This window comes from Thermococcus sp., from assembly GCF_027011145.1.
Taxonomy (GTDB): domain Archaea; phylum Methanobacteriota_B; class Thermococci; order Thermococcales; family Thermococcaceae; genus Thermococcus.
In genome coordinates this window covers 1-42295 of sequence record NZ_JALVAO010000003.1, presented here as the reverse complement: position 1 = coordinate 42295, position 42295 = coordinate 1, and the positions used below count along the sequence as shown (strand labels likewise).

Genomic DNA, 42295 nt, shown 5'->3' with positions numbered 1-42295 from the left:
CCCGGGAACGCTGGCGGGCTTAACTTCCGGGGTCGAAACGAGACCGGGTGTAACCCCGCCGCTATGGCCGCCGTGCCGATATAACCCTCCCCAATGAATTTATAAATCTTACGGTTATCCAGATTGAGTAATTGATGAAAGAACTAGCAAATTATTAAGAGGAAAAAGATTATAATGGCAAAAACTCGATGTATGCGAGTGATTTGAATGGATAGCCTGTTAGTAACAGGACAAACATTTAGCCTCAGTGCGAAACTAATTGTTGCGGGTTTTCTAATAAGAGCATACAAAATTTCCAAGAGACGCTCTGCACTCTACCTTGGAATTGCTTGGATAGTATCTGCATTAGTTGTCTTTATGGATTTTCTCGGAAATGAAATCCTTATTGTTACTTTATACGCACTTTTTTCCTCAATTCTTTTCTATGGATCGCTTCTTTTTCTTATAGAAGAAGGTCAAGCTTCCCTTAGAATGCCCTGGATTCTATCTCCACCTCCACTAGTGGGAACGCTATATGGAATACTACTCGGCACCGAATGGGAATCAAGAGTAGGCATCCCCTACGGAATTTCAGCATTTTATGTATTTCTCGCTGGGAGTATTCTTGCATTAACTGAGTTTGAATTCCCAACGGCAAGAAAAGCTGGTATAGCACTCGCGCTCTTTGGTCTGCACGAGATGGATTATCCCGTTCTGAGAAGTGTGGAGTGGTTTGCTCCATTTGGATTTGCACTTGGAGCAGTTTTAACGGTCCTATCAGCTTACTTTATGGCCAAAATGGTGCTTTCAGAAAGTTTCATCAAGAAGAAACCCAAGATAAAAGTCGAACCAGGGATAAAAATTATCACAAGCGAAGATTATAAAGCCGTCGCTAACTCTCTAAAAGAATATCCCGTCCTAGCATTTTTGAGAAAACCTGTTGAGTTTCCATCTTGGACAGTTTACATGATAACTTCAATAAGCGGAGAAATGAAAATTCATCCTACGAACTTGGCTAGAATAAGCGAAATCGTAAGTAGATACCTCCAGGAGGCAAATTCAAGTGGAATCACCGGCGTTGTTATACTCGATGGCCTTGAGTTCCTAGTTACGTACAACGGCCTTCAGCCGGTTCTCAAGTTCCTGGCGACGCTCAGGGACATGGCATTCGTTAACAACGCCTTACTTGTGGTCGTTCTGGACGAGGGCTCCTGGGACGAGAGGGAACGTGCCATGCTGAGAAGAATCTTCGAGTGAACGGAAGCTTAATAACGGGCCTTAAAGAGACCACAGATAGGTGTGACCCATGGGACTGCTTGAGGACAAGGCCCTCGTCGAGGCGGCTCTTTTTGTTGCTGGAAGGCCACTCAGCGTAAAGGAGCTCTCAAGGGCCCTTGGAATAAAATCCCTTGATTACCTTGAAAAGCTAATCGAGCTCATAGCGGCGGAATACGCGGAGAGGAAGAGCGCGATTGAGGTTGTTAGAGTTCTTGGAGACAAATACGTCATGCAAGTCAAACAGGAGTACAGCCAGAGGGTAATTCACCTCATGCCGAGGCCGGACTTAAGGACAGGAGAACTGAAAACTCTCGCACTTATAGCTTATCTCCAGCCGATTGAACAGAGCAAGATAATAAAGCTCCGCGGGAGTCAGGCCTACGAGCACATAAGGAAGCTAACGGAGATGGGCCTAATCTACGCGGAACCCTACGAGAGAACGAAGCTTCTCGGGACGACTCAAAAGTTCGCCGAGCTCTACGGCTTCCCCCAGAATGACCCAGCTATAATCAAAGACGCCTTCAAGAAAGTTGTCCACGCCGAGTACAGCGACCTCATAGCGAAGCTTGAGGGTAAAAATAGTGATGACTCCAAAACTGAAGAAGAAAGTTCCGGGACTGAATAAACTTCTGGGTCTTTCAGTTGCCCTTTTTTCTCAATAGAGCAGAAATAATGCCTATTCTCGGCTAAAGAAGTCAGGAACAAAAAGTTTAAATACTCGAAATGCCGATTACCATTAAGGTGAGTGGTATGGTAGGTCTTACAAAGGAGCAAATTATCAACAGGATTATCCGCCACAGGGGCCTCTCGAAGGAGGAAATAGAGAGAAAAATCAGAGAGCTGGCTAAAACCCACGGGATTTCCGAACACGCCGCGGCCGTAATGCTCGCGGAGGAAATGGGAATCAAACTAGAGGAGGGCGAAGAGTTACTCCATATAGCTGACCTTGTCCCGGGAATGAGCAACGTCAACATTGTTGCAAGGGTTCTCAGGAAGTTCCCGCCGAGGCAGTACCAGAAGAGGGACGGCTCAACGGGCAGGGTTGCAAACCTCATAATCTACGACTCCACAGGCCAGGCGAGGCTCGTCCTCTGGGACAACTTCGTGAGCAAGTACTACGAGGAGCTCAGCCCCGGAGATATCATCAAGGTCATAGACCCCCTCGTTAAGGAAGGCATGAGGGGGATAGAGCTTCACGCCAACTTCAGGACGAGGATTATCAAGAACCCGGAGGATCCGCGCGTCGAGGAGATACCTCCCCTTGAAGAGGTCAGGACATACAACTACAGGAGAATGAGGATTAAGGACCTGGAGGGCAACGAGCGCTTCGTCGAGCTGAGGGGAACGATAGCGAGGCTTTACAGGGTAATAACCTACGACTCCTGTCCAGAGTGCAGGAGAAAGGTTGACTACGACCCGGCGAGCGAGACATGGGTCTGCCCGGAACACGGCCCAGTTGAGCCTGTGAAGATGGTCGTCCTCGACTTCGGTCTCGACGACTCAACCGGCTACATAAGGGTTACCCTCTTTGGCGACGAGGCGAGCGAGCTACTCGGCGAAAGTCCGGAGGAGATAGACGAGAAACTCAAGAAACTAATCGAGGAGGGTCTGACGATAAGGGAAGCCGGCAGGAAGCTCGCGGAGGAAACCTACTACCCGCTCCTCGGGAAGGAGATAATCGTCAGGGGCAACGTTACCGAGGATAAGTTCCTTGGAACGCTACTCAAGGCGAGGACATGGGAGGAAGTTGACGAAAGGCGTGAGATTGAGCTCGCAAGGAGAGAACTCAGGGAAGTTTTGAAAGCCCTCGGTGGTGAGTGAAATGGAGGAGGTTCGCTTTAGGAGGAGAAAACCTGCAGTTGAGAGGAAAATTGCCGAGATTAGGGAAGACGACACCAGAGTTTCCCTCATAGGCAAGGCCTTCAAAGTTGACAAGCTCGACTACACCTTCTGGCTAGACGACGGAACCGGTGTTATACTCGTTGAGAGCGAGGAGAACGTTTTACCTGAGAACGGTCAAATAGTCAGGGTCATCGGGAGGGTCATAAGGGGCGAAGAGAGCGTCCACATCTTCGGCGAGGTGATACAGGACTTCAGCGATGCAGACCTGGAGGCACTGGAGGAGATAAGGGAACTCGAGAAAAAGGTCCTGCCAAAGATTGAAAACGTCATCAGCTTCTTCGGAGGTGAGGAGCTATGAAGAAGCGCCTGCCAGCGAGCAGGGTCTACATCAAGGACATCCTCGACGGCTACTACGTGAGGAGCGAGGGCGACTTCGAGCCCAACTACCTAATAATGCGCGACGCCAGAAAGGTCTACCGCGTCAAGGTCGTCGCCACCGTCGTCAGGGAGCCCGTCATAAGCGACGACGAGACCTACGGCAAGTTCCAGATAGATGATGGAACCGGAACCATCTGGGTTCTGGGCTTCCGCGACGACACGCGCTTCATAAGGCTCGTTAAGAAGGGCGACCTCGTCCAGATAATCGGAAAGGTAGCAGAGTGGCGCGACGACAAGCAGATACTCGTCGAGGGCGTTTCCAAGGTTAGCCCAAACTTCTGGATACTCCACCGCTTCGAAACTCTTAGGGATAAAGTTGAGCACGCCGAGAAGGCTAAGATAGCCTTCGAAATCTACGACCGCTACGGGATAACGGCCAAGGCAAAGGTCATAGCCAAGAACAGGGGAGTTGACGAGGAGCTTCTACTCACGATAGACGAGCTCTACACAATGATGCTCGAGCAGAGAGCCCTCGAGGAGGAGCTACTGGGTGAAGAAACGGCCGAAGAAACCGAGGAGACGCCACTCAATCCAGAGCTTGAGAAGGCGAAGGAAGCTGTAATGAACCTGCTCCGCGAGAAGGGGAAAGCCCTATCCCACAAGTTCATTGTTAAAAAGCTCTCAAAGGAGTTCGACGAGGAAATAATCGAAGAAGCGATAAGCCAGTTGCTGGCTGAGGGAGAAATCTACGAGCCCGAGATAGGGTTCTACGAACCCCTCTGAGCTTTTCTCCTTTTCAATTCTCCAAAAAATAAAAAGCGTCAGTACTGCTCCCGCATGGTTCTTATAACCGGGTCGTGGATTAGCGTTGAGGTTATGCTGTCAACCATGCGGAAGAACTCGTCCTTTCCGCGCTCAAGGTCGAGGCTTTCAACCCGTATGAGCTCGCATTTTTCTCCTAGAATCCACTTGCCGAGGAGAATCTTCTCCCTTCCATCCCTCTGGAGATCTATCCTTATCAGGCCGTAGGGTATGTCTGCAGTCCACCAGTTGGCCTTGAAAGTAACTCTCCAGCCGGCATCCTCAACGACCTTCACGAGCTCGTTCAGGGTTGTCGCAGGCCCGTGAGGAGTCTTGAAGGTAAGCACCGTCCAGAGCTCATCGTTTTCCAGTTCCCTAATTATCTCGTCCTTAAACTCCATACCAATCACCTCACAAGCGAAGCTATCAGGAAAGCCATTACGGCCAGGAATATGCTGATTTTGAGCAACTTTTGGGAGCGGTGTGCGGTTTCCCTGTCCTGCGAGCGGAGGATAAGGAATGCCGAATAAAGGATTATGGCATCAACCGGAACCATTGCCAGGTAGCTAAGTCCAACACCGGCTTTGATTGGCAGGAACGATGCTATAACGGTCAAAAACGCGAACAACGCCCCGATGTAGGCCGATTTTTTCTCCCCAATAACTATCGGGAGGGTTTTAGCGCCCTTTGCCAGGTCGCCTTCCACGTCTTCTATGTCCTTTATGACCTCCCGAGCGACGTTGACGAGGAAGGCACAGAGTGCCAGATATCCGGCGAGGCCGATTTTGCCAACGGCTATTGCCCCATAGAGTGGAGTCGCACCAGTTAAGCCGGCAACGGCCAAGTTACCGATGAAGGGCAGGGGCTTGAGCTTCCAGGCGTAAAGGAACATCGTGGCGTAGGCGACGAGGGCCAGTAAAAAGGCGTAGACGTTTATGAGTGAGGCGAGGATTAGGCCAATAGCGAAGAGCGCCATAGCATACCAGAAGGCAGTCCTTCTGCTCATGGCCCCCCTGGGTAGGGGTCTTTCCGGCCGGTTTATCCTGTCTATCTCGTAGTCAAAGTAGTCGTTTATGGTGTTGCCGGCCGAACAGCCGAGCGTTACGACGAGGAACACTAAAACGGCCTTCCTCAGCTCAGGAAAGTGTCCTACTGCAACTATCGAGCCGAGCAGACCGACTATGCCTGCCAAGACGCAGTTGTGTGGCCTCGTGATTTCGATGAACGCCCTCGCCTCCAAGATATCACCTTCCGACCATTGTGGTTGAACTTTAAAACCTTATGGGTTCAAAGTTCGTCTCTCCTTAAAAGGCCCAGCTCCTCACCGGTTTCCAAAACCCTCATTCTTCCAAAACGGATTTCCCTGACAAAGCTCAATGAACCCCTTTCAAGGGGAGTTAGTACCTGAAGAGTTCCGGCACTGAAGTTAATCCACTTCAAAATTCCAAGGCCAAGACAGAGGCCGTTTTCGTCAATCAGGCCAACGAGAAGATTGTTCAGCTTTTCAAAGTCTATGGCATGAATCGAGCGGTAGCCCCTCGGAAAGCTCTCCTCATCGGCCTTTACAACTGTGTAGCGTCCGTCGTTCTCCCATCCGGCAAGGACGAGCCACCGGAAGGCCCGCGAGAGGAGGGTTTTCTCCCTTTCATCGAGGGGACGGCCATGGAAGAGGGAAGTTCCGGTAATAGCTACCTCCGAGATGTCAAACTCGACAAGACTGGAGTTCAGGAAGTATGTCCTCCACTTCTCAAACCTGATTTCGCGCCTTTCCTCTCTTGAAACGCTCCTCGCGTTTTCGCTGACTCCAAGCCTGACCACGTCTCCGTACGGTGAGAGTGCCCTGGCAAGTGGGCCGAGCTCGCCGTTTCTCTCGAGAAAAACTATCAAATCCGGTCTCACCAGCTCTGCTTTAAGTCGTTTCATCTCAAAACCCGGGCCGGTAACGAAACCTGTCGTGTCTATCAAAACAACATCAGCACTTTTCTCGGCCATCTCAACGAGCCTTTTGACACCAACAGCCATCTCGCCGATAAACTGGCTCGGGGAGACCGTTCCTATGAAGTAGTGGGCCACTCCACTGAGTTCAGAGAGGGTTGAAAAGTTTTCCTCCGGGAGAGCAAGGCTTATCGTAGCTGGTGGAAGAACACCCTTCTGACCGACGTCGGAATCAACTACTGCAACGCTCTTTCCGAGGTTCATGAGCTCGTTTGCCAGAAACGTTACAAGGGTGCTCTTTCCCGTGTCGAGGCCCCCAATAACCATAACCTTAACGGCATCGCGTGAAGAAAGCTCGGCAAGGAGTTCCAGCCTGTCAGGAGGGACGTCGTTGGTGTAGATGGCTTTGTTCATGGTTTAGAGTTTCTGTGGAAGGTTAAAAACCTTGAGTCTGAAAACCTTAGAAAAACTTATAAAAAGCTTTATCACCATTGGAAAATTGAAAAATTGAATTTTACATTTATCGAAATAACGGTTGAAGAACATAAGGTGAAGGGACATGGTTGAAAAGAACACCCTAACCCCAAGGCAGGTTAAACTTTTAAGAAAGCTCTACGAAGACGGCAAGACAATCGAGGTTCATACCGTCGAGAAAACCCAGGACGAGCTGGCGAAAGAGCTTGGCATAACAAGACAAGCTTTAAGCAACCATCTCAAGGTTCTCAAGGAGCTCGGCTACATAAGAACCGGCAGAGGTTTCATAGACCTGACAGACAAAGCTCTTGAACTTCTGGGCGAGAAAAAGGGGGATGTATTCGTTTTTGTTAAGATTGAACCGACAAAGAGAAGGCACGTCTATGAGGCCATACGGAAACTTAAAATAAAGAAGATTTACCGCGTTACCGGCGACGTTGACCTGATAATCGAGGCAGACAAGACGAAGCTCGATGAAATACTCGAGGAGATAGCCTCCCTCGACGGCGTCAGGGAAACCAACACCCACCTCGTCCTGGAAGTGTTATGACCTGAGTTTCTCTTCCATCAATCTTTTCAGCTCATCGAGGTTCTTTTCGAACTTGGCCGAGACTGGAACAAAAGTCCGTGAAATTTCCGAATAGGGAACGCCGAACTTTTCGGCCAAGAAGTGTATAACACCCTGGACGTTCTTGACTTTGTCTATTTTGTTGACGGCAACTATGGTCGGTATATCAAGCTCTCGGAGGAACTGGTAGAACTCCACGTCTATTGGAATCTCGCCCCTCTTCTCCCAGCGCTCTATTATCTCGGGCGAGGCCTTTCCGTCGACGACAAGAACCGCGAGCTCTATCTCATCGGCGTTGTCCTCGATGAAGTGCACTACCTCGTCCTTTATCCTCTCCTGGACGTGCTTTGGAAGCCCACTCATGAAGCCAAAACCGGGCAAATCAACGACCTTTTTGCCCCTCCACTCGATTTCAACGGGCTTTCTCGTCACGCCGGGCCTCTTCCCTCTCTTAACCTTCTTCCCTGTAAGTTTGAATATCAGTGTGCTTTTGCCGACGTTTGAGCGCCCGGCGAATATTATCATATTTCCTCACCGGGCTGAAAGTTCTTTCGGGCCTTTAAAAGGTTTGGCGGAAAAGGTTAAGTATTTATGGTAACAAAAATGAGCGGTGGTCCAAAATGTCTGAGGAGACAAAAGCCAATCAGCTTGTTAATAAGTTTGTGATTTCTCTTACCGATGGAAAAATACTTGGCTATGTTACAGACATCAACGTCGAAGTCGGGAAAGGAAATCAGTTCTACTTCATTCTAAAGATGAAGGAAATTGAAAACCTTGGAAAAGGCCAGAGCATCTTTACAAGTGAAAAAAAACTCAAGATTTCTCCTAACGACATAGTGAACGTAGGGCCTGACGTTATAATCCTCGGCGACGGCAAGGTTCCCCCGCTGAGGGAAATCGAGAGGCTCCACCAGATAGCCGAGGAGTACAACTCCCTTGTGAAAGAACTTGAAGCTAAGGAAAAGCTCATAGAGCAGTTAAAAGAGGAAAACTACCGGCTTAAAAAGGAAATTGAAGACCTCCAAAGGGAGATTAGAAAGTTCCAAATTATGAAGGACGATTTTGAGCACTTAAAAGAACAGGTTGTACGGCAGGAAGGACAACTTGAAATGGCGAGAGAATACATCAGGCTTCTTGAAGGACTGAGAAATGATATTGATAAAATTAAAACAGATATGGAAGCTTTAATCCAGAGACAGCTTGAAGAGATCGTTAGGGGGATAATAGACGAGGAGCTAAACGCGAGAGGATTAAAGAAAACGAGTTTCCTTTAACCGAAGATACTCGGACCAAAGACGTGCAGAAGAACCTCGACAGCGATGAGCACGAGGGTCATTGCTATAACTCCCTTCGGGCTGACCTTTATGGCCCTCGTGTCCTCATCAAAGAACCTCATCAGTCCCGCTCCGGTTGGTGGGAGTGTTGTTCTTTCCTTCGCCATACTTACCACCTGCCTTTGAGTTTTCACTATTATATTTAAGCTTCACGGTAAGGTTTTTAAACGCTCCGTTCAAGACCGCTCGGGTAAGGGCTCTGCCCAATGAATCCCGCTGATGAATGGAGGTGGGAGGAATGGCCACTTTCAAGCTCGTTATATCGAACCCGAAGACAGGTATAGCGAAGCAGGTTGAGATAACCGGTGGAGAAGCAGAGAAGCTCATAGGAAAGCGCATAGGTGAGGAAGTCCCAGCGAAGGAGCTCGGTCTTAACCTCAGGGAGATATTCGGCGACGAGAACATTCCCGAGGATGCGAAGCTCAAGATAACCGGCGGAACCGACAAGGACGGCTTCCCGATGAGACCAGACGTCCACGGTCCGAGGAGGGCTAAAATACTCCTCTCCAAGGGGCCGGGCTTCAGGCCCAGGGAGAAGGGTGAGAGGAGGAAGAAGACCGTCCACGGCAACACCATAAGCCCAAACATAGTCCAGGTCAACATGAAGATTGTGTTCTAAATTCCTTTTCTATTCTCTTCCTTCGGTAACCTTAATAAACGTCCCCGCTTTTTAGCTTTAGGGGTGAGAGAGATGGCCAAGGAGTTTAGACAGGCCGAGGTTAACATAGGAATGGTTGGTCACGTTGACCACGGCAAGACGACGCTCACCAAGGCTTTAACCGGAATTTGGACTGACACGCACAGCGAGGAACTCAGAAGGGGTATCACGATAAAGATAGGCTTCGCCGATGCCGAGATAAGGAAGTGCCCCAAGTGTGGCAGGTACTCAACTTCACCGGTCTGTCCGTACTGCGGTGCCGAGACTGAATTTGAGAGGCGCGTTTCCTTCATAGATGCACCTGGCCACGAGGCGCTGATGACAACGATGCTCGCTGGAGCTTCACTCATGGACGGTGCGGTGCTTGTTATAGCGGCCAACGAGGGGGTCATGCCCCAGACGAGGGAACACCTAATGGCCCTTCAGATAGTTGGAAACAAGAACATAGTCATAGCACTCAACAAGATTGAGCTCGTCGACAGGGAGACCGTCATGAAGCGCTATGAGGAAATCAAGGAGTTTATCAAGGGCACAGTGGCTGAAAATGCTCCAATAATCCCGATTTCAGCTCTTCACGGGGCCAATGTTGACGTTCTTCTCGCGGCAATAGAGAAGTTCATTCCAACGCCAAAGCGCGACCCGAACAAGCCACCCAAGATGCTGGTTTTGAGAAGCTTTGATGTCAACAAGCCGGGAACTCCCCCCGAGAAGCTCATAGGTGGTGTTATCGGCGGTTCGATAGTCCAGGGCAAGCTGAAAGTGGGAGACGAGATAGAAATTCGCCCCGGCGTTCCCTACGAGGAACACGGCAGGATTAAGTACGAGCCAATAACCACTGAAATAGTCTCTCTCCAGGCCGGTGGAAGGTTCGTTGAGGAGGCCTATCCCGGCGGTCTCGTCGGTGTTGGAACCAAGCTCGACCCATACCTAACGAAGGGTGACCTCATGGCCGGAAACGTCGTCGGAAAGCCCGGTAAACTCCCGCCGGTGTGGGAGGAGCTCAGGCTTGAGGTTCACCTTCTCGAGCGCGTCGTTGGTACGGCAGATGAGCTCAAGGTCGAGCCAATCAAGAGGAAGGAGGTTCTCCTTCTCAACGTCGGAACGGCCAGAACAATGGGCCTCGTCACCGGCCTTGGAAAGGACGAGATTGAGCTCAAGCTCCAGATTCCGGTCTGTGCTGAGGTCGGCGACAGGGTTGCCATAAGCAGGCAGGTCGGGAGCAGATGGCGCCTCATAGGCTACGGTTTCATAAAGGAGTGAGCCCTCCTTTTCTTTTCTGGTGGTTTTTATGGGGAGGGAATGGCTGGTCGTCCCTGACACGAACTTTCTCCTCGTCCCGGGTCAGTTCGGCGTTGATATCATTTCAGAACTCAACAGAATCCTCGACGTGAAATTCAGAATAGTCATCCCAAACGTTGTCCTCGATGAGCTGGACGTCATAGAGAGGAAGACCCGGGGAAAAGACCTCCTCGCGGTTAGAATGGCAAAGAAGCTCGCGGAGAGGTTCGAGACCGTCGAGATAGGTCGCTTCGGTGAAAAACCTATAGACGACCAGATTTACGAGTTTGCCGTCGGTAACGAGCGTGTTATAGTCTGCACAAACGACAAAGGGCTGAAAAAGCGCCTCCGGGAAAAAGGTGTTCCAGTGGTTTACCTCCGCTCCAAAAAAATCCTTGAGCTGGAGGGAATGCTGGAGTAGGGGGATTTGGAGAGAGAAGAGAAAAGTTAAAACCACCCAACGAAGGCCCACTTTTTTCACCGAATCCCGTTCAAAACCCTTAAATTCTAAACGTTGTTTGCCTTTTGGGTGGGAAAATGTACACGGAGGAGGCACTCTTAAAGGAAATTAGGGAACTCTTTGGGGACGACAAGCTCTTCGAGGCCTACGAAAGGACTTTTCGAGAGTACCACTACTACTTTGACACGACGAACTACATAGTGCTCAACGTCTACCAGTTCAACGATCATGGCCCCGTTCACGTTCTCCTGACGACAAGAAGGGCCCTTGAGTTGCTTAGGATACTCAAGAAGTTTGGAATTCAGACGACGGCGGAGAAGCTCGGCAAGCCCCTCTGGTGGAGCAAGTTTATAGTCGCCTTTGGGGCACTCTTCCACGACATAGGCAACATGATACACAGGATAAACCACTATGAGTTCAGCGTTTTCCTCGCCGAGCCCATAATCGAGAGGCTCGTGAAGGAGTTCGAGAGGCGCGATCCCCTATTGCTGAAGGCTTTAACACTCAACGCAATTTACACCCACGACGAGCACGTGCCGTGCACAACCATAGAGGGGTCGATCGTTACCATAGCTGACGGCTGTGACATGGAAGCGGGGAGAAGCAGGCTAGTCCACAAGAAGGACCGCGTTGATATACACGCCGTTTCCGCTCTGGCAATAGAGCGCGTTGAGATTCACGAAGGAAGTGAAAGACAGCCGATACTCATCGAGATATGGATGAAACATCCTGCAGGAATCTTCCAGGTGGATGAGATTCTGACGAAGAAGGTCAAGAGCTCCCTGCTTGCTGGAAAGGTCAAGCTCAGGATTCACACAGGCAAGGATGGGGAAACCCTCGAAAAGGTTATCTGAGCTTTCCCCTATTTTTTGCCATGCTGGTTGAGGCCTATCGGGACCTTAAGTACCTCCTCAACAGGGGTTACAGGAAGAGCGTTGCCCTGAACTTCGTGGCCAACCACTATCTGCTGAGCAGGGAGGAAAGGCATCTACTCGCGAGGTGCGTCTTCCCGGATTCATGGATTGAAGAAGTTAAACGGAAACTTCTAAGGCCTCGAGAAGTTAGGGGCAGGGTTCTGGCGATAGACGGCTTCAACGTGCTCATAACCCTTGAATCCCTTCTCGAGGGAAGGGCAATACTCTGCGAGGATTTGCTCGTTAGAGATTTGGCCTACCGGGGGAAATACAGACCGCATTCCGAAACCGAGCGAAACCTCGCGCTGATAGTCTCGGCCTTAGCTGAGCTCTCCCCACAAAAAACGGTCTTCTTCTACGGGAAAAACAACCCGGGGAGTGGCGTCGTTAAGGCAATCACCGAAAGGCTTCTGGAAGAGCTTGAGGTTCCAGCTGAGGTTCGCCTCGTGAAGAGCCCCGACTACGAGCTGAAAGCCTTTGAGAGTGTCGCTACCGCAGATGTTGGAGTTATTGAGAAAGTTAATCACGTTTTCGACCTTGCCAGATATGCTGGAGAGAAAGCCCAGTTAAGACCGATTTCTTTGAAGGAAATCCTGGGTGGGAAACTTTAAATCTTCGAGCTCTTAACTTCTCACCATGAAGACTTTCGGAGAACATGAGCTAAAGACCAAGTTCATACACGTCGGAAACAAAAAAATTCACATCATCGAAAACTCAGAAGGGGTCTTCACGTACAAGCGAGACGATGTTGTTGTGAGAATTCTTAAAGGGAGAAAGCTTTCCATTCTTCCCGCCCCGGCGGAAGGCTACGGCGTCGGGTTTCTCATGGTGAAGCTCGTGGAGAGGCTCGCGGTTCCGCCGGGTGAGACCGTCCACGGCTACCTGAGCGCACCGGTGGACGTTGTGGTCAAGGCCGGAAACGCACTAATAGACCGATTCATCGTTGGAAGGGAAAAATACGCCCTATACGGAGAGCATTCAATTGGGGTTATTGCAAGATACCACGTAAGTCCGTTTTACGAGAGCGAACCAGACTCTCTGGGCGTAGTCAAGCTGATTATCAGGAATCCCACAAAGGATTGGAAACTGGTTGAGCGAGTTGTTATCCCAACAAAGAACAGCGTCATGTTCTACTCCGAGGAAAGGGCCTACTATCCCCTGATAATTCTCACGACAAAGGAACCCTATGAGGTTAACAACACGGGGAATCCTCCAGACGGAAGGCTGAAGGCGACTCACAAGGCCGAACCCATGCCAAACTTTAGAATGAGGTGGTGGCCTTGAACACAACGGCAATTTCCCTTCCAATGGTTTCAGGAATAACGCTGGAAGGAATTCTAAAGGCTGTCTTAGCGGTAGTAATCCTCACCCTTATCGGAGAAATAGCAAAGAAGGGCATAATCCGGGCCTCAAAAGAAACAGACCTGACGTGGATACTCAACGAGGACACTGCAGAACTAATCTTCAAGCTCTTTGTCCTTGGTGGTGTTATAGGTGCCCTCTACAGCCTCGGTCTAATGAAATACAACGTAGGACCGACGACAATAGGAAACCTTGCCTTTGCAGTGGGATTTTTCTACATCTCCTACCTTATAGCGAAGAAGTCAAAGGACTACCTTCTCCAGACAAAAAGGGGACCAGAGGACAAAATCAAGGCAAAGCTCTTCTACTACACTTTCATAACCTTGGCGTTTTTCCTTGCCCTTAGCTTTGCGGGTATCATAGGTGAGCTCGGTGCCCTCCTCGCCGCGGCTGGAATAACGGGCATAGTTCTCGGTTTCTCGTCGAGAACCGTCGTTTCGAACTTCGTCTCAGGAATATTCATGTACTTTGACAAACCCCTCAAGATAGGCGATGCCGTTCAGGTCGGAAACGTTCAGGGAGTTGTCGAGGACATAAGGATTTTCTCGACGAGAATAAGGACATGGGATGGAACCCTTGTCAGGATTCCAAACGAAGCATTGTTTAACAGTAACATCGTTAATCTAAAAAGGTATCCTGTTCGGAGGGTTGACGTTCAGGTGGGCATAGCCTATGCAGAAGATGCACAGAGGGCGATAGAGGCCATTGAAAAGACCCTTGATGAGATTCCCCTCGTTTTGGCAGAGCCAGAGCCGAAGGTTTACGTCGAGAACCTTGGCGACAGTGCGGTCATTTTAAGGGTCTGGGCATGGGTCCCGAGCGAGAAGTGGTTTGATGTGAGGACCGAAATTGTGAGGAAGATAAAAGAAACGCTCGACAGGGAGGGCATAGAGATACCGTTCCCGCAGAGGGTCAACTGGTTTGCGAACGAGCTTACGATCAGAATTGATGACGACAGTTCTAACAAGCACAACAACGTAAACTATAAAACCTAAATGTACAAAAATAATACTCAGGTGGTCTCTGTGAAACTTCCCTCCGTTCCTCCGATGGTTGAGAATCTGGTATGCAAAAGCAAAAAGGAATTTTTAGATGTTTTAGCCAAGGCCCTATCCAAATCAGGTGGTGCATTCGCGAAGGTTTTTGGAAAGGTTGAAGGGACTCCCTACTACGCAACGTTAATAATAGACAGGGAAAAAGTGCTGGCAATCGAAGTTCTCGAGGTTGGATCCAACGCCTCCATAGTGGGAAGGCCCGCAATTGAAATAATGATGGACATTGTTAAATCAGGCTCGTTTATTGTTGATGTGTTTCCCTTAACAGACGTTGAACTCAAGGTCTCAATAATGGACAACATGGAGGTATACAGCCTCACTCCTAAAGTTAGGCTTGAGGAAATATGCTCAGATTTGGCGAGCATGGTAGTCAAAGAGACGCCACAAGAAATCCCCGTGAGTGTTCCAGAGACTACACAAATCGAAAAGCCAAAACCCAAACCCCAGAAGCCCAAAACGGAGATAAAAATTACCTCACCCGTGGAGTTCGACCCCTATCTTAGGGGTATGGCTCGAAAAATAAAGAATGCATTAAAGGGATTCGGGATAACCCCCGAGAGAATCGAAATCGAGGCAAAGGAAGTGAGGTACGCTCTCGGAGCCGGAAAGGGTCTTCATGCCACAGTCAGAATAGTTGCAAAGGGACTCGATGGGAAGGCAAAGAGAGAAATCGAAAACTTCATTTACCGAGAAGCTGGAGAACTCTCCAAAGAGATCGGAGAAAGGGTAGTAATTAGCAAAATCGAGTTCTCTTAACTTTTCTTTTCAATCAGAGCGTAGAAGAAGCCTATCGTGCCGTGTCTGTGGGGCCAGGCCCTCATCGTGCCCGGCAGAAAACCCTCATCATAAGGACCGTTGAGCGGGATTAACCGGGCGTTCTCATGCCTTGCAAGGAACCACTCAACGACTCCCTCGTCCTCCTCCCTCAGCATCGAGCATGTGGAGTAAAGCAACCTCCCGCCGGGCTTTAAAAGTCTCCACGCGCTCTCGAGGAGCTCTTTCTGTAGGGAAACTACCTTGGGAATGTTCTTCTCCCTCAACCGCCACCTCAGTTCTGGGTTCTTCGCTATCGTCCCGTCGCTCGTGCAGGGAGCGTCCAGAAGAACCCTATCCGCTATACCCTCCCCAAGCACTTCCGGGGCCTTTCTGCCGTCGAGCTTCTTTACCTCCGCTATTTCAACGCCGGCCCACCGAAGGATTTTCCTCATGCGCTTAATCCTCTCGGGGTCAACGTCGAAAGCATATATCTTTCCCTCGTTGCTCATCAGCTCGGCCATATGGGCGGTCTTTCCCCCGGGGGCCGCGGCCAGGTCAACAACCGTTTCACCGGGCTTTGGGTCAAGGATTAGCGATGCAACGGCCGAAGCTTCCTCCTGCGGAAGGGCCAGACCACTCTCCATCAGCTTCCCGGGGTTGAAGGGGTCGAGAACCCTGATTACTGTCTTAACCCTCTCGCTCCTCTCAAAGAGGAGGCCTCTTTCCATAAGGTAATCCTCGACTTCCTCAACGCTTGCCTTCAGCCCGTTTACCCTCAAGCTAACCGGAAGGGTTTTGTTGAGGGCCTTAAGGAGCTCCTCCGCTTCGTCACCCAGAAGTTCGCGCATCTTTCCGATGAACCACTCCGGAAACAGGTAATCCCACTTCAGCCTCTTTTCCTCAGAGTCCAGCCTCGGGACGTAGTTGATAACCTTTGGGAGGAGGTCGTAATAGTAATAGCCCACATAGGGGTGGGTTCTGCTTGAGAGGAACTTGGCAAGTCCCTTAAGGTGTTGCAGGGTCTTTTCGTTCGGGTTCCTGAAAACGGCAACCTCAACGGCCACCCTAAGCGTTGCCCTCAGCCAGGGGTCTAAAATGAGCGGAGAAACGCCGACGAGCTCACCTATAACCTCGTCTATGAGCCCGAGTCGTCGTTGAATCGAGTAAAAAATCCCGGTAAGCTTGGAGTTCTCCCAGCCCTCTATTCTGTATTTGGAGAAAGCTTTCCTCTTTGCTTGTTGGCTCGGTTTTATCTCCTCCCCGAGTTCGACGGCCTCGATGAGGGCGTAGAGCTGTCTGTCACTCAGCTTGAGCTTTGGCATCAGAGCTTACCCCTGTTTCCATAGAATTCCCATGGAGACGTTGGAATCGTACCTATAGCGGAGGAAATCAGGTAGGCCTCATCGACCAGACCGATGCTCAGTAGCTCCTCAACAACGCGCTGGGCTTCTTTAGGCCTAAAGCGGTAGTACCTCACCAGGGTCTCCCTCAATTTATCGAAGACTTCAATGGCCTTTGCCTTTCTTATGTGGTCGTCGCAGTTAAGCATTGCCTTTCTCAACGCTGGAAGGAGCTCTTTAATAAGGACGTCCATAGGATAAACGGGCGGGAGCTTCGATATCTTGAGTGATGCAACCAGACCAGCATCAACGAGCCTCGGCTCGCCGCTGAGGAGTGCACTCGCAATTCTTTCAACAAGAGTTGTCCAACAATCCTTGTCTATCGCTCCAATTTCAAGAAGAATCATTGCCACTATCACTGCCTCACTCGCTGTTCCTTTGTTGAGAATTTCCTTGAGTTCCTGGGCTACATTATCGTCAACGTAGGAAGCCATTACGCTATCGACAACGTTGAGAAGCTCATCCCACACCAGAGGGCTCTTAGTATCGGCAAGGTTCGTCAATGCTTTCACAAGTTTGAGAAGTCTACTGCCGTTTAGAGGGTTGTTCTTAAGGAGCGTTGATAAAATAGCAAGAGTTCTCCAAAGAACTCTTTCGTCTTGAGAAAACAGTGTATCTATGAGAACATCAAATCCCATTTCGAGAATTCTCTTTCTTTCGCGCCAGTTGGAACTTTGAACTAGCTCCAGAAGCGCGGAGAGTGAAGCAAGTTTAACGTCAGTGTCCTCTGACCTTATTCCTTTTAAAAGTTCTACCAAGGCCTCATCGCTTTTCCGAGCTCGCCTGATTAAATCCTTCATCTCCCACTTTTTAAGCAGGGCATCAAGACCACGTGGGGGCATTTATGTCACCGACCTTGATTATATCCTTCAAGTTAAATATTGCAGATTGACCAATATATTTTTTTCGGCGAAGCCTGATATTAACGAAGATACTTCTCAAAGAAGTATATATCAACGAGAATTCTCTTAAGTTTCTTTTTGTGAAAGTGGAATTGAGCCGGTATTTCAAAGGGTAATGTTTTCAACAGGGAAGCCTTAAATCCAAACTCATCGGAGAATCGTTCAATAAAATTTCTAACCTCAGGCTTTGCCAGATGTATTGAGTAAACAACATCTGCAACTTCAAAGGCCTTCATAAGGAAGGGCCTGTCAGCGTGTCTCCTCTGGCTCCCGAAGGGTGGGTTCATAACAACGGTGTCAACACTTTCATTGAACTCAGAGACGTTGGCGTTTATGAACTCGACCTCAAGTCCAAGGGCTTCCGCGTTTTTTCTGGCGACTTCAAGGGCCTCTTTGTCACTCTCAACCGCGTAGACCTTCCTAGCACCAAGGAGCTTTGCCCCGATTGAGAGAACCCCTGTTCCGGCACCCAGGTCAGCAACAGTCCTGCCGGCTATATGCCCCGCGGAATGAGCAAGCCACAGGAGTTCAGCCGCTACATCCCCTGGGGTTCGATACTGCTCCAGCTCGGGTTTTGGATTCCTAAAGCCCTCAAGCCTTGAAAGGGTCATAGCAAGGTGCTTTTTCTTCATTTCTCTACACCGTGAACGGCTATGCCAAGGGGCTCATCAGTTCTCCGCTCGGTCCCGAGTATCTCATCGAACTCGTAGTCCTCCCCCAGCCCCAGAAGTAGCTCCACTTCCCTTGGAGTTAGCACGGGCTTCATCCAGTTCTCGTAGTCGTCCATCGGAACCCTCGGACAGGCAACGACGACGTAGGCATCGAAGGGAAAACCTTCGAGCTTTGGATAGCTTATGTGGTCCATTGCTATAAGCTTTGCTTTTTTCCCGTGCTCCCTGAGGAGGTTGAGTATGCGTTTGGCCTCAGCAAGGCGGAGTTGCCCCTTCTTCGTGCTTACTATAACCCCAAAGCTCTTCGCGTCCATAGCCTTTGCTATCTGAGCCCAGCGCTTTCTGATTAGTCTCTCTGCCTCCTCGGTCATCCAAATTGCGTCGCCAGAGTAAGGGTTTACTGCCAGAGTTGGTTTTTTTGTAGCAAGGGCAACCCCTAAGGGGTGGAAGTAGCCTGAACCTATGAAAAGAATCCCCTCAGCATCTACTCTTGCACTTGAAAAGTTACACCCGAGAACCTGTCCCGGCCAGGAAACGCGGGAGTCCCCCTTACCGATTACGACCTCGAAGCCCTGCTTTTCCAAAAACTCTCTCGCTTCGCCAAGTTTGTGGATGTGCTGGGCAGTCGTTACGAGGGCTATTTTCTCCCCAAGTTTTCTTATTTCCCCGAGGTTTTTCTTCAGGGACGGAATAACGTCCACTTCGGAAAAGGCCGGAACGAAAATTGTTGGCACTTCGAGATGAAGCGTCATATAACTGTGCCCGAGATGGATTAAAGCATCGCAACCAAGCCGTTTTGCTTCCAAATCCGCTGGGTCGCAGGCGCCGTAGTTAACTTCTCCGTGTAGGATGGCCTCAATTCCTTTATTTTCAAGGAAACTGGCCAACTCTTCAGCTTCCCTTCTGAGACCCTCTGGGGACTGTATGAGGACACGGTTAGCGTTGAGCCTCCGCAGTTCGGCGAGTATCTCATCGAGGGGAATCTCGTACATTTAACCACCCACTAAACCCTGTTTTGATGGGTTTAAATTTTCATCGGAAATGTTACTAATGGGAGTTAATTAACACTCAAAATGGGATATAGAGTTTTCTGTATAACATATTGCAAAATAAAATTTTTTAGACACGCCACAAATTTATTCGAAGGGTTTATTAAGCATTGTTGAACAAAAAAATACTAAAGTCTACTTGGAGGTGCATCAAATGAAGAAAGTTGCACCGATATTGGGAATGTTGCTGTTGCTTGTAACATTGAGCCCCGTTTCAGCGTCTTCAAGTCTGTCCCAGGACTATTCCCACCCATATCCCACGGGTATTATCCCAGGAGATATAGTAATTGGCCACAACCCTATATCAGATCTTATAATTCCAGGATACTGGACTCACACTGGTATAATAGCGTACTATGACTCCTCTGCCCAGGACTGGGTGGTTGTCGAAGCATGGGATAACCCAAGTGAAGTCAGGACCGTTTATCTATCGGACTTCCTAAAGAGGTATGACACGGTGGCGGTTCTCAGGGTTGATACAACAAACGAAGTGAGGGAGGCAGCGGTCAGATTTGCCCTTCAACAGCTTGGTAAACCCTATGACTGGGGATGGTGGACAAAAGAGGTCTATGGAGACAGCTATTACTGTTCCGAACTCGTGTGGGCATCATACATGGCGGCGGGAGGCCCTGATATCGACGCACATCCGGGCTTCTACTGGGAATACCTCTGGGGAGTTGCCCCACAGGAAATCTACGACGATGATGACACCTACGTAGTCTACTACGACTCTTCTTGAACCACCCGTTTTTCTTCATTTTTGTAGCAAAACCCTTTTATAGTTCCCTCGCGTATAATACCTCGAAGTTCGAGGTATTGGGGGGCTGACCATGATTGTCGTTACCACGGAGAAAATTCCCGGCTATCGGATTGTTGAGGTCAAGGGGCTCGCCCGGGGAGGGGTCGTTATGGCAACTCATCTCGGCCGGGACATTCTTGCCGGTTTAAGAAACCTCGTTGGCGGGGAAGTTAAGGAGTACACCGAGATGATGGCAGAGGCAAGGGAGATAGCACTCCAGAGGATGATTGAGAACGCCAAGGAAATGGGTGCAAACGCTGTAATAGGGATGCGCTTTATGACATCCAACGTCGGCCAGAGAATGGCGGAAGTTTACGCCTTTGGAACCGCCGTTATAGTTGAACCGGAGTGATTCATATGAAACGCCTTCTGGCGCTTCTCGCTTTTCTGATTCTCCTGGGCTACGTTTCCGCTTTAACGCCTCAAGAGGCAATGATGGAAGCCCTTAAAACAGGTAACTACTCCCTCGTTGAGCCGTATCTCGGGGACGACATGAAGAAGCTCTTTACCGAGAAAGTGTTCAATGGCATCAGAAGTGAACTTGTGAAGGAATACGGGCCAATTAGGGGCTACAAGCTCGAGAAAACGGAGGAGAAAGGCGGATATCAAATCTACTACTACCGTGTTATAGCCGAGAAAGGCAACTACACCGTGAGCGTCACGGTAAAAGATGGGAAAGTCGAAGGCTTCCATTTCGCCCCGGGTTTTAGTCCGGGAAAAGCGGTCTATCCGCTCCTCGGAGGGCTGCTGGGTTTACTCCTAATCTGGGCGTACCTAAGGAGGTTCCATGCCGGGGAGCTTATCCTCGGAGCGTTCCTGATAATTCCCGTACTCGTGGTTCAACCCCCGATACAGATGATTCCGGGCTACCTTGGTATAACCAATCCCGTCGTTCTCTCCCTCTGGGGCGGTTTAATAGCGGGCCTCGTCCAGGAACCGCTGAAGTACTACTTCTCCAGGGACAAAACCCTCGGAAAAGCGGCGTACGTAGGCGTTGGCTTTGGACTCGGCGAGGCCATTTACGTGGCAATTATCTCGGCCATCGCTGGAGGTTCCCTTCTGGGTCTTGTAGAGAGAACCCTTGCGCTACTCTTCCATACGTCCACAACGGTTCTCTTTGCGTACTCTTACAGAAACGGCTGGGGAAGAAAGGCCCTGTTAACAATGGTTCTCGTCCACTGGGTCGTTGACAGCATGGCCTCCTACTGGCACGTGGCCCAATCGAGATTCCTCCTCTTGGCAGGCTATGGGATTATGCTTGGAATCTCATTGACAGTCCTTCCAAGACTCCTCCCCCTGGCAAAGGCCGAGAGCGAAGAGCCTTCAGTGAAGTGGTGAAGTTTTTATTTTCCACCCTGTATTCACGTGGAGGTAAGGGGGATTGCTCGGGAATCCGAAGGAAAGGGCACTGAAAAAGCTCAGAAAGGAACTCCGCTCTGGCCTATACTCATACCTGGTTCTCTCCCTCCTGGAGAGGGAGGGTGAACTGCACGGCTACGCGATAAGGAAAAGGCTAAGCGAGGTGAGTGATGGCAAACTCGTCCCGAGCGAGGGGGCACTCTACGATATCCTCAAGAGCCTGAAGAAGTACAAGCTCGTCGAGGACTTCTGGGTGGAAGTCAACGGCAGGCCGAGGAAGTACTACCGCCTGACCGACCTCGGAAGGGAAATCTTGAACGAGCTGAGAGAGGAGGTTGAGACTATAATCAGAATCCTTGAAAGGTGGGGTGATGGGATTGGACGCCTTTGAAATGTTCATCTCAGTTACGTTTCTCTTAGCTGGCCTCCTGACTCTCGCAGTCAGGAACAAACAGAACCCCTTCATCGGGGTTAGGGTGGGCTACACTTACGTCTCAAAAGAAGCATGGAAAAAGGCCAACACAGTTGGAGGGCTGTTTTTTGTATTTTTCTCCCTTATTCTGGTCGGCCTCTCCCTGCTGGACGCATCGGAGGTTACATTCATGCTCGTCATGGTTGCGGGGCTCATTGGAGGTTTAATCGTTCCAATAGCCGTTGCCAAGAAGACCTACGAGATGGAAGAACTGTCAATGGAAGCCCCTGAAAAACCCGCCGGAAGAAGAATACTTGTGAACATCAGGCCTTACCTTTTCCTCCAGCTGGCCTTTCTGGGTGTATATCTCCTCATCGTCGCCCTGAACTGGGATAAACTTCCCGAAATTATTGCGGTTCATTTCAATGCCTCCGGAACTCCGAACGGTTTCATGTCACGGACGTGGGGAGCTCTGGGAGTGCCCGTATTAACATGGGGGCTCTTTTTCCTTCTGACAGTTCTCGGAAGAAACCCGGGCTTTTCCGCTGGAAGGGAGCGGTTCTCACCCCTCGGATGGTTTGAGTTCAACACGCTTATGAGTTTCGGAACCGTTCTGGTGTTCTCCGCGGTTGTTCTGTACAATGCGGGAAAGCTCCCGTTAAAAACGGTGTCTTACTCCATATGGCTCCTTCTGGCCCTTGCATTCCTAGGAACGTACAGGATTTTCACGGTGAAGGGTAATGAGAGGGTATGAGCTCCTCAGAATCCTCTGGGCGGTCTTCCTCGGAGCCTTTCTTATAATAGCTGGCCTGCTAACGTTTAAAGCGGGGGACGAGCCGGGAATTGGCTTCAGGATAGGCTACACATACCCCTCGGGGCGCACGAGGAGAAAGGCCAACCGCGTTTCCGGAATCGGGACGATAATAACGGGCCTCCTCCTTGTAGTCCTCTCACCATTTCTTCCAATGACGTGGCTGATGTTCCTCATGCTTGCCTGCCTTGGAACGACGGTGCTCCTCGCTTCCCTTAGGGCGGTATTCTATGCGGCCTTCATAGCTTTAACTAGCGCCTACGAGGAGGGCTACTATTAGCCCTCAAGCGCCTTCACGAGTTCTTTTTTATCGGGCTTTTCGATTATTCCCATCTCGACCGCGTGCTTCAGAATGTACTCCGGGAACTCCCCTTCAAAAAACGCCCTTACTCCCCTTCCCGGAATATAGAATGCATAGATGCGCACGTTCTCATTGCCACACTTTCCCCGAGCGACCATGAAGCCCTTCTCAACGTTTACCCTCGCTACCTCCCACGAGAAAACCTCGGCAAGGCCGAAAAAGGCCTCGAAGAGCTTTGCCCTCGCCTCTTTCAGGGCTTTGTTGACGGCCTGCCTTGAAATCCCGAGGGTCTGGGCTACCTCCACCTCGCGCATTCCTTTGGCCTTCATGAGCCAGACCCGCTCCATGCCCTCAGGCAGTTTGAACATTTGGACCACCGCTCGAAAGCCTCCCTATGGTCTTTAGGAGTTCAACTAACTCCTTATAGTCAATTGAATATATGAAATAAGTGCCCTTTTCTGTTACTAAGATAATGGCTTTCTCTCGGAGGTCTGTGAGATACGAAAGGACGAGGATAAAACCCAGAAAGATGTAGAATGGATACAAGCTAACGTTTAGCAAATAGAGTACGTAAGACACTATCACGCTGAAGCTAAGGAGAACAATCGCACCCTGTTTTCTGAGCTTCTTAGGAAAAATTAGAGTCAGAAACCCAATGATTCCCCAGTAAATCCACCCAGTCCAAACAAAAGCCCATTCTGGCTTCTCAATTAACCCAGTAAAGCCGACCAAAAGCCACAGAAGGGTAAATCCTAGTGCCTTTTTGTGGTATTTTATTGGAGGCACTTCTTCAGCCTGCTCAAGGTCAATTATTTCTACAATATCTCCGGGGGAGACTTCTATTTTGGGGAAAAACGGTGGCCACTCAAATTTGAGGACTATTCTATCCCCACGAATCTCTACTTTCCTGCCGAAGAGAAATGTTGGGAGGAAAATCATGACCATAATCCCTCCAAGTGTCACTAGCCAGCTGGCTTTTGTTAGAAGTGAGACAAAATAAAGTCCTCCGATGAGTATGACTATTGCATCTTCAATTGGGTGGCCTTGAAAACGTGCCATTGTTATCACCCCTCGTCAACCTATGTAAGTTGACAAGGTCTTAAACCTTTCGATGGGTTTAAAACCCTTCGCGAGAAGGGCCAAAGGTGGGAGCATGGAGGAGCTCTACCGCTACCTGAGAACGTTTATGGACCCAAAAAGCGAAGTCGCCCAGAACAGGTTCATCGGCTTACGCTCCTTCTTCAACTGGGCCGTCAAGGAGAACCTCTTCCCGGAGAGGAGAAAGCTTAGAATTCTCGACCTCTGTGCGGGAACTGGAATTGCGGGAGCTTCCCTTTATGAGACACTGAAGGAGTGGGGCTACGAAGCTTCCCTTACGGTCGTGGACAAGAGAAAGGAGGACTTGCTCCTCGTTGAAAACTGGACTAGCGGAGAAATCTACGGGGCCGTTATGGACTGCCTCGACGACCTGAGAAAGCTCGGAAAGTTTGACGTGGCTTTAATCTTCGGCTACACGATGCCCCACTTCGACCCGTTTCAAACGGCTGAACTATTCAGAAACGTTGCGAGGGTCATTGAAAACGACGGCGTCTTCCTGCTTGAAGAGATGGACCGCTTCGGGGCCTTCTTTTACAGGAGAGCCTACCGCGAGATTGTGCCGGAGGTAAGGGGCGAGGACTACACGGTAATTTCCCTCGACGAGGGCTACAACCCGGTGAGGGGGGTAATACGGCGTGGCTACTACAAACTGCCCGGCTGGGAGAAGATTGGCGAGATAGAAACGCGCTACTGGGACCTGGCCGGGTTGGCTGGAATCGGAAAGGCCCTCTTTGAGGAGGCAAGGATAATAAGGAAAAGCGAGCATGGAGTAGTTAACGTTGGGGACATAATTTACCTTCGGGGGCCCTACAAGACGTAGTACTGGGGCCTTCTGTCCTTGAATACGTCGTTGCGTTCGTTTATCCTCTTGTCCCTCGCCAGCGAGAGGTCTACATCAACGACGGCGACCTCTTCTTTATCCTCGCTACCCATGGCCAGAACCTCGGCCTTTGGTGAGGCTATCGTGCTCTTCCCTATGAACCTCAAGCCCCTCTCCTCCCCGATTCTGTTGGCCGTTACTGTATAAACGCGGTTTTCCAGGGCTCTAATCGGCATTGCTCTAGGAGCGTAGGGCATAACAAGGTTGCTCGGGTGGGCTATTATCTCCGCTCCCTTCAAAGCCAGCGTCCTAACTGACTCGGGGAAGAACCAGTCGAAGCATATCATGACCCCTACCTTCGCTATGCCAATGTTGAAGACGTGGAAGCCGAGGTTTCCGGGCTTGAAGAAGAGCTTTTCCCTGTTGAAGAGGTGGATTTTGCGATACTTCCCAATGTAGCCCCAGCCGAGCGGGCCCACCACAACGGCCGAATTGTAGAGGTTTCCCCTCTCGTCCTTTTCCGCCGTTCCTCCAACTATGAAAACCTGCTCTTCCCTAGCGAGCTCCACGAGGAACTCCGTCGTTGGGCCGTCGGGAATCTGGCCGGCAACGCTTTCAACCTCATCTCTGCTCTCGAAGTTGTAGCCCGTGTCAAAGAGCTCGGGAAGAACGACCAGCTGGGCCCCCTTTTCCCTCGCTTCCCTCACGAGTCTCTCGGCCTTTGAGTAGTTCTTTTCTGGTTCCAGAAAGGCCGGTTCCATCTGGATGTAGGCAACTTTCATGAGCATCACCCCTTAGAGTACTCCTATGAGATAAATAAGCTTAGCGGAGGCCGAATCGCGATTTTAGTTGATGCTCTAGCTAAAAGAAGGGATTTTTGCTGGACAAAGTCCCGATGAGATACGAACAACAACGCATGAACAAAAGTAGGGGATTAGAATGTCTTAAACTGGTTGAAAAGGGCGTTAAATAGGGGAAAGTTTGGCCAGCCAAAACCCCTTGTAAAGTTTTCCGAACAAAAATTGGCGGATTTTGGGAAGTTTCAAACCCTGAGAAAAGCTTAAAAAGGGACTTCCTGAGCTAAGGCTGAAGGAACTCAGGGGTGATGCTCATGAAGCGCAGGCCAAGGAAGTGGAAGAAGAAGGGCAGGATGAGGTGGAAGTGGATTAAGAAGAGGATTAGGCGCCTCAAGAGACAGCGCAGGAAGGAGCGCGGGCTTATCTGATGCCCGGTGGTTCTATGTCTCCTTTTTCCGATTTCGAGCATTTATCCCTTTTGATTGATACCTCCCTGGGAAAAACGCTTCTCATTGCGGACCCCCACATAGGGTTTGAGCTCTCACGGGGCCTTAGGATTAGAACGCACTTGGAGGAAAAGCTCGCGGAGTTCGTCCTTGAAAGCAACGCGGATTCCCTGGTAATTCTCGGGGACTTAAAGGAACCGCTCGGCCTGAGTTTCCGCCTGAAGGAGATGTTACTCCGCTTTTTTTCGACACTGGGGGACGTTAGGGTTTTAATCGCAAAGGGCAACCACGATGGAAGGATTGAGGAAGTTGCCAAGCGCTTCTCGAACGTCGAAGTGCGAGAGTATTTTCTAATCGACGGTCAGCTCTTCCTTCACGGCCATACGAAGTTACCCCGGATAGACTTCGATGAGGCCTTCCTTGGCCACGCTCATCCGGCCTACACGCTCAAATCCGGCGGGGTTGCGAGAAAGGTGAAGGTTTTCGTTAGAACCGGAAAGTTCCTCGTCCTGCCGACGGTGAACCCATACATAGAGGGCTTCGACGTCAGGGAGGGGCTGAAGCTCGTCCCGTTTCTGAGGAACGCGAAAAAAGCCGAGCTGTTCCTTCCCGAGGGGATTTACCTCGGAGCCATTGACGTTTGAACCATCAACTTTAAGTTGTTGACCACCTAGCATACAGGGGTATCCATGAAGGTAATAGTTGTGGGTGCCGGGAGAGTTGGGAGGCGAGTTGCGGAGCACTTATCCAAAAGGCACGATGTAACTGTCGTTGACATAAACGGAAGGCTCGTTGATGAGCTTCAGTATTCCCTTGACGTTCTTGCGGTTGAGGGGGATGCAACCCTGCCCGATACCCTTGAAGAGGCCGGCGTTTATAATGCCGACTACGTGATAGCCACAACCAACAACGATAACGTCAACATCGTTGTCTGTTCACTCGCAAAAACCCTATCGAACCCCAGGACGATTGCAAGGGTCAAAAACATGGAATACCTGCGCGTTTGGGGGCGTGGGAGGGAGGCCCTTGGCGTTGACACGATGGTGTGCGCCGTTCCCCTCGTTGCCCGGAGCATAATAAACGTTGTCGAGTATCCCCAGATACGGTTTCTGAGGAAACTGTACGGAGAGCTCTACGTTGGGGACGTTCTTTCGGCCCCGGAAACCCTCTGGAGTGTCGAGATAAAGGGGAGAACACTCGTAATAGGAACCCTTGACGAGATAAGGAGAACGTACAGAGCCCAGAGGCCACAAAATGTACTCATAATGGGGGGAAGTGAAACGGGAATTTTCTTGGCTGAAATGCTTTCCGAGAAGGTCTACAACGTAAAACTTGTTGAGAGGGACGAGAAAAGAGCTGAATACGCTTCAAAAAAAGCTCGATTCTGTCCTTGTGATTCAGGGAGATGTATTTGACCAGAATCTCTGGCGCGGGGAAGAACTGAACCGGGCGGATTTGGGAATTGCATGTCTCGGAGAAGACAGCCACAACCTCCTCGCGAGCCTCATCGCGGTGAAGTCCGGGGTCAAAAGGGTGTTTTCCATAGTCCACGAACAGTACTTCAGCGATATTTTTGAGAAAAACGGTATATTCGTTGTCAGTCCCGAGATAGAGACCGCTGAAAGAATAGTTCTGGCCATTAAGGGGGAGCACATTCTTGGAATCGTCTCGGGTATTCCCGGAGTGACGGTTCTTGCCGTTGAGATAGGAGAAAACCTCGCCGGCAAAAAACCGGATGAAGTTGGGGCCATTCTCGGACCGGTTCTCAGGGAGGGAGAAACGATAATCCCTGGGGGAAACTTCACCCTCAGGAAGGGGGACATCGCGACAATCGTTGTTGAAGATGAAAGGCTGGGGGAACTTGAACTATGAGGATTAAAGCCGTGTTGTCCCTCCTCGGAGAGATAGTTGTTCTCCTCGGGCTCACGTTAATCCTGCCGATGATTGTCGCCCTGACCAGTGGAACATCGGTAAAGCCCTTTTTGATTCCCATGGTGATAAGCCTTGGCCTCGGGCTCTTTCTCCGCACCCTCGATAGAAACCCGGAGATAGGAACCAAGGAGGCTTTTCTCCTAGTATCTCTTGCGTGGCTTGTGGTCGCGGTCATAGGGGCGTTGCCATACGTAATCTCCGGAAAGAGTTCCCTCGCAGACCCGGTAAATGCACTTTTCGAGAGCATGAGCGGGTTCACTACAACAGGAGCGACGGTTCTTGACAACTTCAACGAGCCTTCAAAGGCAATCCTCTTCTGGCGTCAGCTGACCCAGTGGCTCGGGGGAATGGGAATCGTCGTTCTGGCCATAGCGATTCTCCCCCGGCTCAGCGTTGGTGGGGCTGAACTCATGAGCCTCGAGGCCCCCGGGCCACAGCTACAGAAACTCACGCCCCATATACGGCAGACGGCGAGGATATTCTGGGGCATATACATCGGCCTCACTCTCCTTGAAACGGCAATACTTGTCCTGCTCCACTACCTTGGGCTTGCACCGAGAATGACCCCCTATATGGCCCTCGTCCATGCCTTCACAACCATGAGCACGGGAGGGTTTTCCCCGCTCGCGGCTTCAATCGAAGCGTTTTCACCGGCAGTCCAGTGGGTTATCATAGTCTTCATGATACTGGCGGGCGCTAACTTTGCACTCTTCTGGTATCTTCTGAGGAGGGATTTCAGAATCAGGAAAAACGAGGAGTTCCGGGTTTACGTCCTAATACTCATCGGGCTGTCCACCATTCTTGTCCCGATGCTCGTAAACCAGTACGGGTTTTCTTTATCCACTGCTTTCAGGCAGGCCCTCTTTCAGGTAACTTCGATAGTAACGACCACGGGTTATGCGACAATGAACTTCGCCAACTGGACGCTCCCCGCTCAGGCTGTGCTGTTTTTCGCCATGTTCATAGGTGGGTCGAGCGGGTCCACCGCGGGTTCCATCAAGGTTGTTAGGTGGATAATCGGGATTAAGGCGATAAAGAGGGAGCTTCTGCAGGCGTTTCACCCATCGGCCGTGAAGTCGATAGAGCTGGGAGGAAAGCCCGTCGAGGAACGTTCTGTGAGGGGAGCTCTGGCATTCATAGCCCTCTATTTTGTCATCTTTTTTGTCTCGTCTCTAGTTGTGGTAATCAACGGGACAACCAACGGAGCGAACCTCACCCTCGCGGATTCAATGAGTGCCGTTGCGGCAACCCTCGGAAACATAGGGCCCGGCATCGGGGCAGTGGGGCCGATGGCAAACTATCTGGTGTTCCCGCCTTCCACAAGGATTCTCATGTTCTTCCTGATGTGGCTCGGCAGACTGGAGATAGTGACAGCCCTCGTGCTCTTCACGAAAAGCTACTGGAAGTGGTAGGGAAAAGACTTATTAACACTTATGAAGTTTGTTTTTCATAGGTGAGAACCTAAATGGTGAGAGAGATGAACGACGTTTACGAGAGACTGGAAGCGCTCCTCCGCTCACTGGGAGTCAAGAAAACGGAGCTCAGGATATACCGTCTCCTTCTCGAAAAGCGAAAACCCATGAGGATAACCGAAATAGTCAGGGAGCTCGGAATAAGCGAGCGTTCCGTCAGAGAGCACGTGCTCAACCTCTACAGAAGGGGAATGCTGAAGAGGGAGCTAATCCAGCAAGGCTGGCTCGGTTACACATACACGGCAGTTTCTCCCGCGGAGCTTCTTGAGAACCTTAAAAGATATATCCTTGAGAGGATAGGCGAAATAGAAAGGGAACTCAAGAAGGAATGACTATTTTCGCCTCCTCAAGGATTTCGACAAGCTTTTCGAGTTTTTCCCTTTCAACTTTACCGTATTCCTCAGAAAGAGCTCTAAAGGCCCTCTCCTTCGGAAGAATCTCTGAGAGCATTAACAGCTCGTGGAGCTGGGAGTAAACCCTTCTGTCCTCGGTGAGTTTTCTGAACTCCTCCCAGTTTCCGTTCCTCGCTCTAATCAGCCTCTCGTTTAGAACTCCTCTGGCCTTCCAGTGGAGCCAGGGTTCATCATCAAAATCGTGACCGAGGTTCAACCCAAGGAATTCCGAATCCCTCGCGAGGCCCTTCATTACAAGCCTCTCGCTCTCCTCGGTATCTCTGGCCATCGAGAGCTCGCCGAGGACTTTCATCGCGTAGCCCCTCGCGAACCTTCCCAGCGTTTTCCCCTCTCCTTCCGCGAGCGAGAGGGCAGTGGAAAGAACTGCGTTGCCGATTATTGAAATCGTCTCCAGGCTGACCTTCTCAACCGTGTCCCCGCTTGAATGGTAGAACCTGTCGGGCCAGGTTATCAGCATAGTCCCCGGAACCCCAAAGAAGTTGAAGACGTCGTGGTCGCTTCCCATCTCGTAGGGATAGGGCTTAAACGCTATGGCAGGAATCTCGCTTCCGGAGAAGCTCTTTTCTTTTCTGTTAAACCTCCAGAGAAAGTGCTCAAGCAGGCCGGAAACCACGGAAAAGCGCGAGAACGGGGTTCTCACGAGCATCAGCGTTGAACCGCTCCTGTCCGGGCTTCCTGCAACCATGTCGAGGTTTATGTTCGCGTAATATTCTCCCGGTTTCGCCCTCTCGAAGAAGGTCTGTGTCCCATGATGCTCGGGAACCCAGAGGAAGGCGAAGCCGAAGCGGAATGAGTACTTGTAAGCCTCGCTGAGCTTCCTCGCCAGCTCGATTAGCATCGCGCTCCCGCTCGCGTTGTCGTTGGCCCCAGGCCTCGGGTGGCAGATGTGGGCAGAGAAAACTATGTAGGGCGGTTCGCCCACCTTCGCGTAGAGCATTGGGAGGTCTTCTCTCTTGGGCCTTTCAACCTGAACCGAGAGGCTAACCTCAACGCTACCTTTGAGGGACTTGGAAACCATATCCTTCGCGACGCTCTCGGGAACTGCCAAGGCTGGAATCTTCGCCCATTCAAGGTCTTCTTTTGTAAGAAAAAGGCCTATGTAGGGGTAGAACTCTCCAGTCCCCTCCCGGTGGGCTATGAAGGCCTTTGCTCCCGCTTCGTTGGCTTTCCTGTAGGCGTTTCTCCAGTCCTTGTTTACGACAACGACCTTTCCCTCCGCGTCATCCCAGTCTTCCTCGCGGAAAATCGGCAGGACTTCAGCTTTGACCTCTCCCTCCGGAGAGTGGGCCATTATCAGGAGCGGGCTCTCCTCGGTCGTGAGCCTCTTCCCGTCGTAGGAAAGCTCACCGCGAATGGGGTTCCACGCTATGGGGGAAGCCAGGGTTCCGTGCCAGGTTTTTCCGTCGTAGGAGTCCGATAGAAGGTCGTTCTCAACGCCAAAGGAGTCGAGCTTTTCTTTGATGAACTTAACGCTCTCAACGAGTTCCCGTGAACCCTGAATCCTGTGGAACTCCCCTATCTCAGAAATATCCTTCAGAATACGCTCTGGACTGAGCCGGACATCGGGTAACTTCATGAAGGTCACCGTATTAACGTGGAGAAAGAAGTATAAAAGGTTGCCTACTCAAGGCGGAGCATCTTCGGGGGCTCCAGATGCTTGAGGGAGTCGAGCAGTTCGGGAGGCATTGTCAGCTTTGTGCTCTGGATGAACTCCAAGTAATCGCGCTCGATTGAGGTTTCTTCCGGTGGTTTGGTCTCAACCCTGGACGAGACGACCTTTCTTACCCTCGGCTCCTCTTCCCTCTCGACCTTTGCAACGAGGCCCTCGTAGAGCTTCTCCTCCCTGTCCCTCTTTCCGAGTTCCTTTCCCTTCCGGTATGCGTCCTTAACCAGCTCGTAAATTCCCAGCTCCTCTGCCCTTTGGTAGAGCTCTTCCCTCTTCTGCCTAACCCACTCCGCCCACTCGCTGTGTCCTCTAAGACCGACGAAGTAGCCGAACTGGTAGGCCTCCTTAAGGAGGGCCTTCTTCTCGTCTGTCATAGCGGGGCCTCCGGATAGACCCTTATTCCGTCGGTTGTGAAGCGAAGCCTCTTAAGGTTGCTGTCGTGGGGAACGCCACGCATCTTGAGTATCTGGAGAGCTCTCACCATCTGGTAGTTGCGCATGAAGTGGTGGAGCACTATGACGCCGTCCGCGAGGTAGTATTCGTCGGTGTATTTTTCGGAGCTCAGCATCTCCGCGAGGAGAAGTGTCGTAACCTCAAGGGAGCGGAGCAGTCTGACGAACCTTCCCAGGGCCTTTTTCTTTCCGGCCGGGTCGCTGACGAAGGACTCGAAGAGGCTGAAGGAGTCAATCACGACCCTCTTTGCTTTTTCGCGCTTGATAATTTCGATGAGAAGCTTGAATAACTCCTCCCACGTTAGCTCGCGGTTGGCACTCAAGAGAATCTCGCCGAGGTCATAGAAGGCTATCTTCTTTGACTGAAAGTGTTCGAGGATTCCGAAGTTGTAGCGGAGCATATCGCGTAAGATAACGTCCTGCGTTTCAAAGAGCGAGATGAAGAGGCCCTTCTCGTCGTTGTTGGCGCCTTCAACAAGAAACTGAATTCCCAGGGTAGTCTTTCCGCTCCCGGGGGGACCCGTAATGAGGTAAACCCTTCCCGGCAGAAAGCCGCCGCCGATGAGGTTATCGAGTCCCGGAACGCCGGTGGGCAGTCTGTCGAGTCCCTTGAGTAGCTCGCCTACGTACATCTCCCGCGCACCCCCTAAAGGTTAGAGAAAGTCCAGTATTAAAGGTTACCCCCTGGAGAATATTCAACCCCATGTGACGTGCCTGTTAACTGCGAAGCGCACTATGAAGGAAGCTCCAATGCCGACTAGGTTAGCTATGAGGTAGTGAATGCCGAGCCACACGAGGGGAACGTATATCGCCCACTGGACTAGGGCGCCTGTTAACGCGGCGATGTGGAAGCTAACGAGCCTCTTCCACAATGGCTTCCTCTTGAGGTCCTTAAACGTCCAGAGGTCGTTCCAGATGAAGTTGTTGAGTATCGCGAGTTCTGTCGCCGGAACGTTGGCGACGTACTTGTCGATGCCGAGGTTAACGAACAGCCATAGAAAACCCTCGTTAACGATAATCCCGGAAAAGCCGACGATGGAAAATTTTATTAGCCTGTCGAGTTCCCCTTCCCAGCGCATAAGCCTGTAGAGGTGCCTCAGGTAATTAAGCATCGTCTTCCCGCTCAGCTTGCTCTCGCCGGCCTTCCTCAGGCCGAAAACGAAGGGAACCTCCACGACCTTCTTGTAGTTGCCCTTTATGAGAATCTCCATGAGGATTTTGAAGCCAACGGGATTGAGCTCAACGTTTTCCACAACCTCCCTCCGGAGGGCAAAGAACCCGCTCACGGGGTCCTTCACGTTCCTTATCTTTGGAAGGGCCAGGCGACCGAGCATTATGGCGCCCTTTGAGATAAGCTTCCTGTACCAGTACCAGTTCTTAACGCCTCCACCCGGAACATAGCGGCTTGCTATCGCTATGTCGGCACCCTCTTCGATTTCTCTTAAAAGCTCTGGGATTATTTCAGGAGGGTGCTGTAGGTCCGCATCCATGACCACGAAAACGTCACCCTTCGCTTCCTTAAACCCCCTGATTACAGCCGAGGAAAGGCCCTTCTCCTCGGTTCTCCGAATTACCCTGACGGGATACTTATTTGACAGCTCTTCGGCGAGCTTCCACGTTCCATCGGGGGAATCGTCATCAACAATAATTATTTCATAATCGTAATCCTTGAGGGCTTTCGAAATCCTCTCAAGAAGTTCAGGAAGGTTTTCTCTCTCATTGTATGTTGGAACTATTATACTAACCCGCACTCACCCACACCCTGCCGTAGTAGTGCGTAAACTTTATAAGCTCTCCGAAGTCCTTAAAAGCGGGCATGGGGCCGTGGGGTAGCTTGGTCTATCCTTCCGGCTTCGGGAGCCGGAGACCCGAGTTCAAATCTCGGCGGCCCCACCAGAGAACTTTCGAAGATTGCTTTTAGGATCGCAAAAAGAAGACCAAGTTAAATTTTCTTAATCCCTTCAAGCTTTGTTAAAACTTTACTCCTTCAACCTTTTGGAAAAAGCTTGGCCAAAAATTGGCTCTTGCCATTCAAGAAGGACAAAGATTAGCCATGCACTAACCAACTGTAACTTTGAAAGGGGTTTAATCCCTTAAACAAACATTTTCAAGCAGTTTTGACTTTAATCAGCGCCCGAAGGGCGCTTTGGACAGTGAAACACTTACCAAAGGAGCAAGTGAGTAAAAACCCCACAGAATCTGAACATTACAGAAGATGCACATGCTCTTCCGCCAGCGCTTGCACAAGCAAGCAAACTTTGCTTTGAAAAGTTTGACCAAAAAATAAACTTCCACCAAAATAACAAGAATAAGTTTGCATGTCCTCTAAACATTTCAAACTCAAAGCGGGTTTTTCATCAAACAAAACAAGCCAAGACAAGTTCTACTCCTCATCAACGCCCGAAGGGCGTTATTCTAAAGAAGAACCGGCAAGAAGGGGCAAGCTCAAGAATAAAACCCCTTAAAACTACGATTCCTCAAAAAGGACATGCAAACCTTGGTCAAACTTCGCGCAGGCGAAGTTTGTAACTGGTGGGCCCGCGGGGCTTCGAACCCCGGACCTCCCGCTTATCAGGCGGGCGCTCTGACCAGGCTGAGCCACGGGCCCAATAGAATGGTGCCCCGGCCGGGATTTGAACCCGGGTCGCGGGATCGAGAGTCCCGCATGATTGACCGGGCTACACCACCGGGGCGTTTCCGGGATTAAGGAGTAGAGAGAATTTAAAAAGTTTTCGGTTAAAGAAGCTCTCTAACGGTTTTTCTGACTGCCTCATAGCTGTTAAGCCTCGGTCTCCAGCCACTTCTCTTGGCTTTCTTTATGCTAAGGCGCATGAACTTTACATCTCCTTTCCAACCACGGCCACCATCAACTCCCCCAGTGAACTTAAAGACCGGCTTGAGGCCCATTTCCTCGCTGACTATCTCCGCTATCTCTCTAACCGTTATCCAGTCGTCGTTTCCAAGGTTGTAGAAATCCACAGTTTTGTTACTTTTCTTAAAGTGCTCGAAGATTTTAAGTATGCCATCAACCGTGTCGCTCACGTGGAGGTAGCTCTTCCTCTGGGTTCCATCGCCGAGGATTTCAAGCTCCTCTGGGTTTTTCCTCAGCTTGTTGATGAAATCATAGATAACACCGTGGTTGGAGCGCTCACCTATTATATTCGCCAAACGGAAGATTAAAGCTCTGAATCCAAAGGTATGGGCGTAGCCACTTATCAAGGCCTCGGCCGCGAGCTTCGCCCCTCCGTAGACGCTTATCGGTTCCAGCGGGCCGTAGTCCTCTGGAGTGGGAATGACATCAGCATCTCCATAGACCGTTGACGAGCTCGTGAAGACGAGGTATTTGACGTTAGAATCTCTCATCGCGTTGAGGAGGTTGTAGGTTATCAAAACGTTGGTCTCGTAGAGAAGCTCTGGACTCTGGGAGCCGATTCTAACCTCCGGGTTTGCCGCAAGGTGGAAGACGGCTTCAACGTCTTTAACGGCTTTTTCAACGACTTCAAGGTTCCGCATATCCCCTCTGATGAACTCGAAACGTTCATGCTCGAGCCAGCGCCTGACGTTGTCCAAACTGCCGGCGCTCAGGTCGTCGAGAACTCTGACGCTGTGGCCGAGCTCCATCAGTTTGTCGACGAGGTGTGAGCCTATGAAGCCAGCGCCACCAGTGACAAGAACTCTCATGATATCACCATCTGGAGTTCTAGGAACGATTATTAAGTTTTGGGAAAGTTTTTTGTATTAATTATTCCGCAAGGAATAGAGGGTGAAAAGATGAAAGTCCTCATAATGGCCGGCGGTTACGCCACGAGGCTTTGGCCAATAACTAAAGATAACCCCAAGGCTTTACTTCCTGTTGGTGAAAAGAGGATAATAGATTATATCCTCGAGAAAGTTTTGAAGCTGGATTTACCAGTTTACATCTCAACGAACCGCTTCTTTGAGTCCAACTTCAGGCCTGTTGCCGATGAGTACGGTGTTGAGCTAATCATAGAAGACACGCTCCATGAGGAGGAGAAGCTGGGAACGATAGGAGCCATGAGAAAGGCCGTCGAGGAGCTCGGCTTCGATGACTACCTCGTTATAGCTGGCGACAACATCTTTTCATTCTCCCTGGCGGAGTTTCTGGGTAGGTACAGCGGGGAAACACTGATAGCAGTCTACGATGTGGGTGACTTTGAACTGGCCAAGCGCTACGGTGTTGTCGTGCTCGAGGGAGACAAAGTGATTGCCTTCGAGGAGAAGCCAGCACAGCCACGTTCGACCCTTATAAGCACGGGTGTTTATGTCTTTCCCAGGAGAGTCATGGAACTTCTTGACAATTATCTCTCTAATGGAAATAGAGATTCACCTGGCTACTTCGTCCAGTGGCTCCTTAAGAAGGGAGAGTCAATTAAGGCCTACCGCTTTTCCGAGTACTGGTACGACATAGGCTCTGCCGATAGCTACCTCGAAGCCCTGAGAACTTTGATGAAAGAAAGCCACATAGAGGAAATCCAAATAAGCCCATACTCTAAGATAATCCCGCCTGTAGTTATAAAGAAGGGTGCAAAGATACTGGGGCGTTCAATCATAGGACCCTTCGCCTATATTGGCGAAGACTGCATCATAGAGAACTCCGACGTTAGCGATTCCATAATCTTCAGGAAGACCGTTATCAGGAATTCTACTATATGGCGCTCAATCATAGACGAGAAGTGCGAGATAAGGAACTTAGAGCTTAGGAAGAGCCTTGTCGGGGGTCATGCGAAAATACAGAGGGGAGAGTAAGAATGAACGACGAAAAAGTTAGTTTGATGAGCAAAGTAACAGACAAAGTTTTTTTCCCATCTAAAAAATTTCTTGAATTAAAGTTTGCACTCCCAACCATAGTCTCAATTGCCCTTGTAATCAGGCTCCTTCCAATGCGCTTTAAGTACCTCCTCGGCTACGATCCCTACTTTCACCTAGCATACATAAGATACGCGTTAAGCCATGGCTGGGTAAACTTCTTCCCCTATGCACTTGGTCCATGGGGAATTCAGATAAAGCTCTTCCACCCTCTTGGCCTGTGGATGACCCCTGCGTATGTATACAAGCTCCTTCATTTCCTCGGCCTCTCCCTCTACAACGCCTTCAGGGTAACACCCGTAATCTTCGGCGTTCTGACAGTGGTTTTCACTTACCTGGCTGTCCTCAGGCTCTATGGAAAGAAGGAGGCGTTTCTGTCGGCCTTTCTGCTGGCTGTAAGCTTTGGCCACGTCTTCCGCTCCATGGCCGGCTACTACAGGGGAGACAACTATATGCTCTTCTGGTACAGCGTGGCTCTCCTTGGGATAACCCTGGGACTAACGTGGAAACCCAAACGATGGGAGTATGAGAGGTTTGCATTTTATCTTATTCCTGGGGTAGCAACGGGGCTCTCAGCTTTCTTCTGGCAGGCTTACTATCCAATATTCGCCTTCGTCCTCGCGAATGCATTCCTGCTTTCCCTTGGAGTTTTTGTCCTGAAAAGGGACGAGAAAATAGTTGAGGGGGTAATCATAGCGCTCTCGACAGTCCTTGGGGTGTTAATAGCGAACTCAATCGGAGAAAAATTTGGCTTTGGAATGGTCGGTTACAACAGGTGGCTTGGCAAAAAGATTGCCGAAGAGTTTGGTTTTAACTTCGGCTTTATAAAGGACGCATTCCTCTATCTCTACCTCAAATACGCCGTTTCCTTAGCTGTTGTGACAATCTTAATCCTAGTAATTCTTGCTAGGTTCTCAAAAAACAGAAAGACGAGGTACGTCATTACCGGAGTTTTGGTTCTGGCCACTTTGGTAGTCGCGTCCCACCACTATGGACAGCTCAACAACCTGATAAAGGAAATCTTCGTAAACGCCCCGATAGTCGAAACCCAGAGGACGGGTTTAAGTGACCTCTGCCAGGCCTACGGTCTGGCCTTTCTGGCGGTTCCTCTCTTTGGAATTTCATTTAGGAAGAAAAGAGCTAGCGACTACCTCATCTTAGGTCTGGCATTGGTGGCTTTACCCATGTTGCTCATCTGGACAAGGTTCCTGTTCATAGGTTCACTTACGATAGCGCTCATGGCCGGTATTGGCCTGGTTGAGGTTTACGAGCTTCTAGCCCCAAAACTCAAAGCCAGAAAGTTTGGCGTCATTGCCCTGGCGGTGCTCCTTATCTTCGTCCCGGCAACGACGGCATATACAGGATTTAAGAATACTCTGTCCGTGAGGCCGTTTGTCAACGACAACTGGGTGAAGGCATTGGAGTACCTTGGAAACCACTCAAACATCAACGACGTCGTCTTAACCTGGTGGGACGAGGGACACTGGGTAACTTATTTTGCGGAGAGGGCGCCGGTTGCTCAAGGAAGCCCCAGCAAGTTTGTAGCGGATTACTACCTCGGAAAAGTTTCGGAAAAAAGACTCATGAGCCTTGGTATTGATTACATCATAGTGTCTCTCGACGCCGTTGAAAAGTTCGGGGCTATTCTCCGAACTGCCGGGGAAACCGGATACGCTATGGTAGTTCTTTGGCCTGTTTCAACACCGGGAATCCTAACGTTCACCGCCCCGGGTTACACGGTAATGGCAACCCCCGGGGAAAGCTGGGATGTGAGAGTGAGGATTGGCAACGTCTTGGGGGTTCCTGTTAAGGTCTTCGTTGAGAAAGAGACAAAAGTCCAAGAAGTCCCGCTGAAGGAAAGGCCAACCCTCGATGCTTACGTTTACATAAACCTGAACTACGGCTACGCTATACTGATGAACGGGAAAGCATTCGAGACACCACTGGCCAAGCTCATGTTCACCAACAACTATTCAAAAAACTATCAGCTCCTCTACTCCGATGGGGGAATTGTGAAGATATTCCGGTTCCTTCACCCGAATGTGATTGTAACTTCCCAGAACGGTTCAGTGGTCCTAAGGTTTACAAACTCGACTGGAACCGCCATTGGTGTATACGGCTACCTCGACAACGGGACGCTCGTTTACAGGAAGTGGTTTAACGTGAAGGGCAAAAGCGAGTTCACTCTTCCAAAGAACTTGAACGGGAGTGTCGTTGTCAGGTACGTATACGTTCAGAAGGGGACGGTTCTTGATAGGGGAGTGTTCAGGATAGAAGACGTGCTGAAGAGTTAATAGAGCTAACTTCTGCATAATGTAGTTATAATTTCTCATTCTCATTATGAATGTGTTTGAGGTTGAGTTCTGCTATGGTAAGCAGATTTAAATCTCCCAAATGATGCTTTTCTTTACACTTCCGTAATTCCCTTATTAAAAGCTTTATTTGAAGATCCCTTAACAGTATTTGATTCTCAAAGTTTAGAATCACCTTGTAAAAATATGCCAGCAAAGTTGTTTTCTGTTTAAAGAGGAGTTCTTTCATCTGAAATCGTCTGAAGCCCTGAGATGAAAACCATCTGTTAATGTCTTCAGTTATGAGACTCATTAAAAGATAAGAGTTCGAATCATTCCTTTCTAGCAGTTCCATCAGAGCTAATTTTTTAATAGCAATCTGAACACTCCTATATACTTCGGAAAAGTCCTCAAGAGTAAATTTCAATAAGTTCCTTTCCTCAAGATATTTAAGGTAGTTCCATCCTTGGCGAGTTATTCTGTACATGTACTTATAGCCACAATTGTATACCTTTCCATTTTTATTTCTGCATTCTCTGGACACCTTATGACGTCTAAGAAATCCCATCTGATAAAGTCTACGGAGGTCATTAGAAATTAGCTTTGGTCTTGTCCTCTGAAGTATTTGTGGATCCTTTCTTGTTAGATAAAGATAAGTTGAAATGGCTTCAGATGCAGTTCTACTATCAAACTCATTTTCACCAAATAGCTCCGCGAGGATCTTGAGTAATTCTCTAAAGTCGAGGATAGATAAGGATATAATTCATCACCTAATTAGATGATTAATTTTAAGGATTTAAATGTGTTCCCCTAGAGTAGGGCAAATTAGCGTGAATTTCTAACGCTTATCCAGAAGAGTTCGAAAACAGAACCAAAGAAAATGAAACACATGGAAAGATCATCAGCTGAGAAAAAACTAAACCTAAGACTCCGCGTGGATTTTGGATAAGGTTCTAAAGATGAGTTTGACAAACCTCCTAGAACTGGAAAAGTTTTTAATGGTATTAAAGTGAGCACTCTCCGAACCCTCAGCATGGGGGAAATGTAATGGACATTCTTAGAGACTGGATAAAAAAAAGTAAACTCATCAAAGATACCGCAATAATGATGATAGCTATGGGATTTTCAAACTTTTTTAATTATCTCTATCAGCTCTCTATGGGAAGATTATTAACTCCAATCGAGTATGGAGAGCTCTTTAGTTTGCTGTCTCTATTCTATATATTCTCTGTATTCTCTACAACCGTGAACACTTCCATAACAAAATTTACATCAATATACAAGATAAACAATGAGTATGGGAAAATAAAGACACTCTTAGTAAGGGCTAGCAAAAGTCTGGCACTGCTTGGTGGGTTAATTTTCTTGGGCGTAGTGATTCTAAGCCCGTACATATCCAAGTTTCTTAAAATTGATAATCCCCTGCTAGTTATCCTACTTTTCGCCTCCGTACCATTTGGATTCGTTCTTCCAGTATATCAGGGAATTTTGAGAGGGTTACAAAGATTTGAGGCCTTAGGGATAAGCGCTTCCTCATGGTCATTCTTTAAGTTGGTCTTTGGTGTCCTTTTTGTGTTACTTGGGTTGGGAGTCGTTGGTGGCATCTCTGGGGTATTCCTAGCACATGTATTTGCCCTCGTTATAACACTATTCTTCCTCAGAGATTTGCTCAAAGTCGAGGGAGAAGGAGGGGTAAATCTCAGAGACATTGTAAACTACAGTAGCCTGGCATTTCTGTCAATATTTGCATATACGACAATGTGGAACATTGATGTCATCTTAGTAAAGCACTATCTGTCTCCTCTAGAGGCCGGAGAGTATTCAGCTATCTCTGTATTAGGGAAAATTGTTCTATTTGCACCGGGTGCCGTTGGAATGGTTATATTCCCAAAAACCGCAGAGATGCATGAAAAAGGAGAAGAACACTTTCATGTGCTGCTAAAGGGATTAGCGTTGACACTTTTGATTTCTGGGGGAATAGTTCTGGTTTATGCTCTGTTTCCAAGGTTCATTATCACGTTCATTTACGGAGAAAAGTACCTCAGCGTTGCGCCGTATTTATGGAGGTATGGGTTGGCAATGATGCTTTTGGCTCTGCTTAATGTTATTATGAATTATGCCCTCTCAATAAACAGAACAAAAATTTTTTATCCCCTGTTGGTTGGAGTATTCCTCGAGATAATTACTCTATATTACTTTAGAACTTCAATTGAAAACATTATAAATGGACTCTCGCTAGCTATGTTAGTGGGATTAGTACTTGCGGTAATTTCATTATGGAGGGGATCTCAATGAAAGTATCAATAATAGTCCCAGCGTATAACGAGGAGGAAAGGATTTTAAAGACACTTAACGATTATTATAACACTTTTAATACTACGTTTAGGAATAATTTTGAACTTATAGTTGAGATGGATGGGTGTACAGACAATACACCAGAGATTGTGAGAGAGTTTTCACGCGGGAAGAACAATATAAGAATTCTAGAGTTCCCAAAAAGGCTTGGAAAAGGAGGAGGAATTAAAGAAGCATTCAAAATCGCAAACGGAGAGATAATTGGTTTTACCGATGCCGATGACTCTACACCTGCAAAAGAGTTCCTGAAACTAATAAAGGAAATAGAAAACGGGTATGATGTTGTTTTAGGATCGAGATGGCTAAAAGAGAGCAGAGTTCTTATTCCACAACCTCTTTATAGACAGATACTCAGCAGAGGTTTTAATTTGCTAGTTAGGATTTTTTTTGGACTGAGTATAAGGGACACGCAGTGCGGAGCCAAGGTGTTTAGAAAAGACGTTGTTGACGCAGTTTTGTCTGATTTGCAGGTTAATGGATTCGCATTTGATGTGGAGTTACTCTATTTAGCACATAAAAAGGGGTTTAGAATAAAGGAGGTTCCGATTGAGTGGTACAATGACAAAAATTCAACATTAGATGTGAAGAAAGTTGTCCCTGAGATGTTTATGGCTTTGGTTAAGGTGAGGTTGTATCATAGTCCATTTAAGGCTATAATTAAGACATCAAAATTGAAGGGACAGTAATTGATTCGAAACGGTGGTGATATCTATGGCAAGAATACACGTTGGCATTATCTCTGTATATCCAAAGAGAGGAGAAAAACACACAAAATTTAGCGGTGTAGCATCCTATACAAAGAACCTTGTTGAAGCAATCAGTAAACTAGAGAGAATCAAAATTTCAGTTTACGCTAATATAACATCTAAAAAGGAGGAATATACTGAAAGTGACAACATAGTCGTAATCAGGTGCTGGACACCTATATTTTATCCATTTCAGATATTAAA

The 42295-nt window shown here is 49.3% G+C and carries 50 protein-coding genes, 3 tRNA genes and 1 rRNA gene; 33 read left to right on the top strand and 21 right to left on the bottom strand.

Going from position 1 to position 42295, the window contains the following annotated elements; all coding sequences use genetic code 11:
* Positions 1–75 (bottom strand): 5S ribosomal RNA (gene rrf / locus MVG27_RS00500); the annotation flags it as partial.
* Between the two features lie 132 nt (positions 76–207).
* Between rrf and MVG27_RS00495 the strand changes: the two genes are divergently transcribed.
* The 5 genes from MVG27_RS00495 to MVG27_RS00475 all read left to right on the top strand — a co-directional run bounded on the left by MVG27_RS00495 (position 208) and on the right by MVG27_RS00475 (position 4260).
* Positions 208–1236 carry a DUF835 domain-containing protein gene (locus tag MVG27_RS00495; RefSeq protein ID WP_297551192.1) on the top strand — a complete coding sequence of 343 codons (1029 nt, stop codon included), beginning with the start codon at positions 208–210 and terminating at the stop codon, positions 1234–1236.
* 49 nt (positions 1237–1285) lie between these two features.
* Positions 1286–1882, top strand: coding sequence for an SMC-Scp complex subunit ScpB (gene scpB, locus MVG27_RS00490; RefSeq protein WP_297551194.1), 597 nt, complete (start codon positions 1286–1288; stop codon positions 1880–1882).
* A gap of 125 nt (positions 1883–2007) precedes the next feature.
* Positions 2008–3078 (top strand): OB-fold nucleic acid binding domain-containing protein, encoded by a 1071-nt coding sequence (locus MVG27_RS00485; protein WP_297551222.1) that lies wholly within the window; start codon positions 2008–2010, stop codon positions 3076–3078.
* 1 nt (position 3079) lies between these two features.
* Positions 3080–3457, top strand: coding sequence for a replication protein RepA (locus MVG27_RS00480; protein WP_297551224.1), 378 nt, complete (start codon positions 3080–3082; stop codon positions 3455–3457).
* On the top strand, positions 3454–4260 hold the full coding sequence (locus MVG27_RS00475) for an OB-fold nucleic acid binding domain-containing protein (RefSeq protein WP_297555812.1): 807 nt from the start codon (positions 3454–3456) through the stop codon (positions 4258–4260). Before MVG27_RS00480 ends, MVG27_RS00475 begins: the two co-directional genes overlap by 4 nt.
* A 38-nt stretch (positions 4261–4298) precedes the next feature.
* On the opposite strand, the gene MVG27_RS00470 is transcribed toward MVG27_RS00475, so the two are convergent.
* Genes MVG27_RS00470 through MVG27_RS00460 form a run of 3 tightly spaced genes read right to left on the bottom strand, consistent with a single transcriptional unit; the run spans position 4299 to position 6627 of the window.
* Positions 4299–4679 (bottom strand): ribonucleoside-triphosphate reductase, encoded by a 381-nt coding sequence (locus MVG27_RS00470; RefSeq protein ID WP_297551198.1) that lies wholly within the window; start codon positions 4677–4679, stop codon positions 4299–4301.
* Between the two features lie 5 nt (positions 4680–4684).
* Entirely contained in the window at positions 4685–5518 is an 834-nt protein-coding gene (locus MVG27_RS00465) for a geranylgeranylglycerol-phosphate geranylgeranyltransferase (RefSeq protein ID WP_297551200.1), read from the bottom strand.
* 47 nt (positions 5519–5565) lie between these two features.
* Positions 5566–6627: a Clp1/GlmU family protein gene (locus MVG27_RS00460; protein ID WP_297551202.1), complete on the bottom strand. Its 1062-nt coding sequence runs from the start codon at positions 6625–6627 to the stop codon at positions 5566–5568.
* A gap of 145 nt (positions 6628–6772) precedes the next feature.
* Between MVG27_RS00460 and MVG27_RS00455 the strand changes: the two genes are divergently transcribed.
* On the top strand, positions 6773–7237 hold the full coding sequence (locus MVG27_RS00455; protein ID WP_297551204.1) for an Lrp/AsnC family transcriptional regulator: 465 nt from the start codon (positions 6773–6775) through the stop codon (positions 7235–7237).
* Here MVG27_RS00455 and engB read toward each other — a convergent pair.
* The gene (gene engB / locus MVG27_RS00450) at positions 7232–7780 is read right to left on the bottom strand and encodes a GTP-binding protein EngB (protein WP_297470454.1); all 549 of its coding nucleotides are present in this window, start codon (positions 7778–7780) and stop codon (positions 7232–7234) included. The two genes, MVG27_RS00455 and engB, sit on opposite strands and share 6 nt — an antisense overlap.
* Before the next feature lie 95 nt (positions 7781–7875).
* Between engB and MVG27_RS00445 the strand changes: the two genes are divergently transcribed.
* Positions 7876–8529 carry a hypothetical protein gene (locus MVG27_RS00445; RefSeq protein ID WP_297551206.1) on the top strand — a complete coding sequence of 218 codons (654 nt, stop codon included), beginning with the start codon at positions 7876–7878 and terminating at the stop codon, positions 8527–8529.
* Here the strand turns inward: MVG27_RS00445 and MVG27_RS00440 are convergent.
* Complete coding sequence (locus tag MVG27_RS00440; RefSeq protein ID WP_297551208.1) at positions 8526–8696, bottom strand: preprotein translocase subunit Sec61beta; 171 nt, start codon at positions 8694–8696, stop codon at positions 8526–8528. The two genes, MVG27_RS00445 and MVG27_RS00440, sit on opposite strands and share 4 nt — an antisense overlap.
* A gap of 131 nt (positions 8697–8827) precedes the next feature.
* Here MVG27_RS00440 and MVG27_RS00435 point away from each other — a divergent pair, with 131 nt between their 5' ends.
* The 8 genes from MVG27_RS00435 to MVG27_RS00400 all read left to right on the top strand — a co-directional run bounded on the left by MVG27_RS00435 (position 8828) and on the right by MVG27_RS00400 (position 15072).
* Complete coding sequence (locus tag MVG27_RS00435; protein ID WP_297551210.1) at positions 8828–9208, top strand: 30S ribosomal protein S6e; 381 nt, start codon at positions 8828–8830, stop codon at positions 9206–9208.
* A gap of 72 nt (positions 9209–9280) precedes the next feature.
* Positions 9281–10507 carry a translation initiation factor IF-2 subunit gamma gene (gene eif2g, locus MVG27_RS00430; protein ID WP_297551212.1) on the top strand — a complete coding sequence of 409 codons (1227 nt, stop codon included), beginning with the start codon at positions 9281–9283 and terminating at the stop codon, positions 10505–10507.
* Positions 10508–10535: 28 nt separating this feature from the next.
* On the top strand, positions 10536–10946 hold the full coding sequence (locus MVG27_RS00425) for a PIN domain-containing protein (RefSeq protein WP_297551214.1): 411 nt from the start codon (positions 10536–10538) through the stop codon (positions 10944–10946).
* Positions 10947–11062: 116 nt separating this feature from the next.
* Positions 11063–11839, top strand: a complete 777-nt coding sequence (locus MVG27_RS00420; RefSeq protein WP_297551216.1) for an HD domain-containing protein — start codon at positions 11063–11065, stop codon at positions 11837–11839.
* 20 nt (positions 11840–11859) lie between these two features.
* The gene (locus MVG27_RS00415; RefSeq protein WP_297555809.1) at positions 11860–12510 is read left to right on the top strand and encodes a DUF434 domain-containing protein; all 651 of its coding nucleotides are present in this window, start codon (positions 11860–11862) and stop codon (positions 12508–12510) included.
* Positions 12511–12535: 25 nt separating this feature from the next.
* Entirely contained in the window at positions 12536–13183 is a 648-nt protein-coding gene (locus MVG27_RS00410; protein WP_297551220.1) for a DUF432 domain-containing protein, read from the top strand.
* A gap of 23 nt (positions 13184–13206) precedes the next feature.
* Positions 13207–14256 (top strand): mechanosensitive ion channel family protein, encoded by a 1050-nt coding sequence (locus tag MVG27_RS00405; protein ID WP_297555814.1) that lies wholly within the window; start codon positions 13207–13209, stop codon positions 14254–14256.
* Positions 14257–15072 (top strand): hypothetical protein, encoded by an 816-nt coding sequence (locus MVG27_RS00400; RefSeq protein ID WP_297555806.1) that lies wholly within the window; start codon positions 14257–14259, stop codon positions 15070–15072.
* On the opposite strand, the gene MVG27_RS00395 is transcribed toward MVG27_RS00400, so the two are convergent.
* The 4 genes from MVG27_RS00395 to dph2 all read right to left on the bottom strand — a co-directional run bounded on the left by MVG27_RS00395 (position 15069) and on the right by dph2 (position 19037).
* Positions 15069–16394, bottom strand: coding sequence for an RsmB/NOP family class I SAM-dependent RNA methyltransferase (locus tag MVG27_RS00395; RefSeq protein ID WP_297549494.1), 1326 nt, complete (start codon positions 16392–16394; stop codon positions 15069–15071). The two genes, MVG27_RS00400 and MVG27_RS00395, sit on opposite strands and share 4 nt — an antisense overlap.
* Positions 16394–17314 (bottom strand): hypothetical protein, encoded by a 921-nt coding sequence (locus tag MVG27_RS00390; protein WP_297555804.1) that lies wholly within the window; start codon positions 17312–17314, stop codon positions 16394–16396. The genes MVG27_RS00395 and MVG27_RS00390 overlap by 1 nt, the downstream gene beginning before the upstream one ends.
* Positions 17315–17394: 80 nt before the next feature.
* On the bottom strand, positions 17395–18006 hold the full coding sequence (locus tag MVG27_RS00385; RefSeq protein ID WP_297548888.1) for an METTL5 family protein: 612 nt from the start codon (positions 18004–18006) through the stop codon (positions 17395–17397).
* Positions 18003–19037 carry a diphthamide biosynthesis enzyme Dph2 gene (gene dph2 / locus MVG27_RS00380; RefSeq protein WP_297555801.1) on the bottom strand — a complete coding sequence of 345 codons (1035 nt, stop codon included), beginning with the start codon at positions 19035–19037 and terminating at the stop codon, positions 18003–18005. The genes MVG27_RS00385 and dph2 overlap by 4 nt, the downstream gene beginning before the upstream one ends.
* Before the next feature lie 211 nt (positions 19038–19248).
* Between dph2 and MVG27_RS00375 the strand changes: the two genes are divergently transcribed.
* From MVG27_RS00375 to MVG27_RS00350, 6 genes are all read left to right on the top strand, one after another.
* Positions 19249–19833, top strand: a complete 585-nt coding sequence (locus MVG27_RS00375) for a YiiX/YebB-like N1pC/P60 family cysteine hydrolase (protein WP_297548892.1) — start codon at positions 19249–19251, stop codon at positions 19831–19833.
* A 91-nt stretch (positions 19834–19924) separates the two neighbouring features.
* Positions 19925–20245 (top strand): heavy metal-binding domain-containing protein, encoded by a 321-nt coding sequence (locus MVG27_RS00370; RefSeq protein ID WP_297548894.1) that lies wholly within the window; start codon positions 19925–19927, stop codon positions 20243–20245.
* A gap of 5 nt (positions 20246–20250) precedes the next feature.
* Entirely contained in the window at positions 20251–21231 is a 981-nt protein-coding gene (locus MVG27_RS00365) for a DUF3887 domain-containing protein (RefSeq protein WP_297548896.1), read from the top strand.
* A gap of 43 nt (positions 21232–21274) precedes the next feature.
* The gene (locus MVG27_RS00360) at positions 21275–21643 is read left to right on the top strand and encodes a PadR family transcriptional regulator (protein ID WP_297548320.1); all 369 of its coding nucleotides are present in this window, start codon (positions 21275–21277) and stop codon (positions 21641–21643) included.
* Positions 21624–22418, top strand: coding sequence for a DUF1648 domain-containing protein (locus MVG27_RS00355; RefSeq protein WP_297548322.1), 795 nt, complete (start codon positions 21624–21626; stop codon positions 22416–22418). The genes MVG27_RS00360 and MVG27_RS00355 overlap by 20 nt, the downstream gene beginning before the upstream one ends.
* Entirely contained in the window at positions 22405–22755 is a 351-nt protein-coding gene (locus MVG27_RS00350; protein WP_297548324.1) for a hypothetical protein, read from the top strand. Before MVG27_RS00355 ends, MVG27_RS00350 begins: the two co-directional genes overlap by 14 nt.
* Here the strand turns inward: MVG27_RS00350 and MVG27_RS00345 are convergent.
* Entirely contained in the window at positions 22752–23144 is a 393-nt protein-coding gene (locus tag MVG27_RS00345) for a hypothetical protein (RefSeq protein WP_297555798.1), read from the bottom strand. The two genes, MVG27_RS00350 and MVG27_RS00345, sit on opposite strands and share 4 nt — an antisense overlap.
* Positions 23128–23835, bottom strand: a complete 708-nt coding sequence (locus tag MVG27_RS00340; RefSeq protein ID WP_297548211.1) for a hypothetical protein — start codon at positions 23833–23835, stop codon at positions 23128–23130. The genes MVG27_RS00345 and MVG27_RS00340 overlap by 17 nt, the downstream gene beginning before the upstream one ends.
* A 94-nt stretch (positions 23836–23929) precedes the next feature.
* Between MVG27_RS00340 and MVG27_RS00335 the strand changes: the two genes are divergently transcribed.
* The gene (locus MVG27_RS00335) at positions 23930–24694 is read left to right on the top strand and encodes a class I SAM-dependent methyltransferase (RefSeq protein ID WP_297555796.1); all 765 of its coding nucleotides are present in this window, start codon (positions 23930–23932) and stop codon (positions 24692–24694) included.
* Here MVG27_RS00335 and MVG27_RS00330 read toward each other — a convergent pair.
* Positions 24682–25476, bottom strand: a complete 795-nt coding sequence (locus MVG27_RS00330) for a nitrilase (protein WP_297548213.1) — start codon at positions 25474–25476, stop codon at positions 24682–24684. The genes MVG27_RS00335 and MVG27_RS00330 overlap by 13 nt on opposite strands.
* Before the next feature lie 457 nt (positions 25477–25933).
* On the opposite strand from MVG27_RS00330, the gene MVG27_RS00325 reads away from it, so the two are divergent.
* The 5 genes from MVG27_RS00325 to MVG27_RS00305 all read left to right on the top strand — a co-directional run bounded on the left by MVG27_RS00325 (position 25934) and on the right by MVG27_RS00305 (position 29673).
* Positions 25934–26581 (top strand): metallophosphoesterase, encoded by a 648-nt coding sequence (locus MVG27_RS00325; protein ID WP_297548187.1) that lies wholly within the window; start codon positions 25934–25936, stop codon positions 26579–26581.
* A 45-nt stretch (positions 26582–26626) separates the two neighbouring features.
* The gene (locus MVG27_RS00320; protein ID WP_297548189.1) at positions 26627–27352 is read left to right on the top strand and encodes an NAD-binding protein; all 726 of its coding nucleotides are present in this window, start codon (positions 26627–26629) and stop codon (positions 27350–27352) included.
* Positions 27330–27809, top strand: a complete 480-nt coding sequence (locus MVG27_RS00315; protein ID WP_297548191.1) for an NAD-binding protein — start codon at positions 27330–27332, stop codon at positions 27807–27809. The genes MVG27_RS00320 and MVG27_RS00315 overlap by 23 nt, the downstream gene beginning before the upstream one ends.
* Complete coding sequence (locus MVG27_RS00310) at positions 27806–29281, top strand: TrkH family potassium uptake protein (RefSeq protein WP_297548193.1); 1476 nt, start codon at positions 27806–27808, stop codon at positions 29279–29281. The genes MVG27_RS00315 and MVG27_RS00310 overlap by 4 nt, the downstream gene beginning before the upstream one ends.
* Positions 29282–29346: 65 nt before the next feature.
* Positions 29347–29673 (top strand): transcriptional regulator, encoded by a 327-nt coding sequence (locus MVG27_RS00305; protein WP_297548214.1) that lies wholly within the window; start codon positions 29347–29349, stop codon positions 29671–29673.
* On the opposite strand, the gene MVG27_RS00300 is transcribed toward MVG27_RS00305, so the two are convergent.
* The 4 genes from MVG27_RS00300 to MVG27_RS00285 all read right to left on the bottom strand — a co-directional run bounded on the left by MVG27_RS00300 (position 29660) and on the right by MVG27_RS00285 (position 33623).
* Entirely contained in the window at positions 29660–31330 is a 1671-nt protein-coding gene (locus tag MVG27_RS00300; protein WP_297548216.1) for a DUF4910 domain-containing protein, read from the bottom strand. The genes MVG27_RS00305 and MVG27_RS00300 overlap by 14 nt on opposite strands.
* A gap of 44 nt (positions 31331–31374) precedes the next feature.
* A complete protein-coding gene (locus MVG27_RS00295) occupies positions 31375–31794 on the bottom strand; it encodes a hypothetical protein (RefSeq protein WP_297548195.1) in 420 nt (139 codons plus the stop codon).
* The gene (locus MVG27_RS00290; RefSeq protein WP_297548197.1) at positions 31791–32504 is read right to left on the bottom strand and encodes an ATPase domain-containing protein; all 714 of its coding nucleotides are present in this window, start codon (positions 32502–32504) and stop codon (positions 31791–31793) included. The genes MVG27_RS00295 and MVG27_RS00290 overlap by 4 nt, the downstream gene beginning before the upstream one ends.
* 63 nt (positions 32505–32567) lie before the next feature.
* A complete protein-coding gene (locus MVG27_RS00285; RefSeq protein WP_297548200.1) occupies positions 32568–33623 on the bottom strand; it encodes a glycosyltransferase family 2 protein in 1056 nt (351 codons plus the stop codon).
* A gap of 67 nt (positions 33624–33690) precedes the next feature.
* Between MVG27_RS00285 and MVG27_RS00280 the strand changes: the two genes are divergently transcribed.
* Positions 33691–33768 (top strand) — tRNA-Pro (locus MVG27_RS00280).
* 634 nt (positions 33769–34402) lie between these two features.
* On the opposite strand, the gene MVG27_RS00275 is transcribed toward MVG27_RS00280, so the two are convergent.
* The 3 genes from MVG27_RS00275 to MVG27_RS00265 form a co-directional block, all read right to left on the bottom strand.
* Positions 34403–34480, bottom strand: a tRNA-Ile gene (locus MVG27_RS00275).
* Positions 34481–34487: 7 nt separating this feature from the next.
* Positions 34488–34565, bottom strand: a tRNA-Glu gene (locus MVG27_RS00270).
* A gap of 43 nt (positions 34566–34608) precedes the next feature.
* Positions 34609–35553 (bottom strand): NAD-dependent epimerase/dehydratase family protein, encoded by a 945-nt coding sequence (locus MVG27_RS00265; RefSeq protein WP_297548202.1) that lies wholly within the window; start codon positions 35551–35553, stop codon positions 34609–34611.
* Between the two features lie 90 nt (positions 35554–35643).
* Here MVG27_RS00265 and MVG27_RS00260 point away from each other — a divergent pair, with 90 nt between their 5' ends.
* A complete protein-coding gene (locus tag MVG27_RS00260) occupies positions 35644–36639 on the top strand; it encodes an NDP-sugar synthase (protein WP_297548204.1) in 996 nt (331 codons plus the stop codon).
* Positions 36640–36641: 2 nt separating this feature from the next.
* On the top strand, positions 36642–38993 hold the full coding sequence (locus MVG27_RS00255; protein ID WP_297555793.1) for an STT3 domain-containing protein: 2352 nt from the start codon (positions 36642–36644) through the stop codon (positions 38991–38993).
* Between the two features lie 25 nt (positions 38994–39018).
* Here MVG27_RS00255 and MVG27_RS00250 read toward each other — a convergent pair whose 3' ends face one another.
* Complete coding sequence (locus tag MVG27_RS00250) at positions 39019–39534, bottom strand: hypothetical protein (protein ID WP_297555790.1); 516 nt, start codon at positions 39532–39534, stop codon at positions 39019–39021.
* Positions 39535–40037: 503 nt separating this feature from the next.
* On the opposite strand from MVG27_RS00250, the gene MVG27_RS00245 reads away from it, so the two are divergent.
* The 3 genes from MVG27_RS00245 to MVG27_RS00235 form a co-directional block, all read left to right on the top strand.
* On the top strand, positions 40038–41285 hold the full coding sequence (locus MVG27_RS00245; RefSeq protein ID WP_297555789.1) for an oligosaccharide flippase family protein: 1248 nt from the start codon (positions 40038–40040) through the stop codon (positions 41283–41285).
* Positions 41282–42031 (top strand): dolichyl-phosphate beta-glucosyltransferase, encoded by a 750-nt coding sequence (locus tag MVG27_RS00240; RefSeq protein WP_297555786.1) that lies wholly within the window; start codon positions 41282–41284, stop codon positions 42029–42031. Before MVG27_RS00245 ends, MVG27_RS00240 begins: the two co-directional genes overlap by 4 nt.
* A 16-nt stretch (positions 42032–42047) precedes the next feature.
* A partial coding sequence (locus MVG27_RS00235; protein ID WP_297555783.1) for a hypothetical protein occupies positions 42048–42295 on the top strand: 248 nt, incomplete at its 3' end.

What these genes read in the sequence shown, in the direction of transcription:
- MVG27_RS00420 (WP_297551216.1), top strand. Translation starts at nt 11,063, where the DNA reads ATGTACACGGAGGAGGCACTCTTAAAGGAAATTAGGGAACTCTTTGGG.
- MVG27_RS00415 (WP_297555809.1), top strand. Translation starts at nt 11,860, where the DNA reads ATGCTGGTTGAGGCCTATCGGGACCTTAAGTACCTCCTCAACAGGGGT.
- eif2g (WP_297551212.1), top strand. Translation starts at nt 9,281, where the DNA reads ATGGCCAAGGAGTTTAGACAGGCCGAGGTTAACATAGGAATGGTTGGT.
- MVG27_RS00440 (WP_297551208.1), bottom strand. Translation starts at nt 8,696, where the DNA reads ATGGCGAAGGAAAGAACAACACTCCCACCAACCGGAGCGGGACTGATG.
- MVG27_RS00330 (WP_297548213.1), bottom strand. Translation starts at nt 25,476, where the DNA reads ATGAAAGTTGCCTACATCCAGATGGAACCGGCCTTTCTGGAACCAGAA.
- MVG27_RS00295 (WP_297548195.1), bottom strand. Translation starts at nt 31,794, where the DNA reads ATGACAGACGAGAAGAAGGCCCTCCTTAAGGAGGCCTACCAGTTCGGC.
- MVG27_RS00365 (WP_297548896.1), top strand. Translation starts at nt 20,251, where the DNA reads ATGAAACGCCTTCTGGCGCTTCTCGCTTTTCTGATTCTCCTGGGCTAC.
- MVG27_RS00405 (WP_297555814.1), top strand. Translation starts at nt 13,207, where the DNA reads ATGGTTTCAGGAATAACGCTGGAAGGAATTCTAAAGGCTGTCTTAGCG.
- MVG27_RS00390 (WP_297555804.1), bottom strand. Translation starts at nt 17,314, where the DNA reads ATGCCCCCACGTGGTCTTGATGCCCTGCTTAAAAAGTGGGAGATGAAG.
- MVG27_RS00325 (WP_297548187.1), top strand. Translation starts at nt 25,934, where the DNA reads ATGTCTCCTTTTTCCGATTTCGAGCATTTATCCCTTTTGATTGATACC.
- MVG27_RS00395 (WP_297549494.1), bottom strand. Translation starts at nt 16,394, where the DNA reads ATGCCAAAGCTCAAGCTGAGTGACAGACAGCTCTACGCCCTCATCGAG.
- MVG27_RS00470 (WP_297551198.1), bottom strand. Translation starts at nt 4,679, where the DNA reads ATGGAGTTTAAGGACGAGATAATTAGGGAACTGGAAAACGATGAGCTC.
- MVG27_RS00300 (WP_297548216.1), bottom strand. Translation starts at nt 31,330, where the DNA reads ATGAAGTTACCCGATGTCCGGCTCAGTCCAGAGCGTATTCTGAAGGAT.
- MVG27_RS00290 (WP_297548197.1), bottom strand. Translation starts at nt 32,504, where the DNA reads ATGTACGTAGGCGAGCTACTCAAGGGACTCGACAGACTGCCCACCGGC.
- MVG27_RS00335 (WP_297555796.1), top strand. Translation starts at nt 23,930, where the DNA reads ATGGAGGAGCTCTACCGCTACCTGAGAACGTTTATGGACCCAAAAAGC.
- MVG27_RS00375 (WP_297548892.1), top strand. Translation starts at nt 19,249, where the DNA reads ATGAAGAAAGTTGCACCGATATTGGGAATGTTGCTGTTGCTTGTAACA.
- MVG27_RS00355 (WP_297548322.1), top strand. Translation starts at nt 21,624, where the DNA reads ATGGGATTGGACGCCTTTGAAATGTTCATCTCAGTTACGTTTCTCTTA.
- MVG27_RS00435 (WP_297551210.1), top strand. Translation starts at nt 8,828, where the DNA reads ATGGCCACTTTCAAGCTCGTTATATCGAACCCGAAGACAGGTATAGCG.
- MVG27_RS00480 (WP_297551224.1), top strand. Translation starts at nt 3,080, where the DNA reads ATGGAGGAGGTTCGCTTTAGGAGGAGAAAACCTGCAGTTGAGAGGAAA.
- MVG27_RS00495 (WP_297551192.1), top strand. Translation starts at nt 208, where the DNA reads ATGGATAGCCTGTTAGTAACAGGACAAACATTTAGCCTCAGTGCGAAA.
- MVG27_RS00245 (WP_297555789.1), top strand. Translation starts at nt 40,038, where the DNA reads ATGGACATTCTTAGAGACTGGATAAAAAAAAGTAAACTCATCAAAGAT.
- MVG27_RS00460 (WP_297551202.1), bottom strand. Translation starts at nt 6,627, where the DNA reads ATGAACAAAGCCATCTACACCAACGACGTCCCTCCTGACAGGCTGGAA.
- MVG27_RS00455 (WP_297551204.1), top strand. Translation starts at nt 6,773, where the DNA reads ATGGTTGAAAAGAACACCCTAACCCCAAGGCAGGTTAAACTTTTAAGA.
- MVG27_RS00340 (WP_297548211.1), bottom strand. Translation starts at nt 23,835, where the DNA reads ATGGCACGTTTTCAAGGCCACCCAATTGAAGATGCAATAGTCATACTC.
- MVG27_RS00255 (WP_297555793.1), top strand. Translation starts at nt 36,642, where the DNA reads ATGAACGACGAAAAAGTTAGTTTGATGAGCAAAGTAACAGACAAAGTT.
- MVG27_RS00345 (WP_297555798.1), bottom strand. Translation starts at nt 23,144, where the DNA reads ATGTTCAAACTGCCTGAGGGCATGGAGCGGGTCTGGCTCATGAAGGCC.
- MVG27_RS00400 (WP_297555806.1), top strand. Translation starts at nt 14,257, where the DNA reads ATGTACAAAAATAATACTCAGGTGGTCTCTGTGAAACTTCCCTCCGTT.
- MVG27_RS00370 (WP_297548894.1), top strand. Translation starts at nt 19,925, where the DNA reads ATGATTGTCGTTACCACGGAGAAAATTCCCGGCTATCGGATTGTTGAG.
- MVG27_RS00350 (WP_297548324.1), top strand. Translation starts at nt 22,405, where the DNA reads ATGAGAGGGTATGAGCTCCTCAGAATCCTCTGGGCGGTCTTCCTCGGA.
- MVG27_RS00410 (WP_297551220.1), top strand. Translation starts at nt 12,536, where the DNA reads ATGAAGACTTTCGGAGAACATGAGCTAAAGACCAAGTTCATACACGTC.
- MVG27_RS00260 (WP_297548204.1), top strand. Translation starts at nt 35,644, where the DNA reads ATGAAAGTCCTCATAATGGCCGGCGGTTACGCCACGAGGCTTTGGCCA.
- MVG27_RS00425 (WP_297551214.1), top strand. Translation starts at nt 10,536, where the DNA reads ATGGGGAGGGAATGGCTGGTCGTCCCTGACACGAACTTTCTCCTCGTC.
- scpB (WP_297551194.1), top strand. Translation starts at nt 1,286, where the DNA reads ATGGGACTGCTTGAGGACAAGGCCCTCGTCGAGGCGGCTCTTTTTGTT.
- MVG27_RS00320 (WP_297548189.1), top strand. Translation starts at nt 26,627, where the DNA reads ATGAAGGTAATAGTTGTGGGTGCCGGGAGAGTTGGGAGGCGAGTTGCG.
- MVG27_RS00445 (WP_297551206.1), top strand. Translation starts at nt 7,876, where the DNA reads ATGTCTGAGGAGACAAAAGCCAATCAGCTTGTTAATAAGTTTGTGATT.
- MVG27_RS00305 (WP_297548214.1), top strand. Translation starts at nt 29,347, where the DNA reads ATGAACGACGTTTACGAGAGACTGGAAGCGCTCCTCCGCTCACTGGGA.
- MVG27_RS00265 (WP_297548202.1), bottom strand. Translation starts at nt 35,553, where the DNA reads ATGAGAGTTCTTGTCACTGGTGGCGCTGGCTTCATAGGCTCACACCTC.
- engB (WP_297470454.1), bottom strand. Translation starts at nt 7,780, where the DNA reads ATGATAATATTCGCCGGGCGCTCAAACGTCGGCAAAAGCACACTGATA.
- MVG27_RS00485 (WP_297551222.1), top strand. Translation starts at nt 2,008, where the DNA reads ATGGTAGGTCTTACAAAGGAGCAAATTATCAACAGGATTATCCGCCAC.
- MVG27_RS00310 (WP_297548193.1), top strand. Translation starts at nt 27,806, where the DNA reads ATGAGGATTAAAGCCGTGTTGTCCCTCCTCGGAGAGATAGTTGTTCTC.
- MVG27_RS00385 (WP_297548888.1), bottom strand. Translation starts at nt 18,006, where the DNA reads ATGAAGAAAAAGCACCTTGCTATGACCCTTTCAAGGCTTGAGGGCTTT.
- dph2 (WP_297555801.1), bottom strand. Translation starts at nt 19,037, where the DNA reads ATGTACGAGATTCCCCTCGATGAGATACTCGCCGAACTGCGGAGGCTC.
- MVG27_RS00240 (WP_297555786.1), top strand. Translation starts at nt 41,282, where the DNA reads ATGAAAGTATCAATAATAGTCCCAGCGTATAACGAGGAGGAAAGGATT.
- MVG27_RS00475 (WP_297555812.1), top strand. Translation starts at nt 3,454, where the DNA reads ATGAAGAAGCGCCTGCCAGCGAGCAGGGTCTACATCAAGGACATCCTC.